The following is a 52,582-nucleotide window of genomic DNA, read 5'->3' on the forward strand; positions in this document are numbered from 1 at the left end:
GACATTGGTTAAGACCTTGGATTTATATCCGCTCCGCTTCTTTAATCCGAAAAAACGGGGACCGGACCAGTGGGCACCGGTGATCTTCCGGGCGATATGGCTGAGGCTGTCAAAATGGCGGCCTTCAAACTCAAAACCGTCATCGCAGACCAGCACATGATAGCTTTTGCCGTTCCATGACCGGACCAGCCTGGTTCCGGTCTTCAGGGAGATGGCATGCATATGCCCGGCCTTGCCGGTACGCTCCACGCGTTTGCGCAGTCGATCGATCTCGCGCCTAGTGGCATTGGGCAATTTGCCGTGAACACGCTCCTGCAGGCGGTTTGCTATACCGCGGCGCAGCAGGTCCGGGCCAATGTCGGGAGCAGGCGATCGATATGTGTCGCGCCACAGCGAACGCAGCTGGGTAGGGCGCATGGTCATCAGCTCGGCCAGCTGCTTTTCCAGCCCGGTCATGATGCTTCCGCTCCTGCATTCTGGTCAGCCGTCTGGGCAATCCGGTAAGCGGTGCCGTCCTCGTCGCGTTGTTCGCGGGTGATAACAAGGCCCTTTTTGCGTAGGCCTGTCAGGAAGGCACGGGCGCTGTGCTTTTGCCATTTGGTAGCTTTGCATATCTCTTCAATGCTCGCACCCTTGCCTCGGTTTAGCAGAGCGATAACTGTGGCGGATTTACTTTGGTCTTTTGGTTTTTTGCTTGGCATATTGGGTCTCCAGCCTGGCGCTGGAGGTTCCAGCGCTTCCACTGACCCGAGCCGCGGGTCGCTTGTTAGCGTGGGCGGCGCGTCGCATCTGCTAGTTGCAATACCAACAGCAATGCTCGAACGAACACCGAAGTCCAGTGGATTATCGGCTGAATTTTACAAGCTGCATGTCGACTTCCCGCGGATCGGAGCATTGTTGCGGCATGTCAGATCTCGACGATGAAATTGATCATCTCGCTGAAACACAGCGCGGTCAGTGATTCTATTCATGCGCTGAACCGTGTCGAATTTCGCGACGAGACTGCGCGCATGGACAATCATCTCACCAACCACAGCCGGCACCGGCAAGCCGTCGACAAGTGGCGAATTATCGCACGCGACTGTCATCTTGCAGTTAGCCGTGATTTGCTCGGTAGGTTTGGGGTCGGGCAGCGCTGGTGGATCGGCAGCGCGGGAAGTCAGGTAGTAAAATAAATTAGTGCGGCATGACGCCTAGTGGCCGGTAGCGGACTGTCGATTTCATGCACGATCAACCAAAAAACCGGTATGCGCTTCGCTCTGAGCGGAGCAATTACCGTCATTCTTCCTTTCGTATGGGATAAAGTTTACATTGGGTGCCTGCATGTCCAATGATATAGTTATGGATGATGCTTTGACAACGGCGCGAAAATTCCTCGAAAGTCTTCAACGCTTCGAACTATCGACGCTTTTGGGCGAATGTTCTATTACGATTCAAGAAACCAAAGGCGGTTTCGTTGATGACGATTGGTTTTCCAATATGCCGAATGAATACGCCGTCGTCGTCGCACCGCAACCGATTGACGAAGCTCTTCGGAAGCTTGATGAAACCGATCGAAAGCGCGTTGCCGACGCGATTGCCAATGGATGGGGACGTGACGGCTCATTCGATTTAGACGTTCAGACCGTGAAACGTGAAGTTGAAGGCGTGCCTGCTTTGCTCGCCGAAATGCTGATTCATCGCGAAATGATGATAGACGTATCAACAGGCGGACAACGAATTCAGGAAGTGAACGATTACTACCGTGCGCGCGAAGTTCGTATTCGCGAGCGCATGCCCGCCGATTCTCGATACGCTAACCCGCATGACGACTTATGGGCATGGTATCACCATTGGGATAAAGAACTTCCACAATGGAAAGATCGCCGACTTTATGCGCGTCAGCTTTTCGGCCCTGCGATCGAAACTCTGGCGAAACGATCTTCGATGCCTTTGCCGGAGCGGGAAGCCACCGGATGGGAACGCGTCGATCGCGCTTTGTCGAAGGCGCGGACGCAACTTGGCCTATCTTCAGTCGAAGAAGATTTTCAACAAATTGGATTGTTGTGCCGGGAAGTGCTCATATCGCTTGGGCAAGCAGTCTTTGACCCGCTTGTTCATTCATCACCCGATGGAGTCAAACCCAGCGAAACCGATGCCAACCGGATGATCGGCGCATTCATCGCATTCGCCTTCGGCGGTGCCAGCAAAGAAGAGGTCCGCGCTCACGCCAAAGCATCGCTTCGGTTGGCGCTCGCGCTGCAGCATCGGCGCACCGCAAACCAACAGCTTGCGGCCCTATGCCTCGAAGCAACCTCGTCAACCGTCGCCGTAATTTCGATAATCGCTCGGCCTAAATGAATATAGCGCCAGCTGCCCATATAGCTGCCCATAAATAGGTCCGCTTTCCGGTGGCGGTTCACTGCCCGCCAATGTTCGAAATTGGGGCCCATTTCAGACAATCAACAATTGGGCGGACAGCAGAATGTCTGCTCATAGAAAATCATCGGTGACATGCGGACATGGAGTTGTTTCACATCGCGATGGCAGCATCCGCCCTAATTTCGCGCCTTCAAGACTCGAAAGCCGGTCGTCGCGTCCACAAAGCCTGCGTGACAAAGCTGTCGAACTTCTATAACCTATGAGTAATAGGTAAAGAGAAAGACAGAATCATGCGGCAGTCGAACAAATTCTACATAGATGGCGAGTGGGTTGCGCCGGCCGGTGCCGGATCCTTTGCCGTGATCAATCCCGCGACCGAGGAAGTCGCAGGGGAGATTGCAATGGGCAATGCCGTCGATGCCGACCGTGCGGTTCGGGCCGCACGTAATGCCTTCGCCTCATTTTCTCGCACAGACAAGGCCGAGCGGGTGGAATTGATAGATGCGATCCTGGAAGAGTATCGCGTCCGGATCGACGATCTGGCAGACGCCATTACGGAAGAAATGGGGGCCCCTTCGAAACTGGCGAAGGATTTACACGCCAGGATCGGGCACATCCATTTGAAAATTGCCCAGAAGGTGCTGGAGGATTTTGCCTTTAGGCGAGAACGCGGGGGGTCCACGCTGGCTTATGAACCGATCGGGGTTTGCGCGCTGATCACGCCGTGGAACTGGCCGATCAATCAGATCGCCGCGAAGGTCGCACCGGCGCTGGCCACCGGTTGCACGATGGTGCTCAAGCCATCCGAATATTCGCCCTTTTCCGCCCAGATATGGACAGAGGTCTTTGACAAGGCCGGCGTTCCTGCCGGGGTCTTCAACATGATCCAGGGGACCGGCCCGGAAGTCGGAGAGGCTCTTGCCTCGCATCCCGAAGTCGACATGGTTTCCTTTACCGGATCGACGGGAGCCGGAATCGAGGTTGCAAGAGCTGCCGCTCCCACCGTGAAACGTGTGCATCAGGAGCTTGGCGGAAAATCCGCCTTTGTCATCCTCCCCGATGCCGACATGGAGCTAGCCGCAGAAGCATGTTTCCGGTCCGTCATTTCCAACGCCGGCCAATCCTGCAATGCGCCGACCCGCATGCTGGTACCGAACGCTGCCATGGCGGAAGTCGCGAACCACCTTGCGACGGTTGGCGCATCAATTCGGCAGGGCGATCCAAAGACCAATCCGGATGTCGGCCCCGTAGTCTCAAAACGCCAATATGACCGTATTCAGGCGTTGATCGAGAAAGGCATGGCGGAAGGCGCGACGCTTGCCGTCGGCGGGCCGGGGCGACCCGATGATCTGGCCAGAGGATATTTCGTGCGACCGACGGTCTTCAGTCATGTCACCAACGACATGGCGGTGGCCCAAGAGGAAATATTCGGACCGGTTCTTTGTGTGCTGGGTTATGAGGATGTCGACGAGGCAATCGCAATCGCCAACGACACACCTTATGGACTGGCGGGCTATATTCAGGGTCGCGACAGCGATCAGGTCAACGATGTGGCGTCGCGACTTCGGGTGGGTCAGGTGCTGATCAACAGCCCGCACCCCGACGGCATGGCGCCCTTTGGAGGCTACAAGATGTCAGGCAATGGCCGGGAATGGGGAGACCACGGCTTCGAGAGCTTTCTCGAGGTGAAAGCGATCCTTGGCAGCGCAGCCTCAAAAGAAGTGGCGGCCTGATATGGCGTTCATTCCCTTTCCAGACCCGTCAGCGCAGTCCGACGAGTTGAAGGACCGGCTGAAAAGGCTGGGCGGACTCAATGTCACGCGGATGATGAGTCACAATGAGCCGCTGATGGAAGCCTATGCGCGCCTGGGCACAACGATTTTGCTGAAGGGCACGCTGGATCCACTTGTCCGGGAAGCGGTGATATTGCGGATCGGCCAGCTGTGCGGCAGCGAATATGAATGGCATCAGCATGTCAGCGTTGCCCGGAGCATCGGCATGCCCGACGATCAGATCGCGGCGATCGAGCGCGAGGACATTTCGGTTCTCCCGCACGACCAGCAGGTAGCGTTGCGTGTCGCGGAGGAGATTCATCGCGATGCAAGCGCCAGCGAAGCGGCAATGATGGCGGCAACGAAAGTTTTCACGCCAGCACAACTGGTCGAACTGACCATCGTCGCCGGCTTCTATATCATGACCGCCGGCTATTTGCGCAGCCTCCAGATAGAAATCGAGGACACGCCGCCGCTGGCCATCCAGGATATCGGCAAGGACTAGGCGCTATCCAGGATATCGGCAAGGACTAGGCGCTATATCGCAAGCTTGCCTAACGCAGCGCAGCGCCCGGCCCAGTTGCTCATCCCGCCTGAATGATGTCCGCCGCACGCCAGGCCATGGCCATGGTCGGGCCATTGGTATTACCGGACGGGATCGCCGGCATCGCCGACGTATCCATGATCCGCAGATTGGCCACGCCGCGAACGCGGGTCTGGGGGTCGATGACCGAGGTCTCATCATTGCCCATGCGGCAACTGCCAACCGCGTGATATCCGCAGGTGCCGAATTTGTCATAGGCGGACAATATCTGTTCGTCGGACTGATATTCGGGGCCGGGCGACGTTTCCTCGGCGATGAGCCCTGCCAGCGGTTCGGTCGCCAGATATTTTCTGACCGCCCTGACCAGGGCCACCATCTCCTTCTTGTCCTTGTCGGTCGCGTGGTGGTTGGCCTCAATACGGGCGGCCTGGTTGGGGTCGGTGCTTTCGATATGGATGCGTCCCCTTGAACTGGGTCGCAGCGTGTAGGCGCAGACATGCATGCCGGGAATATCCTCGATCTGCGTACGGTCCTCCATGTTGAAGCTGAAGGGAGCGACGAGGATCTGTGCGTTGGGCCGGTTCTGGCCGGAATCGGTCTTCAGCCAGCCGACGATTTCGTAGGATGCCGCCGACATCAGCCCGTCGAAGCCGAGAAAATATTTCAGCGCGTGCCAGACCACACGCAGGCCACCATATTGCTTGTTGTGGGATATATTCTCATTGAGTCGAGACTGAATCAATATGGCGCGATGCTCGATCAGATTCTCACCGACCGAAGGATTTGCATGCACCATCTTGATCCCAAGCGGCTCAAGAATTTCGGGATCGCCAATTCCCGAACGTTCCAGAATGGAGGGTGTTGCCAGAGCGCCGCCGGACAGGATAACTTCTCCATCGACCCCGAATTCCTCCGGACGGCCCGAGACGATTGCAGCCACCCCGATTGCCTTCTTATCTTCGAACAGCACGCGATCGACGACAGCGTCAGTTATGACGGTCAAATTGCTGCGCGCCATCGCCGGGCGCAGAAAGGCCTTGGCGGCGCTTTCGCGCTTGCCCTTATGCACTGTGCGGGGGGCGTAGCCGATGGCCACGCTGTCGTCGGGTTCGTTCATGTCGCGCTTGCTGGCCCAGCCCAGCGCGTGGCCGGCGGCTACCTGGGCCTCGGAGAGGCGGTCGCGATGCGTGGGCAGGGTGATATGAATGGGTCCCTTGTCGCCGCGAGTCTCGGAGGCGCCGAGTTCGTGATTTTCGAGTTCCGAATAAGCCTGGCCGATATGCTGCCAGTTCCAGTCTTCGCTGGTCTGTTCCGCCAACGAGGCAAAATCGGCGGGCATGCCGCGAACATACATCATGCCGTTGATCGACGTCGAGCCGCCCAGCACCCGGCCTCTTGCCCAATATTCGGACTTGTTCGCGGTCGAGGCTTCCGGCTTGCTTTCATGCGCCCAGATATGGTTCGGGTCGGCCATGACCTTGGCGATGCCCTTTGGCATGTGTATCAGGGGATTCTTGTCGCGCGGTCCGGCCTCGAGCAGCAGCACCCTGTTTTCCGGCCGTTCCGAGAGACGATAGGCGAGCACGCAACCAGCAGCACCTGATCCCACGATAATATAATTATACTCGGTCAAAAATTCTCTCCCTTGCTTTTATAAACCTAACTGCCATAGATTAATAGAGTACGCAATTGTTTGGATCAGGAATCGAACCGATGGTGGAAATAGTTTTTGTCGAAGCCGATGGCGAGGAAATCACGGTGGATGCCGAAGTCGGTGAACCATTGATGCGAGCAGCCAAGAATGGAGGAGTCGCCGGTGTCGTAGCCCAATGCGACGGGTCGATGGCCTGTGGCACGTGTCAGGTTTATCTTGAGCCAGACTGGTACCAGCGACTCGAAGACCCTTCCGAAATCGAAGGCGATCTTATTGAATTCTCGCTGTTTCCGCGCGAAACGTCCCGGCTTTCCTGCCAGATACCGGTCGTGGCGGAAATGGAAGGCATGCGGGTGTCAGTACCGGAAGCGCAGCTATAAACCTATTGATTGTAGATTAATGCTCTGATAGTCTCTGCGAGGCAATGTTAAAGGGAAGCCCATGACCAAACCCGCGCTTGAGGAAATGACAAGCAAACCGCTCGTGCAGACGATCAACATGCTGACGGACAGCCAGCAGACGGCTATCCGCAAAATATCCTCGCACGATAATGCACGCGTCCCGAAAATCGAGGCCACCAGGCCAGTTTCGATGTTTACCGGCCAGGAATTCTATGATCTCGAGCAGCGGCATATCTTCAGGAAGCGAGCCGTTCCCCTGACCCTGTCGATGATGGTGGGCGAGCCGGATACGGTGTTTGCACATGACGGCTACGGCATTCCGCTGCTGGTGAGCCGGGACAAAAAGGGTGAAGTCCACGTCTTTCTCAATGCCTGCATGCACAAAGGTGCAAAATTGCTGGAAGGATGCGATCCTGTCAAAAAGGGACGAATTACTTGTCCCTACCATGCCTGGACATATGGCATTGATGGCAAGCTTCTGGCGGCAGCGCGATCCGAGACGTTCGAGAATTTTGACAAGTCCAAGCACAATCTGGCCGAACTTCCGTCTCGGGAAGCCGGCGGATTTATCTGGGCCATGCTCGACCGGCATGCGGAGCCCGATTTTTCAAGCATGGATGAGCAGCTTGTCGCCGACATGGCAGCATTCGATATCGACAGCGCATATATTTACGGGCGCAAGACTTTCCATCTCGACGCCAACTGGAAGTGTGTACTTGAGCCATTTCTGGAAGGCTATCACGTCCAACGGCTGCACGCGAAAACAGTAGGGCCTCTGTTCGCGGATGTGCCCAATGTGACGGATGTTCTCGGCGTCAATATCCGGCAGATTTCGGGGAAGCTCAACTATACCCCCGACTGCCTGGATATCCCGAACGAGAATATCCACAAGTCGGTTACCCACGCCTATAATATATTCCCGAATGGCGTGGTGGTTACCAGCCCCTATTATATCAGCGTGATGTTTCTGATGCCCACAGCGGTCAACAGAACGACCGTCCAATATTTCATGCTGACCCGTTCGCCTGACGACAATGAAAAGGCGAAGGAACTGTACAAAAAATCCTATGACATGATTGTGGACGTGTTCGGCAATGAAGATTTCTGGGCCGCACAAATGTCGCAAGCCGGATTGGAAAGCGGCGCGCTTGACGAGGTCGTCTATTCCGGCCTCGAGGAGACAATCCCACGTTATTATGACATTCTGGAAAGCTGTCTACCACAACAATAATCAAAACAACCTGGGAGAGTTTTTCGCGTGCAAACCATTTTCAGTGCCTTGCAGTGGTGGCAAAAAAGCCGGACCGATGTGACGGCGCTCTCGCTCGGCGGTGACAATATCAGCTATGGTGAATGGGTGCCCTGGATCGAAAGGGTCGCGGCCCAATTGCTCAAAATGGGTGTTGAAAAGGGGGACAGGGTCGACGCCTGCGGTGCCAACAGCCTGGAATATTGCACATTGGCAATGGCTGCCATGCGCGCCGGCGCAATAATTGCGCCGCTGAATGCGCGCTTCACCGCTCATGAGCTCCGGGAGATTGTTGAAGATCATGCGCCGCGACTGATCTTTGCCGCCGAAGAACAAGCTGAAAAATTCTCTGGAACGGGCGTTCCCCTTCATGATTTTTCGGAAATAGCGGCTCTGAGACAAGGTGAGCCGGCAGATGTCGCTTGCTACCTTGATCCCGATGACTGTGTGGTGATCATCTCCACCAGCGGATCCACGGCAAAGCCGAAAGGCGTGATGTTCTCCCATCGCACCATGACGGCCTATGCGATGGCCAATGCCCTTGAGGACGGGGCGCTGCGCGATGGCGGCGGCGTGATCATCGTAGCGCCTCTCGCCACATCGGCCGGCATGGTCCAGCTCGTCCACTATTCGGTGCTCGGCTGCACGCTCTATTTCGAACCGCTATTCGACGCGGAACTGTTCCTCGATATCCTCATCAAGGAGCCGATCGTAAACTTTGCCGGTGCTCCGGCCTTTTTTGAGCGTATCGGTGCACTGCCGCGCTTTGCGGACGCGGACCTGTCCAGCCTGAAAACGGTCTCTGCCGGTGGTGCCCGCGTCACCCGCAAATTATATGACCTTTGGGCCAGCAAAGGCCTGCATATTCGGCAGACCTATGGCCAGACCGAAGCCGGCGGCAATTCGACGGTCAATCCGGTGGCCTTTGCCGCGAGTGACCCCGAGAAATGCGGATGGGGCGGAATATTCATGAAGCACAAGGTCGTCGATGAAAACGGCCACGAGGTGCCGCCGAACACCGAAGGCGAAATACTGATCCAGGGGCCGTCGGTGATGCTGGGATACTGGAACAATCTCGAGCAGACCGCAGCGACGATCCGTAATGGCTGGCTGCATACCGGCGACATTGGGACAATCGACGAACGCGGCCTGATCACTTTTGTGGATCGAGTGAAGGATATTATCGTCTCGGGCGGGCTGAATATATCGGCGGCGGAAATCGAGCGAGCACTGCTCGAATTTCCGGGCGTCGAGGAGGCGGTCGTCATCGCCGCCAAGGATGAAAAGTTCGAGGAAACGCCGATGGCCATTGTCTGGAGCGAGGGCGGGCTCGAAATCCCTGCCCTTATCGAACATTGCAACGGCCGGCTCGCCGACTTTAAAGTGCCCCGCTATGTGGCGATCGAAGAGGGACCTTTGCCCCGGCTTGCCACGGGCAAGCTCGACAAGCCGACATTACGGGAGAAATACAAAAACGCCCACCGGGAACTCCGCAAGGTGCGTTGAAGGAGAGTTTGATGGCAACAAAGACACATGACATTCCGGCCCACATTCACCCCGACCAGGTGTTCGTGTTCGACATCTACGCCGATCCCCGCATCGGGGACGATGTGCAAGGCACCTATAACAGGGCGCTGGAAAATGCGCCGGATGTATTCTGGACGCCGCTCAACGGCGGCCATTGGATCGTCCAGAGATATGATATTACTGCCGAGATCGTCAAGAATCCGGAGGTATTCTCTGCCAGGGAAATGCAGATACCGCGGGTCGAAAACCCGCCCTTCATGATTCCACTGTCGATCGATCCCCCGGAAAATGTCCCCTATCGCCATGCCTTGATGCCCCGATTTTCTCCACGAGCGGTTGCAGATATGGAACCGAAAATGCGTGAGATGGCGGTGAGGATCATCGAGGACGTTGCGGCAGCCGGCGAATGTGATTTCATTGCCGATGTCGCCTCACGGTTTCCTGTATCGGTGTTCATGGAACTCATGGGGTTGCCGCTCGACAAATTGCGCGAATTCCGGAGCATTGCCGACACTTATTTTAACGCAAGAACCAATGAAGAATTGCAGGCTGTATCAGGCCAGATTTTTGCGATCTTCACCGAGCTCATGGAATTGCGTCGTAACAACCCGGAAGACGACCTGATGAGCCATCTGCTGACCGTCAAGATCGCAGATCGGGATATCACCGACGAGGAAATCCTGGCCATGTGCTTTGTGCTGTTTCTGGGCGGAATGGACACGGTCACCAATGTCACGGGCTTCAGTTTCCAATATCTGGCAACCGATCAGGCCCTGCAGAAAAGGCTTGCGGATGACCCGTCGCTTATTCCGCAATTTGCCGAAGAGGGTTTGAGAATGTTCGGGGTCATCGGCACCCCGCGTCTGGTGGTGAAGGACCATGAGGCTTTTGGCGTCGCATTCCGCAAAGGGGAGATGGTTTTGAATCTTTTATGTCAGACAGGTCGGGATGACCACAAGATCGAAAATCCAAATATATTCGATATCGACCGCAAGGACAAACCGCATCTCAATTTCTCGACCGGACCCCATTTGTGTCTCGGCCACGCGCTGGCACGGGCCGAGATGCGGGTACTGGCGGAAGAGTGGCTGAAACGGGTTCCACAATTCCAGGCGAAACCGGGAATGAAGCATGGCTTCCGTATCGGAACGGTCTTCGCAATCGAAAGCCTGCCGATTTCGTGGACCGTCGACTGATGGTCGAAACAGCGACAGCCCCGGTCGGGGCAGAAGGGCGCTATTGGAACGCGTTGCGCGAGGGGCATCTGGAATTGCCGCAATGCGCCGGCTGCGGTCGCTGGCACTGGCCTGCGGTCTTTCGCTGCGGAGAATGCGGCAGCTGGCAGCATGACTGGAAAAGGCAGCCGCTGGTCGGCACGGTCTTTTCCTGGACGCGAACCCATCACCCGTTCGGCGGCACGGAATCGATCGACAAGCCGTTCACCTCCGTGCTCGTCACGCTCGACGCCGTGCCCGTCCGGCTGATAGGAATTCTGGGTCAGGCCGAGGGGGAGATCGCCATCGGGGATCCGCTCGAGGGCCATGTCGAAACCATGAAATTCCGGGACAGAGACATGCCGGCTCTCCGCTGGAGCAAAAGCCTATGACCGGATTCCTGTTCAAGAAGACGGCCGTCGCCGGTGTCGGCTATCGCCAATATCCTCGCGGAACTGCCGACCTGCCCGAACGGGGGGTTCTGGTGCGAGCGATAATCGACGCCTGCGATGATGCCGGGTTCGACCCGGCGGACATCGACGGCTTCGTGTCCTATGGCGATGATCATAATGAACCGGTCCGGCTGATGTCCGATCTGGGGACCAAGGAGCTGAAGCTGTCGACCCAGGTATGGGGCGGTGGCGGTGGCGGTATCGCCGGGACATTCCAGCTGGCGGCATCCGCCATCGTCACCGGCCAGGCGAATGCCGTCGTTATCTTCCGGGCGCTGGTCGAGGGCAATAGCGGCCGCCTGGCAGAGGCGGTGATGGCGCACCATCTGAACGACCATATGGTCGGCGCGGGAATGGTCGCGCCGGCGCAGATCTGCGCGATGCGCGCCCAGCGCTTATTCGAATATCACGGGGTGCCACAATCGACCTGCGAGGAACTGGTCCGCGCCTCCTATTATCACGGCAGTCGCAACCCGGATGCGGTCGCTTATGGCAAGGACCTCGATGTCGAGAGTTACCGGACCTCGCGCTGGGTCGCGGAGCCGTTTCGCCTGTTCGATTGCAGCCGCGAAAATGATGGCGCGGGCGCGTTGCTGATGGTGTCCTCGGACCTTGCCAAGAATCTGGCCAAGAAACCGGTGCAGCTTCTGTCGGCCGCTCAGGGAACGGAAAAAGGCTGGGGCGATTTGCTGGAGAATGACGCGGCCGAACTCTACGCCACCACGGGGTTTCGGGCGATCAGACAGAGATTGTTCGAGCAGGCCGGGTTGACCCCCGCCGACATTGATGTGGTGCAGCTCTATGAGAATTTCAGCGCCCAAGGCGTGGCGTCCCTGATCGATCACGGCTTCTGCACCTATGACAATGTCGCCGAATTTGTCCGGTTCGAAAATCTGGTCGCGCCGCATGGCAAGCTGCCGGTCAATACTTCGGGTGGCAATTTCGCCCATGGCTTCGTCCACGGGATTATCTGCGCGATCGAGGCAATCCGTCAGTTGCGCGGTGAATCGGTAAACCCGGTCCCTGATGCAAAGACCTGCCTGCTGGCCGGAGGGCCGGGCTCGCCGACCATCAGCTCAGCGATCTTCGGTGTCGATTGACGGCTTGTCCTCGCGCATTGCATCGGTGCGAACGCGAATACCGAGGATCAACGTCCGCAACGCTTCGAGGAACAACTGTTCATCGTCATAAGGGTTGGCCGCTATCGATTCGGCCAGATTCGGATATCGGTCCGCGACAAATGCCGGCATGCTCGGTGACCCGTTGGCGAGCGCGGCGGCCTGGAACAGCGCCGAACCATAAGTGAGTTTCTCGATCGCCTCTAGCATCGCCATGTGCAGCTCACGGGTTTCGGGATAGCCCTTCACCGTTCGTTCGTAAGCCCCGAGCATCAGATGACGCGGAAAAAACTGCAGTATCAGAGGCGCCGCATTGGGATAGCGCAGCAAGGCCTTTCGGGTGTCCAGGCAGATCTGGATCGTTCTTGCTTCCCAGTCGCCGGAGTCGTCCTCTGCAAATTTGGCAAGCGAAAGAATCTCGCGCGCGACCTCTTCCAGCAGATCCTCCTTGTGCTGGAAATGGTGGTAGAGCGACGGGGATTTGACATCCATTTTCCTCGCCACAGCGCCTAGGCTGAAGTCCGAAAGACCGTGTTCTTCAATAATTTCCAGCGCGGCCTGGACGGCGGTCTCGCGTGTTATCAATGCTTTTTTTGGACGGGCCAAGCCTGTTTCCCCTTGTTTTCCAGCGATCCTGTTTTCCTACCAGCCGCAAATTGTCAATGCGCTTGATCTATTAGGGGTTCAGCGAGTTGCGGGCCTGCCGCTACTATCAGGTCTATTTCAAATCCCTCCAGCCAGCTCATCCCGGAAACCTGTTCGGCCATTTCCGGTTGCGAGGGAGTGATCGCGTTCAGATTCGCTCCCGGCTGACGGTTCGCGCGATTCCATCCCCCGGCATGTCCCCAGCCGTGCGGATAGGCGACGCAGCCCCGGCGCACCTCGTCGGTCAGGCTAACCGTCACCTCGATCTCCCCCCATTGCGATCGCATGATGACGGCGGAACCGTCGGCTATATGGCGATCCTCGGCATCGGCGGGGTGGATCAGCAGCCTTGGTTCATCGTTGCGGACCAGCTTCTCGACATTGTGCATCCAGCTGTTGATGCATCGCAGCTTGCGCAGATTGATCAGCCGGAGGCCGTTCCGGTCACGCTCGGGCGCGGCGGCCAGCCGTTTGATTTCCGATGCCGAAACGTCGGACCACAGGTGGATCTTGCGATCCGCGTGCCCGATGCGTTTCTTGAAATCAAACGCCCATCTGCCGCGCTCGATCATGATGCCGTGGGTCTCGGCCTTGAGGCGTTCTAGCGACAGCCCGTCCTGTCCCTCGACGCCGGCGCGCAGTTCGGCATCCGCAATTTCAAAAGGAGTTCTCGTAAAATATTGGTCTGCCTTGCCCATGCGTTCGGCCAGTTCGCTCAGAATATCGAATTCACCTCGCGCGTCGCCAACCGGCGGAATGACGGCATCGACATATTGGGCAAAGGGCCGGACCATGTGGTTCATGAAAAACTGGTTTATGTCGGCGCGCTCGAGCGCGGTGGTCACCGGCAGGATATAGTCGGCGTGCCGCGACGTTTCATTCACGTAAAGGTCGAGCGCGACCATCAGCTCCAGCTGTGCAAATCCATCGGGCAGGCGGGGTCCGTTGGGCATCGACATGACCGGATTGGCGCCGACCACCATCAGCGATTTTATCTGTCCCTCGCCGGGCGTGGTCATTTCCTCGAACAAGGTCAGGCTGGGCTGCGATCCCCAGACGCTGGGCAGGCCGCTGACCCGCGAGGGATGGCCCCCCAGCGCTGCGCCAGGCGCAATCCCGCGAACCTGCTCCGCCTTCGCCGAACCACCATGCCCCCATCCCACACCACCGGCTGTGTGAAATTTGCCCGCGATGACATTCAGGCTATTGAGGAAAATATTGGTCAGAGTGGAATAGCTGCCGCGACAGATGCCGACGCGCCCCATCGCGGCTGATCTCGGCGTAGTCGCAAAATCCCTTGCAAGCTTGCGGATCGCTTCTGCCCCAATCCCGCACCGCGACTCGGCGACTTCCGGGGTGATCCATATGATCGCCTCGGCAAAAGCCTCCCAACCGGTGCAGTTTTCCGCAAGAAATTGCTTCGCTTCCAGCCCCTCGCTGACGATTACCTGCAACAGCGCCCCGATCAGCCAGACATCGCTGTCCGGGATGACCGGGACATGCTCATATTTGCGGGCGGTTTCGGTCCGTCTCGGATCGACAACGACGACGCGCCCGCGGCTCGCAATCGCGTCGAGATCCTCGCGAAACCGCGGTGCAATCAATAGCGAGCCATGGCTGACCAGAGGATTGGACCCGAAAACAATCAGATGGTCGCACGCCACCAGGTCGGGAAACACGAACGCATGGGTGCCGAACATCAATTCGGTGGCCAGAACCGGCGACGCGATATCTTCCGATCCCGGCGTATAATGCCTGGTGCATCCCATGGCCTGCTGGAACAGGGCATTCGCCATCGCGCTCGGCCAGCCCATGCTGGGCGGGTTCCCGGTGTTCATGGCGAAAGCCTGCGGGCCGTATTGATCCCGCACCGAGGTCAGTCTCCGTGCAATATCGCCGAGCGCTTCATCCCAGCTTGTTCGGACGAATTCCCCGGGCCCGCCGACTCGTTTCATCGGAAATGTGACACGGTCTTGATCATGGACGATATCTGCGAGCGCTGGGCCTTTCACGCAAATATGCCCTTGCGAATGCGGATTGTCGTGGTCGGGGCGAATTTTGGCAATCTTGCCGTCCTTCACCGTTGCCACCATACCGCACAGCGCCTCGCAGATGCGACAATAAGTGACGTGATCACCGTCCTGGCCCGGTTCGATTGCGATTCTGCTTCTCTGTTTCAACGGCTTTTCCTTGTCCTGTCGCCGGCCCAAACTCTGTTCAACCCGATCGCTGCGGTGACGGCAATGGCCCGGTTTTCCGAGATAAAATGCCAGTTTTCATTTCTCTATTGCAATTAAACCTAATGACCGTAGAATAATGTCTGTCGTTCCGCAAGAGAACGGTTTTGGAGGGAAATGTCGAAATGGCCAAAAAATCAATGCATCTGAAGTTCTTTGCGTCCGCCGGTCTGGCGACACTGGCTGTCGCGCTGCTTTCTGCTTCGCCAGTGCAGGCGCAGGATCAGTCGCCTGCAAGTGGCGCCGAGGATGCGACCGATCCGGACACCGGTTCCTTTTCTGAATCGGATATGATCATCGTGTCTGCCCGCCGGCGCGACGAGCGACTGATCGATGCGCCGGTGGCGATTACCGCCGTCACGGGCAAGACGCTGGACAAATATGCGGTCAGTTCGGTGACCGACCTTTCGCAGCAGGTGCCCAATCTGGTTGCCGGCAAGGCCGCATCCGGATCATCCGCTTCGATATTCCTGCGCGGTGTCGGTTCGACCGCATTGAGCGCGGGCTTCGACCAGTCGGTGTCCTTTGTCATCGACGGCCTGCCGATGAGCCGCGGGCGTGAAATTTCCCTGCCCCAGTTCGATATTCAGCGTGTCGAGGTTCTCAAGGGACCGCAGGCACTCTTCTTTGGCAAGAATACCACAGGCGGATTGATCAGCATCGTCACCAACGGCCCGGAGGATTATTTCGAGGCGGGCGGCAAGGTCGGCTACGGTTTCGAAGCGGAACAAAAATATGTCGAGGCGTTCGTTTCTGGGCCGCTCAGCGACAGCTTCCGCCTCCGCCTCGCTGGACGCTATTCCGACAGCGAAGGCGCATTCACCAACAGCGCGTCCGATATCTATCCCTCGCCGCTCAATTTCCTCACCGGAACCTTGGGAACACCCAATCAGATCAATCGCACCCGCAACTCGAAGAAAAGAGGCGGCGCAGAAACATACGGGCTGCGTGCTACCGCAGAATGGGATGTGTCACCGGGGTTGAGCTTCGAAGTCAAGGCCGGCATTTCCGATGTTCAGGATGGCGGGCCAACCGATATATTGGAACGTCTCTGTGGTGGCGGACGAACGGTCCCACAACCCTCCATACCGGCACCCGGGTTCGTCGTGCCTGCCAGTCCCAACACCGATTGTAGCATCAATGGGGTAGCGGACGCTGCTGCCATTCCCGTAGAGGTTGCAACAGCGGATTATCGCTATGCTAGGAATGGCGAACTCTATGCGGATTTCGCTTCGCAATATGGCGTGCTGACGACAACGATCGAAAGCAATATGTTCGATGTCACCGGCATCACCAGCTATTATCATTTCAAGCAGACCGACAATAATGTCGTGTCCGGCGAGTCCTATCCCGCCAACTTCACCCAGTTGGCCGAATTCGACCAATTCTCCCAGGAAGTGCGCTTCCAGTCGAAGTTTGACGGTTTTTTCAACGCCATGTTCGGCGCGTTCTACTCCGATGGCAATTTCGAATTCAATACGGATGCATTCATCCTCCCGTTTCCGCCGCCGACCGCGACCGGGACCTTTGTCACCTTCAAGCGGGACAACGGCTTCGATGCCAAATCTTTCTCGATATTCGGGGAGGCGCAGTTGGCCTTTGGCGATTTCGAACTGTCCGCCGGTGCCCGCTATTCCTACGAGCAACGCAACTCGTTCCAGCGATCGCTCAGCGCCAATCCGAGCATCGTGGCCGAAGTCCAGCCGGGTGTTTTCCTGCCAGCTTTTCCAGGGGGCATAAACATATCGGACAAGTTCACCGATAGCGATTTATCGCCCCAGATGACCCTGCGATACAAACCCAGCCAGGACGTCACGCTATACGCCGCCTACAAGCAGGGTTTCAAGACCGGCGGGTTCAATATTTCCCAGGTTCTGTCCGTGGCTGCCCTGTTCGATCCGGCCGGCGCCACCGCTTCCGGTCGTTACGCCAGCGAAAGCGCGGAAGGCGGAGAAATGGGTATTCGCACGCTCTTCTTGGGTGGCGACCTGGCACTGAATGCCACCGCCTATTATTACGAATATACCAACCTCCAGGTTCAGGTTTTTGATCCGGCGACCGTTTCACTAATTGCAGACAATGCCGGCAAATTGAGAACCCAGGGGATCGAGGCCGATTTGACCTGGAGGATTTCGCCCGCGTTCAGCATCCGAGCGGCGGCGGCCTATAATGATGCCAAATACAAGGACTTCATCGGGGCCTGCTTCGAGGGGCAGACCATTGCGCAAGGTTGTAATTTCAATCTGAACGCCTCGACCGGTGCCTTCACGTCCCAGAATTACGGCAATCGCACGCCGCCCAAGGCACCCGAATTTGCTGCGCGCGCCGGCTTCACCTATGACTTGCCGATCGGCAGCTCCGGCGGCCGGCTGTCCTTCAATGGCGACGCTGCCTATACATCGAAATATAATTTTACCGATACGCTTCGCCCGGATTCTGTCCAGGACGCCTATGTCAAATTCGACGCTTCGATCGCTTATCATGCGCCCGATGATCGCTGGAGCCTGGCGGTGATCGGCCGCAATCTGACCAACGAACTGGTCGTTACCGCGGCCAATGATATCCCGTTCACCGGGGGGCTGGCCCAGGGCACCGGGACCGCTGGTCCGGGTACCGTCGCCGACATGTCCGCCTTTGTCGACAATCCGCGGGAAATTTTCGTGGAAGCTTCGTTCCGGTTCTGACCGGTTACGGGCGGGTTGCGCTCTCCCAATCACAACCCGCCCGATTTGATTGCAAGGACCAAGACATGAGCGATGCGATCCAGATAGAATATCCCGATCGCCTTTTTATCGGGGGGGGAGTGGATCCGGCCGTCCAGCGCGGATCAACTGAGGCTTGTAAATCCCGCCGATGAAGAGATTTTCTTCACCGTGGCCGAAGCGCGGCAAGACGATCTCGAGTCCGCGGTTGCCGCAGCCCGCAATGCCTTTGATCATGGTCCGTGGCCGCAAATGGGCGTTGCCGAGCGCGCGGCCGAGTTGCGCAAAATGGGGGAGGCGCTGGACAGGCGCGCCGGTTCGCTCGAAAATGCGTGGGTAAAACAGATCGGTGTTCCGCTGGCGATGGCGCGGGGGTCCAGTGCGGGCGCATCGGCTATCCTGAACTATTATGCGGCGCTGATCGAAGAGCAGGGTGTGGAAGAGGTCCGCCCGTCTCAGGGCATGCAGTCAAGATATGCCGTGATCGTGAAGGAACCTGTCGGGGTCGTTGCTGCGGTCGCGCCCTGGAACGGGCCGCTGATGACGATGATGATGAAGGTCGCACCGGCTCTCGCCGCCGGTTGCACTGTGATCATGAAGCCGTCACCGGAATCGCCGCTGGAAGCCTTCTTGATCGCCGAGGCGGCCGAGGAGGCGGGCCTTCCCGCCGGCGCGGTCAACCTCGTGCCGGCCGATCGGGAGATATCCGATCTGCTCATCAGCCATGGCGGCGTCGACAAGGTCGCCTTTACCGGATCAACGGCCGCAGGCATGCATATCGCGACGGTCTGCGCTTCGCGCATGGCGCGGTTCACGATGGAGCTGGGCGGAAAATCGGCGGCCATCCTGCTGGACGATTTCGACCCGGCGCTCACCGGCCCCTCCCTGGCTCCCCAGATCACCCTGATGTGCGGACAGGTTTGCATCAATTACAGTCGCTTGCTGGTGCCCCGCTCGCGCTATTCCGACCACGTCGACAGTCTCGTTGCAGCGATGGAAGCGGTCACGGTCGGGGACCCGATGAATGCAGCGACCCAGATGGGGCCGCTCGCCATGGATCGGCAACGGGAACGGGTTGAGCATTATATCCGGCAAGGCGTCAGCGAAGGCGCGAGGATCGCCACCGGTGGCGGACGACCAAAAGGCCTGAACCGAGGCTTCTACTTCGAACCAACGGTATTCGCGGACGCCACTAACGACATGGTGATAGCCCGCGAAGAAATATTCGGTCCGGTCACGACGGTGATTCCCTACGATAGCGAGGCCGAGGCCATTGCGATCGCCAACGACAGTGATTTCGGGCTGAGCGGCGGCGTCTATACCAACGACACCGACCGCGCCTATGGCATCGCGAGATCGGTTCGAACCGGTCATTTCACGCAAAACGGACGCGAATTCGACCTCACCAATCCTTTTGGCGGTTTCAAACAATCCGGCGTGGGGCGCGAGGGTGGTCCCGAGGGCATTGAGCCCTATTATGAGATCAAAACAGTCTTTTTGCCCAAGCTTCCGGCAATTCTTTGATTTTGCTAGATATAATTTTGACATGAACGGAAAAACAAGGAAACGTGAATTCGAAAGAGAGGCAGGGCCGCTTGAGGGTAGGATGCCATCCTCTGACGATCTGACGCTCGCTTTCGACGTGGAAGGACAAGAAGATCGCCCGACGGTTTTCCTGATGCACGGAGGGGGGCAGACAAGGCATAGTTGGTCCGGCGCCGCGCGAGCTCTAGTGGATCGCGGCTACCGCGTTGTTAACTACGACGCCCGCGGGCATGGGGACAGCGATTGGTCGTCGCGGGGGGCGTACTCATTAGCCGACCGGGTGGATGACTTAAGAGCGATGCTCTCGCTGAGTTCGCCGCGGTTCGCTCTGGTCGGTGCCTCGCTTGGTGGGGCGACTGCACTTTTAGCCACGGCGACCGGTATTCTTCCAGCTGGACTCGTCCTCGTTGACATAGTTCCAGAACCGGAACCCGAAGGAATCGAGCGGATCACAAGATTCATGAGCGCTAATCCGAATGGCTTTGGTTCGCTCGAAGAGGCTGTCGAGGCCGTGGCTGCGTACAATCCGACGCGTCCACGCTCTGGCGCCTCGGCGGGACTAATGCGCAATCTGCGGCGACGCTCAGATGGTCGGCTGTACTGGCACTGGGATCCACGAATAATGGAGTTAAAGCCCGCAACCCACCATGCCCAGGTTCAAGGAGCAGCGCGGGAGGTAGGCCGTCGCGCCGCCGTTCCAATAATGCTCGTGCGTGGCTTGGCCAGTGACGTGGTGAGCGATGCGGGTGTTGTAAAATTCAAGGCTCTCGTCCCGGGCTTGGAAGTCAGCGACGTGAGGCAGGCCGGTCACATGGTGGCAGGCGACAACAATGATACCTTCGTTTCAGCAATTATGAATTTTCTGGAGCGTTGTTTGCCCCTCGAAAGCGGAAGCTGACGATGACGATACTGGACGGACAAACTGTGGTTATAACTGGCGCGAGCGCAGGCTTGGGGCGCAGCTTCGCGCCGGTTCTGGCCTCAGAGGGAGCCAAGGTGGTTTTTGTCGCTCTTCGCGCGGACGCCCTTGAAGGCGTCGACTGAGGTGGAAGAGCAGAACACAGCACTTCGCGATTCGCTAGCTGCTCGACTCAGCAGGAGCGCTTCCGAAGATACATGGGCGGAACTAGCCAAGGCTGGTGTCCTTGGTATCTGCGTTCCAGAAAAACTTGGTGGTCTCGGCTTAGGAATCCGCGAAAGCGAGCCTGTGTTTGAGGTGCTCGGAGATCTTTGTCGCCCTACTCGTTTCCTCGAGAGCTCAATTATTGCGGCGGGTTTACTGGACTCTATAGGAGGCGAGGAGTCGCGGGAGCTCCTACGCCGTTTAACTGACCCCGACTTTGTCATTGCCATCGTAGGTTTGGAGCCTGCGACGGCGCCACATCTGCGCCTTGATCGTTTTGCCCAGAGATGCGGTCTTTCAGGGCGCGCTGCACTTGTCCTCGAAGGTGTCGAAGCAGACGTGTTGCTTATTCTGGTGCGCCAAGATGCCAAGGTGAGTCTGGCCGCTGTCTTGGATAAGGCTGACGGGTTAGTTGAGCATGCCTATCCAACGATTGATGGACGAATGGCTGCGGATTTGCGGTTCAACGATGCAACTTGTGTCGTTCTCGCCGACGATTGCTCCGAGGCACTCTCGCGAGTAATAGACCAGGCGATCGCCTGCACTGCTATCGAGGCTGCAGCACTAATGACCCGCCTGGTCGAAGACACTGCCAGCTTTGCTCGTGATCGCGCGCAGTTTGGGCAGCCAATTGGCAGCTTTCAAGTGGTTCAACATCGTCTCGTCGATATGTATATTGCCGCGCGGCGGGCCGGAGCCATAGCCCGACGCGCTATGGCTGGTCTTGAACATTGCAAGGTGCAGCGCGCTGCGCTAGCGAGCGCAGCTAAGGTGACTATTGCGGAGACGGGGCGCTATGTAGGCCAGCAGGCAGTGCAGCTTCACGGTGCTATCGGCACGACATACGAGCACCCAGTGAGCCGCTATTTCAAACGGCTGACCGCTGTTGAGCAACAGCTGGGTGACAGCGACATGCACGTCAAGCGTTACGCGGCTAATGCTTTTGTTTAGAATCAGAGCCGCAACTCTGACTTCGCGATAATGTTTCGTTGTATTTCATTCGTCCCGGCGTAAATAGAACCAGCTCGTTCGTTCAGATAGCGAAGAGGAGCGACTGCCTGCCAGACGTCGCCAGTACAATAATCCTCCGGAATGCCGGGGTACGACAGGATCGGACCCCCAGGCGCCGTCGTTCCAGGCTGCCAAGCGCGGGAGATGGGCCCCGCTGCCTCAAGTTGAAGTTCGGTGAAGCGCTGCTCCAGCTCGGTTCCCAAAATCTTCATCATTGATGCGTCGGAGCCGATTGGCCGACCTTGTGAGACAGCCGAAAGAATTTCCATTTCTAGGGCGTCGAGAACCTCCACTTGCACTGCGAAAACAGCCAGCCTACCTAGGAGTTCTGGAGTCTTTTCAAATCTAGACCCATCCAGATTGCTGCGGAGCGTATCTAGTCCCGCGCGTAGTGCTGGTGCGTAAGCCGAGCCTCCGCGCTCGAACTCCAACAGGTACTTGGCGACAGTCCAACCATCATCAAGGTCACCAAGGACGTTCGACACTGGAACTCGAACGTTTTCGAAGAAGACCTGATTTTGTATCCATTCGCCACTCGCCATAACGATCGGTTGGACTACGATTCCAGGAGTGCTCATGTCGATCAGCAAGAATGTTATTCCCTGTTGACGGCGCTCGGCTTTGGAGGTGCGCACGAGGCAGAACATCCAGTTTGCAACATTTGCATGCGTAGTCCATATCTTCGAGCCGCTGCAGATGAGTTCGTCGCCATGCCTTTCGGCCTTCATTTGTAGAGCAGCGAGGTCCGAGCCGGCCTGAGGCTCGGAGTATCCCTGGCACCAAAAGTGTTCGCCGTTCAGCATTCGGGGGAGAAAGTGTTTCTTTTGGTCGTCCGTTCCAAACCCTATAATAGCTGGTCCGGCCATCTTGATGCCCATTGGAGAAACCGGTGGTGCCCCTGCTTTCACCCTCTCGCTCTCGAAGATGTGGCGCTGCATCGGACTCCAACCAGCTCCGCCATACTCCGTCGGCCAAGCGGGCGCAGCCCACCCGCGACGGTGCAGAATCGCCTGCCACTCCATTTGAGCAGCGTGATCAGCGTAGACGCTGGTCATCCGGCTGCCGGCCTTTCGTAGCTCCGCCGTCAAGTTTTCCGAAAGGAATTTACGAACCTCCGCTTTGAAGGCATCGAGCTCATTGGCTTCTGCGATCATTCGACATTGTCCGTTTTCGGTATGAAGAAAGTTTTCGGCCGATTGAACTGCAGCAGACCAGCCAATCTATTCACTTGTCCAAACCCAGACTGTTTGACTTTTGCAAGTCGCGTAAAGTGAGTGGATTGTAGCGCGCCGTCGGATGAGAGACATCCCCCATTGATTAAATCGCGTAAGGGTTCGATCTGCATCTCAGTCACTAGTTCCATCTCCATTAAAGGCTCTTCAGGCCAAATTTTCTACGGTTTATAACCTACCGTCATTAGGTAAAAGTCGTCAAAGGAAATTTTTCGAAAAGAGGCGGAAGGGGCATTGTCACGTTAACTTGGCTAGCGATAGGTGCCGACTTGGAGTAGCATCAGTTGATGCAGAAGATCTCGTTTGAGCGCCATCGTGCTTCGTCTGAATTGTCCCCCGTCCGCGCAAAATCGACCGTAAAATATCACCGTAACTAATAATTTTCAGAGCGGGATTGATCTACAGCTAGGTGGTCGGCTTTGGATCACTGTGTAGCTTATCATACTGGCTGATTATCAATCTTCTCGGCAAAGCACAAAGTGTCTGGAAATGGGCCGGGAGGAGACTGGCGGGTTTTGGCGGACGAACCTGCCGAAGAAGCCGCTCTGCCCGAGAACCGACGAAGTCGCTAGCTCGTAACGGTATATTCGGGTGAGTTTGGTTGTCGGTTTCAGTATCGCATCGGCAAGTTCCATTCGCCAAGGTGATCGCACCTTTCGCCGGAACAACGTGACCAAGATTTAGGAAGCTTCGCATTGCTATTTCGGGCGTTCTGCATCACTTCAACGGCATGATCACCATAGTTTTCGACACGAACCTAATGCGGGCGCCAGCGATGGAAGAATTCCTGGCGATGGACCGGAATCACGCCGCCGCGCTCTCCGATTGGACGATCATCGAGATGCAGAAGAAAAACGCGCTGAGGACCTCGCGGGAGTCTTTGGCGACTGCCGCGAAGTTCCCGAACCAAGTGTTTGCGTTGCGCACTGTTGGCGACATTCTCGACGATGAAGTTCGTTCCAAAGACGATGCGATAAAGCTGATCGACTACGTCGAGAGCGTGAGGCTAGGGCAACTTGCTGCTGACCTAAGGCGTGTTCCTCCACCGGAACATCTTGGCCCGATGATGCAGGAGGCAGAAGCATACGCGAGCAATATGATCGAACGCTTGCGTGCGGAGGTCACCGATTGGGAAGATGCGTTGGTGAGTGCGACGGGTGAGTTCACTCGCGAGAAACGGCGCGCCATCGCGACTCAGCAGAAGGTATCCAAGGCGACGCGACTTAAAGCGATTGATCTGCTGCTGGAGGCCACTCGAAACTTCATGATCGATAATCAGCAGAAGCAAGGAGCGGAGCCGATGAAGGTCAAGGACGCGATGAACTTGTTCGCGTTCCGCTATTCGTTGTGTGTCCTGATCCATACGCTCGCATGGATTGGAAAGGGTGCAGGTCGCGGGAAGAAGCTCGAGAAGCGCGTGAACGATGCCATCGATTTGCAGGCGGTCGCGGCCGGCACATTTTTCGAAGGGTCGTTCAGCGATGACAAACAAGTTCGCGATGTTTCGTTCGTCGCCCGAACACTGTTGCGGCAGTGGGGTGCGTACAGGGCACGACGCTCGGCCGCACTGGCCGAGTGGCAAAATCTCCCCGCCTGACGTAATCTCGATCTGGCTTTTGGTGCGCCAATCGGAGACGAGTTGCGGTTAGACTGACAGCACCGCCAGACCGCATGGACAATCACCTCGGGAGGAAAGCGATGGCGGTCGAACGATATTTTTTGCATCCACTCTGCTTATCAACAGCTTGATCAATCCGCTACTCAAGTTAATGTGACAATGCCGCCGGGCGATCCTAGGACCGCCTATACGCGAGCCTATGGCGCACCGGGCGTATCTGCCGTAACGGTTCTCCAAAGATAGGAGATTCAATGACCAAGGAAATCAGCGCCGAGGCGCATGACATTGCCGAGCGGGTGGAGAAATTTATCCGCGATGAAATATTTGTCTATGAAAAAGATGACCGGTGCGAAGACCATGGTCCGACCGATGAACTGGTGCAGGAAATGCGGGTGCTCGCCAAAGCGGCGGGAGTTCTGACGCCGCATATCCGCGAGGATGGCAGCCATCTCACCCACCTCGAAACGGCGCTGGTGCTGCGCAAGTCCGGCCTGTCGCCGCTCGGGCCGCTGGCGGTAAACACCTTCGCGCCGGACGAGGGCAACATGTATCTGCTCGGCAAATGCGCCTCTCCCGAGCAGAAAGAGCATTTCCTCGCTCCGCTGGTTTCCGGCGTGGCACGCTCCGCCTTTTTCATGACCGAGCCGGCTAGTGAAAATGGCGCGGGCTCCGATCCGATGATGATGCAGACGACCGCAAAACCGGACGGCAATCACTGGGTGATCAATGGTCGCAAGACCTTCATCACCGGCGCCAAGGGGGCCAAGGTCGGCATCATCATGGCAAAGTCGGACGAAGGCGCTACCATGTTTCTGGTCGACCTGCCCGACCCCGCGATCCAGATCGAACGGGTGCTGGACACGATCGACAGCTCGATGCCGGGCAGCCATTCGGTGGTCAATATCGACAATCTCCGCGTTCCCGCCGACCAGATGCTGGGCGAAAGCGGCGAAGGCTTCAAATATGCCCAGGTGCGACTGGCACCGGCTCGCCTGACCCATTGCATGCGCTGGCTCGGTTGCTGCGACCGGGCCCAGGAAATCGCCATCGACTATGCCTGCAAGCGGCAGGCCTTCGGCAAACCACTGATCGACCACGAAGGCGTCGGCTTCATGCTGACGCAGAACCAGATTGATCTCAAGCAGGCGGAACTGATGATCGACTGGTGTGCATCGGTGCTCGACACCGGCATGCTGGGAACCACCGAAAGCTCAATGGCAAAAGTCGCTGTGTCAGAAGCCCTGTTCCGCATTGCCGACAATTGTGTGCAGGTGATGGGTGGTACCGGCCTCAGCCGCGATACTGTTGTTGAACAGGTGTTCCGCGAAGTGCGAGCCTTCAGAGTCTATGACGGCCCGACAGAAGTCCACAAATGGTCGCTCGCCAAGAAAATCAAGAAATTGCATAAAATCGCGAATGAAGGATGATTCACGACCATGAACCGCAAATTCACCCTCGTAATGGGCCATGCCAACGAGCCCGAGCGGCGGATCGACAGTTATGTCCGTCCGCGCGGCTGTCTCACCAAGCCCGGTATGCCGAACAACAGCGGGTCCCATTTGCACGAATATGAGGGAATCGGGGCAGCAATGGTGACCGGGTGATGCGCCGTGCGAGCGCATTCACTTCTGCTTCGGCTCGCAAGCTGACGCAAGTGCACCCACGCACGGCTTGAATCAATTTACCTGACCCATTCGGGAAGCCTGGGCAGGGTGGGCCGTTTCCCCCGAACAGCAGTTTTGAGGCGCCCTTTCTCATCCCGCTCTTCATGAAGACGCCGCCAGCGCCAGAAGGACCATTTGAGCATCTGCGTGAGGCTGTCGACCTGGTCATCGTGCCTTCCGCTGGGAAAGGCGCGCAGTTCCGAAAGAAACGTATCGAGACCCTCGAGCTGCGCGGGAAGCCAGACGCGTCCTTCCTCGACCTGGCCGGTCTGTGCCGGCAGACGCTCTGCCTTCTGGCGCATACCGCGGGGCGGCCACGGGACAGGCCTGAATAGCCCTTCCTTGTGTAACTGCTGGACGAGCGCCAGGCCGTTACTTGATCTTTCGACGATCACGTAATCTGCCTCCCATTTCTCACGCAATGTGATCACGTGCCTCTTGAGTGCGGGACATCCGTTTGAATTTGTGGATTGATCATAGCTGTTTGCAGAAAACGTTCGACGCTCATGTGGATTTTATCAGGCGAGCCTGAACGTCGCTGGAGTTGTTGATACTGCATAGGCATTGTCACGTTAACTCGAAGCGGGTGTGATGCAGCGATAAGTTCGAAAGCTTATCCGCCGTTGGCACCGCAAACGACTTTGTTTGATTTCGATTGCTAAAACGAACCCGTCGACTAACTGGTCGTCATTTCCTTTAACTGTATTGCGGTGTTAGCGAGTTGGGCTTTGTCAATGGCCGCGTTCTTTACAATCAACTGCTTTCCCTGGACAAAATCTTTTACCGAATTGACGGCATCGACGGCGGTAATGCGCCCTTGCTTTAGGTAGATGACCGAAAATCTGCGCTTATCCGGATTGCCTCTTATGACTACATCATCATGGCCTATAGAAAGGCCCGCCGTTTGCAGTCGAAGGTCATATTGGTTGGACCAGAACCAAGGGATCGCGTGATAGGGCCGGGCAGCTCCACAAATTGCTCTTGCCACCGTCGTCGCTTGGTCATTTGCATTCTGCACCGATTCAAGCCGGATAATGGCGCCATCGGCAAAATCATTGGCATGGGCCGCGCAATCGCCAATTGCGTAAACATCGGGCAGGGATGTCTGGCAATATGGGTCCACATCGACGCCGTTCGTGCCCTTTGCCCCTGCTGCGATCAAAGCCTGAACTGCCGGAATAATGCCGATGCCGACAATCACGAGCTGTGCCGGAATTATTGTCCCATCGGCCAATTTAACGCCGGTAACTCTCCCATTCTCTCCAACGGCTTCGGCGATCTTTTGGGACAAGCGGACATCAACACCATGGACGCGATGTTCCGTTTCATAGAAACGTGACAATGTTTCGCCGGCAACACGTGCGAGCACGCGGTCAAGCGCTTCCAGAACGACAACATTTTTCCCGAATTTCGATAAAATGGCCGCTGCTTCCAGTCCGATATAGCCACCACCTACGATGACCATATCGGTGACATCGTCCAACTCTGCCAAGATGGCATCGACATCAGCCCGGGTACGTACGCCGTGCACACCCGCCATCTCAAAGCCAGGCAGGGGCAACGCTCTTGGACTGCCGCCGGTAGACCACACCAGTTTGTCATATTCGATAATCTCGCCGCCTTTGGTCGTCACGCTTTTCGCGGCGGGATTTACCGACATAACCCGCTGCCCGGTCATCATAGTAACTTGGCGGTCATCCCAAAAAGATTGGGGGCGGATCAATATGCGTTCAAAGCTGCGCTCGCCGGAGAAATATTCCTTGCTCAGAGGCGGGCGTTCGTAAGGGATTTCAGGCTCATCCCCTATTATAGCGATAGAGCCTTCAAATTTATTTTGACGCAGCATGATAGCATTGTGCGCGCCGCCATGCCCCGCGCCAACGATGAGAACGTCAAATTTCATAATATACCATTTCTCTAATTTATTTGTTCTGGGATTGTGTGAGGACATTGTCACATTAACTTGGCTAGTGATAGGTGCCGGCCTGAGATAGCATCGGCAGATGCAGAAAATCTCGTTTGAGCGCCATCGCTTTGCATTTGAAATAATTGTCCATGCGGTTTGGATTTATGCACGGTTCACCCTGAGCTTTCGCGACGTTGAAGGCTTGCTTGACGAACGCGGTCTGGATGTTTTTTATGAAACAGTGCGCCGTGGTTTCTCAAGTTTGGTAGCCAGATTTCAGCGAATCTGGGAACAGCTCGACCTGCACCCAGCGATCATTGGCATCTCGATGAAATGGTGATTGTAATTCGCGGAAAACGGCATTGCCTATTGCGAGCAGTCGACAACGAAGGAACCGTTCTGGACTTTCTTGTTCAGTCCAGGCGAAATACGATAGCCGCAAAAAAGATGATTATAAGCCTGCTCAAGAAACAGAAGATGTCGCCAAACTTAATCGTCACCGACAAGCTGCGATCATACCACGCAGCATTCCGAGCATTAGGACTAGGCGCGGAGTATATCGACAATAAACGAGCCAACAATAGAGCAGAAAATTCTCACCAGCCCGCCCGAAGACAGGAGCGAGAATGCAGCGTTTCAAATCTCCAGGATCAGTTCAACGCTTCCTCAATGTCCACGCTTCAACCTACAATCATTTCGACCTTCAACGCCATCTCGTAAATCGATACTTGTTCAAGAATTTGAGAGCTGGCGCTTTCAGCGGCTGGAAAGTTGCGGCCCTGAATGCCTGATTATCAAACGGCTGACAATCTTGCGCTTCAGCCAAGTTAATGTGTCAACGCCTCTACCAGCTAGGAGCTGGTGGGTTTGCTCCAAAGGTGAGTCACTAAAGTCATATCTAATGGACTACTGAATGAGTTGTGTCATGGCACGACAAATGGTGCGAATCTCGATACCCAGTTCGTTGATTTTAACTTCGCTCAAATTATAAGCGATGTCGCTGGCAGTGATCCCATAGAGAACCTGACCATGACGATCAAAGATGAGAGAGGAGACCGTTATCACACCGGGATATAGACCTTCCTTGTCAATCGCAAAGCCGTCCCGCTCTGCCTGCCTGATCTCTGCCAGATAACGATCTTCGTCAATATTGCCTTCCCAGTGAAGCGTTTTGAAGGCTTCTTTTATGCTTTGGTCAGACAGGCCCTGCGACGCCGCATAGGCACGCCCGATCGAACCGGCATAAGGCGGCAGTCTGTGCTTAATGTCCATATCAAGACGCATTGGTCGCTTTGAGACTGCGCGTGCGATCAGAATCATCTTGCCTTCATTAGCCTGCCACAATCCGGTGAGACAGTTGGTCTCGTCAGCAACGCGTTCCAGTTCACCGCGAATGTCCGCCACGATGGAATTGCCGATAAGTTTTTCGCACAATTCTAGCAGCCCCTTACTCAGTGAATAGGTTTTACTAGGTTCATCAAAATCTACTGCTTTTTCCGCTACCAATGTCCGCAATATGTTGAATGCTGTTGACTGGTTAACTGTCGCCTTTCGGGCGATTGCGCTGACGCCCAGATGGCCGTCGGAATCCGAGAGACACCGCATTATACGGAACGCTTGGGTTACCGCGCCGACTCTTTTCGGTGCCTTGGGACTTTCATTGTTCTCCATAGCGAATAGCTAGCTTGTAGTCGTTGTGCGGTCAATCTGTCCTAAACATTTCGCGAACATGCTTTTATCTATCTAACGGTCGTAAAGCCTTCAGCCGGACGCGTTCGCGGGCTGCGTTCTTGAAGCGCTGTTTCAAAACCCGCCTGTCGACCTTTTCATTTGCTAGCCGGGGAAGTCGGTTACGTGAAATCTCGATGAATCGTGGCAATTTATATCCGGCCATATGTTCGACACAAAAATCGAAAAGTTCCTGCTGCGTTAGTTCGCTGTCGCAAGATGCGAATGCGAAGATGCTTTCCGCATAGTCGGGATCTTCGATGCCGAAAACAGCGACCTCGACAATAGCCGGATGCTTGCGGATGGTACATTCGATTTCGGAAGGGGACACGTTGAAACCGCCCGACTTGATCATCTCTTTTGACCGGTCGAGGAATTTAAAATACCCGTCTTCGTCGTAGAGCCCGATATCGCCAGTGTGCATCCAGCCGTCTTTCAGTGCGGCCGCGGTCTCTTCCGGCTTTTTCCAGTAACCGCTCATCAGGCCGGGTCCCTGTAGCAAGATGTTGCCCGGCTCGTTCGGTCCGCATTCTGATCCATCCTCACGAACGATTTTGAATCGCGAGAAGGCCAGGCCGCGCCCGCAGCTGTCCGGGCGTTCGAATGCTTCCTGTTCATTCGCGATAAGACATCCGCCCCCAACTTCGGTCATCCCGTAGAGCTGCCGAAGGGCGACACCTTTTTCACGCCAGCGCCGGATGATTTCCGGTGTAGGCGTGGCGCCTCCTATGCGGGCGAAGGTCAGGTGAGAAAGTTCGGCAGCTGGAAATCCTGATAGGTTTGCTACCTGTTCAAAAATCATGGGTACACCGATGAAAAAGTCAATTGCCTCGTTCGCCAAGAGATCCAAGATATTTTCGGCCTTGTACCGGCTGGTAAAATATAAAGTGCCTCCAAGGGTTGTAGTGAAAAAAATGCCCCACGGCAATCCGGGTGAGGAGTGGAGACCAAACGGCATCAATGATCGGGTGGCTGAACCCAGCCGGTCATCCAGCAATCGCATTTCCAGGAATTTGGCGAGATAGTTCCCATGGGTCATCATTGCACCCTTGGGGCGATCGGTAGATCCGCTGGTGAAGATGATCATCGCGACCGAATCGGAATCTGTTCGAACCGGGCGCCATCCAGAAGACGCGCCGTCACGGCAATCTTCCAGGCTCTCCATATCCACGAGCGGCGTTTCGACCTTTGCATCTGCAAACAGGTGCCGCCGCTCTTCGTCGGCAATGATCAGGCATGCCTCGGAATTCTCCGCGAGATATCTGAGTTCTTCAGCGACGAGGCGATCGTTAAACGGAGATATCGTAGCTCCGACTTTAAGTATGGCAAAGGCGCTGGCCACCCAAGCGAGTGAATTGGCCGCGGCGATCGCGACATTGGCACCTGCGCGAGCGCCCTTGGCTTGAAGGTGCCGGGCGATGCCGTCGCTCCACAACGATAATTCGGAATAGGTGATCGTCTCGCGGCCATCCAGGGTTGCGGCGACGGCATCTGGGGTCCTGCGCGCCCAGTAGGCGAGGCCATCGTGCAAAAGCCCATTACTCGGCATCGCTATTAGACCTCGCCATTTAGGTAGGCTTCGAGCTGATCATAATACATTGGAATAGTGTTCTCCATCCCCCCGTAGGTCATTTTGTCCAGCGCGCCAGAGTCCAGGCCCTCCTGCGATATCTGCGCAGCGCGGAAATCCTCTTCGCCAAATACCTTAAGGACAAGATCATAGGATCGTTTGTAAAGATCTCTGCCTTTGTCCGTTTTCGGCTCCTCCAGCGTCAGCATGTAATAATCGACCTTTGTTTTGCGTTCACTGATTGGCATCAAGATCATCAGACTCGTATAATAGGGGCTGGTGATCAGCACGGCATTAGGAAATAGCTGATAGGCGAATGTTACCGTCTTATGAATGTTTGTACCTGTTTCTTCCAGCATCTCAGGCTGGTAGTTAATTTTTCCTGCAACCTTGCGCTGATGGAGCCCGAGCATGTCGATGATGCGCGTGACGTCTCCGAAAAGCTTGCCGATCGATGATGCGTGCAAGCGAGGCACGTGATAGCTTTCCATGAACGGTTCTAGAACAAGCTTCCAGTTTGCATCAAGTTCGAATGTGTGATGGCCATATAGATGCGCAGTCGGAATTTCGAGGCTCTTCAAATCCGCCTCAATATCGGGCGTGATCAAGGAAAAATCCCCTTTCGCGTGGCGGTCGAGGATACCCCAAATGATCCCGCCGCATTCCTTCACCGGCAGTTCGGTAAGAGGAAAATCCGCCTTGTCGATGGCCTCGAATGCGTCTTGACGGGCGATGGCAAGCAGCTTGCCGTCGAGTCCATAGGTCCAGGAATGGTAGGGGCAGGTCAGCCGGGATAGCTTCTGTACGCTGCATTCCTCTACCAGCTTGGCGCCCTTGTGTTGGCAGGCGTTGAGGAACAGCTTCAGCGACCCATCCTTGCCGCGCACTATGAGGAGGGGAAGCCCGTATTCGTTATGGGCAAGCACGGTCCCGGCTTCGGGCAACCGTACCGAGGGGATGATCGGAACGGGAAGCCGGCGGAATATTTTCTCCTGCTCATCCTGGAAACGCTTTGCATTTGTGAAATTAGCGGTGGGATAGTGCCGGGTCATTATCGGCGGCGGCTGCGTGCCGTAGGCGGGGATTTCCCGTATCGCCTCGACTTGACTGGAATTCAGCATGTCGAGCGTCTGAATACGGGGCTTTACTCCGGACTCTTGTTTTTTTGGGTCGACCATTTGGCTTTTCCTATTCCTGAACTGATTGTCTGAGGTTTAAAGTGTCTCTTCCGATCCGAAGAGTGCAGTGCTGGTGACAGAGTCGCCCGGCCCCCCTGCCATCAGCGAAAGCTTCGCCCCCGGAACCTGGTTCGGCGATGTGCCGCGCAATTGGCGAACGGCCTCGAGGACCAGCCCCATGCCATGGATGAATCCGTCGGCAATATTTCCGCCGGAGGTGTTGATCGGAAATCCGCCGGTCGGTGCCTTGAGATTTTCCAGCGAGATGAACTCACCGGCCTCTTGTCTCGTGCAGAAACCGTGATCAATGATCGAGGCGACTGCCATGCCGGTAAAGTTTTCGTAAATCTGAGCGACATCCACGTCTTCCGGTTGATAGCCTGATTCCGACCATAGCCGTTTGGCCAGATCAACCATGCCAACGCTGGTATAGGGCTCGTGGTTGTCCTCAAGCGCGCCCGACGATGTCCCGGCCTCAGCCCCCATAGGACATGAAAGGAGATAGGCTGGCTTCTGCTTCAGCCTTTTTGCGCGTTCACCGGAAACGAGGATAACAGCAGCTGCGCCATCGTTCTCACGCGAGCAGTCAAACAAGTGAAAGGGTTCGGATATATAACGCGAGGACTCGTATTTTTCGTGGCCCATTTTTTGACCATATCCGGCCGCCGCCGGATTATTCTGCGCATGATGATAGCCTACAAGGGCAATCGCCTCCAGCGTCGATCGCGGCACACCTTCCTTCTCGATCATGCGCTGGCTACGCTGGGCAGAGCGTTGCAGGACCATATCGATCCCGTTGGCAAGAAACTGGGCGGGTGTATCCCCCTGCGTAACCGCAACCTGCAGGCGCTGATTGCTATCTTCCGCCATCGCTCGATAAACGACAACGACATCGCACGTGCCCGCATGGATTGCCTGTGCGCCTAGGCCCACTGCTGCAGGAATACCGCCACCGTGCGTCCATGCGAGCGCTGCAAATTTCAGGGATTTGGTGCCTAGCGCCGGCATTAGCTTCTGCCCGCTGTTTTGCTCCGACCCATAAGAGACAAACCCGTCGATTTCCGAGGGTTCGATGCCCGCATCTTCGCAGGCTGCAACGATCGCCCGCAGGGCCAGTTTCATTTCCGGATCGGGCGAAGTGCCACGCTTGTAATATGGTGTCTGGCCTATACCGACAATGGCTGCTGCGCCGCGCATGGAGTTTTTCGTGCTCATTTGCTGACCTTCTCGTCGGCGAGGCGCCAAACCATTGTGGCGTAATTTTTCGTCTTTTCATCGGCGGGCCGAATATTGCCAGTGACCGACGCCCCTATGTAAAGGCCCTCTTCACTGCCTTCAAGTACGCCGGGCACCCTGATCAATCCGGCCTGCGGCAGTTCGACGAGGATGGTGACGAAGGGCAAATCCTCCCGCCGTTCCTTTACGGCATCCGAGATGGCATGATTGCGCGTCCAGGTATAGATAGTGCCCAAAGGCTCGATCTGGTCCCAGGCGATCTCCCATGAGCCGCATTTCCCGCACCGGAAATGCGCTGGCCACATCCATTGTTCGCATTCGGAGCAGCGTGGAGCCCGGAATTCGCCCCGCTCCAGGGAGAGCCAGTATTCTTCGTCGGCTCCGATACCGCCTTTTATGCGAGCAATAGACATGGCTGTCTCTCCCTTGTTCCATCAGTTCCACCTGACCTATCTCGGGAACCTTACAGCCCCGGAAAACAGAGTCAAGAAATAGAGAATAGTATTCTCATTAGAGAATATATTGTTACTTTATATGCACCGTCTTGATCACGAGGTGGGCCTCGATTCCTTCTGGGCCGTCTTCAGATCCAAAGCCGCTCTCCTTCATTCCGCCGAATGGGCTGTCTGGAGCGCTCAGCGCGACATTATTGATCGCGATCATCCCTGCTTCAACTTCCTCGGCCAGGCGGTTCTGGAGACGTCCGTTTTCGGTGAAACAATAGGCCGCAAGACCAAAGGGCAGACGGTTCGCCTGTTCAATTCCTTCTTCGACAGTTGCGAAGGGACTAATTAGCGCTAGGGGCCCGAAAGGCTCCTCGTTCATCGCTCTGGCGGTCAGGGGAACGTCGGTCATCACGGTAGGCGAATAGAAGAATCCCCGGCCTTGATTTCCGTGATCGCCGCCCGTCAGGATACGCGCGCCAGCGGACCGGGCATCGTTTACCAATTCGTTGATTCCCGTCACCCCCCGGGGGTTGGCCATAGGCCCCATCTGTGTACTGTTATCAAGACCCTCACCAACCTTGATGCGACCAGTGCGCTCGGCGAAACCTTGGGCAAATCTTTCATAAACGGCGTCCTGGACGTAAAAGCGCGTCGGCGAGATGCAGACCTGTCCGGCGTTGCGGAATTTATTAGCGACCAAGAGGTCTAGTGTAATTTCCAGATCACAATCGTCAAAGACCAAAACCGGCCCGTGTCCGCCTAGTTCCATTGTCGACTTCATGACGGTGTCTGCCGCCAGCTTCAGCAGATGTTTGCCGACTGGTACCGAACCAGTGAAACTGAGCTTGCGCGTTACTGACGAACTCAACAGGTGTCGCGAAATGGTATCGGGCACGCCGAACACCATCTGAACCACGTTAGCGGGCAGGCCAGCATCCTGGAAACATCGCATGACTTCTATGGCGCTGCCCGCCGTTTCCTCACTCGGCTTGATAATGATGGAGCAACCGGATGCCACCGCGGGTCCCAACTTGCGCACGACATTCAGGACCGGGAAATTCCAAGCACAGAACGCCGCGACCGGACCTACAGGCTGTTTCAGGACCAACGACCGGCTGCCGGTCGGGCGGGGTAGCACGCGCCCATAGATGCGCTGAGCCTCGCCAGCATGAAAATCAAGCAATCCCGCTGCTAGGGTGATCTCGCCCTTCGCTTCCGCAGTCGGCTTGCCTTGCTCCAGAGTAGCGATTCTCGCGATCTCGTCGCCCCGTGCGCGCAGCAAAGAGGCCGCCTTTGTCAGAACTGCAGCCCGCTCCACGGGCGCGGTGCTACGCCATTCAGCAAAACCGCGCTGTGTCGCTTCCAGAGCTTTGTCGAGGTCATCGCTGGTCGCCATCGGTAGGCCAGCATGTGTCTCTCCAGTCGCCGGATTCAGCACGTCTTGAGTGTCGCGTCCGTCGGAGTTTAGCCATTCGCCACCGATATAGAGGCCTAGCTTTCCTTTGTATTCGGTCATGTATTTGATCCTTTACCTAGAGGTGAGGGGCGATCGCGAAGGGCGCGTCCGTCTTGCGGCATACCTCGTCGCGGTCAACGCCGGGAGAGAGTTCGATGAGTGTCAGGCCATTCCCGAGACGATCGCACGTGAAAACGGCGAGGTTGGTAATGATTACGTCAACGGCATGAATCCCGGTCAGCGGCAGAGTGCATTGCCTCAGGATTTTGGCGCGACCATCTTTGCTGACATGGTCCATGACGACCACTACGCGCGGTACGCCCGCAACCAGGTCCATCGCCCCGCCCATGCCTTTCAGCATCTTCCCCGGGATGGTCCAGTTTGCAATATCACCGTTCATCGCGACCTGCATGGAGCCCAGGATGGTAACGTCAATGTGACCGCCGCGCACCATGGCGAAACTGTCCGCAGAAGAGAAGAAGCTTGAGGTGGGCAATTGTGTAACCGTCTGTTTGCCTGCATTTATCAGGTCAGCGTCGGCCTCTCCCTCGAATGGGAAGGGACCGGTACCGAGCATCCCGTTTTCGGAATGCAGCGTGACCTCCACTCCCAGAGGAATATGATTGGCAACCAGCGTGGGAATACCGATACCGAGATTGACGTAATCGCCGTCGTTCAATTCGCGAGCCGCTCGCTTCGCCATTTCGTCGCGCGTCCAAGGCATCAAGCATTCTCCCGCTTGCGTTCTGTCAGCCGCTCAATCCGCTTTTCGCTGATTGTCGCCTTGACTACGCGGTCGACATAGATGCCCGGTGTCTGGATTGCCTCTGGGTCGAGCGTTCCGGCCGGCACGATTTGTTCGACTTCGGCAACCGTCACCCGGCCAGCGGTTGCCATCATCGGATTGAAGTTGCGTGCCGTTTTGCGATATACAAGATTGCCTTCGGGATCGGCCTTCCACGCCTTTACCAGCGACACGTCAGCCTGCAGCCAGCGTTCCATGACGTAATCCGAACCTTCGAAATTCTCGACCCGTTTGCCCTCGGCAACGACGGTGCCGACGCCGGTGCGGGTATAGAATGCGGGAATGCCGGCTCCTCCCGCACGAATCCGCTCGGCGAGCGTGCCCTGCGGATTGAGCTCTACTTCCAGTTCACCGGACAGGCACAGCTCTTCAAACAAGCGGTTATCGCCGACATAGGATGAAATCATTTTGCGAATCTGCCTTTTGTTAAGCAGCGCCCAAAGGCCAAAATGGTCGGCACCGGCATTGTTGGAGATCACCGTCAGGTCGGTCACGCCCGAACGGGAGACCACGTCGATCAGGCTTTCGGGATTGCCGCACAGCCCGAACCCACCTGACATGATGGTCATCCCGTCTCGCAACAGGCCGTCAAGCGCTGCGTCGGGGTTGCTGTAGGTTTTCTGTCTCATATCGGTTCTCCGCAGCTTCGGGCGCGCGTGATAATGGACTGTTCGGCCTTGGGTAGTCGCACGTAAACGAGCGTCAGCAAGATCAGGGAAATCGGTAGCACACCCATCAGGGATAATATGGCGGTGCCAAGATCACCGGTCGCAGCTGAAATCCTTCCCACGGTATAGGGACCGAGCGCCAATCCGATCATCGTTAGCGACAATAAGAAAGTCGCGGATGCCAGGCCACGCATCCGGGGCAGGACAAGATCCTGAGTGGTTGCTCCAGCAGCCGGCAGTGTGATGCTGCCAAAAAAGATCATGGGGAAGTAGAGTATGTAGAAGAGTGTCAGGCTGCTCGATGTGTACATGATTGTCAGGGGTATAAATGGCAGTATCGAACCGGCGATGATTACGAGAATCCTGCCGGAGGGGTTTGTTCGCCTGAGGTGGTCGGCAAGGCGTCCGCCGAGGATCAAGCCGAGAAAGCCCGCTGCGGCTCCGGCACCGCCTATCAAAAGCGCGGCAGTTGATCGCGTCGCACCCAGCTCGCTTTCGACATAGGGAAGAGACCAGAAGATTACCGAATAGTTCACGAAGGAGGTCAGCCCGTGGCCGATTGCCAGCATCACAAAGCTGGGAGTGCCCCAAATGAGCTGAAACGACGGACGGTCGCGAACTCGCAATGCGGCGACCCAGCTAAAGACAGCGTAAATCCCGATCGCGACGGCGAGCCATTGCAACAGGTCCCCGGTCATCGTGATGAGAAACCATGCGAGAAGACCCAGAGCGGTTGCGAACGCCAGATTGGCGATAAGGGCGCGGGTTCCGCGTCTGGCCGCTCCGATCAGGCAGAATGGTGGCACCATCGTCAGAAGTTCTTCGAAAAACCCCCGGAAAGGTTGCTGCGCTGGCGCGGCGGTCAATCCTTCTGATAGGCCGCGAACCGGCTCCTTCAGCGACGCAACGACCAAGGCCAGTATAAGGCCAGGGATCCCGACTATGAAAAATGCCGCCTGCCAGCCGACAATGCCGACCCAGCCCTCTGGAAATGTCGCGTTCCAGCGCGCCACTACAGTGGCTCCGATGAACAGCGAGGCACCGGCTCCGATATACATGCCTGCCGTGTAGAACGCTATCGCAGTGGCGCGGTGCGCCTTCGGAAAATAGTCTGAAATCAGGGAATAGGCACAGGGACTCGCCGTCGCTTCGCCCACGCCCACGCCGATTCGAGCAAGCGCTAGCTGCATCCCATTTTGGGCCATACCGGACAGCGCTGTCATGCTGGACCAGAGGGTCAGCCCGAAGGTCGTCAGCCGGATACGGTTCCAGCTGTCAGCCAGCCGCCCCATTGGTATGCCGAACAAAGCATAGAACACGCCAAATGCTGTGCCATATAGAAACCCGAGATCGGCATCGCTCAGTCCCAGATCGCGCTTCAGATCCAGCGCCAGAACGCTAATGATCTGGCGATCGACAAAGTTCAATGCATATACCAACGCGAATATACCCAAGGCATAATGACGATAAGCAGCGCTTGGCGGAGCTTCGGTGACTTCCCCGAACTTCATGCGGACCGACCTTGTTCGGCTTGGCTCATGATCATCCGCCGTTCTCGGCGCGATCATTGAAAGAGCGCCCGCCAACGCCCCAGTTTGAAGCGGGCAATTCGTCGATAAGCACTCGGACCAGTTCGCGCGGTGCGCCAACGCTCTCCACGAACGCGTCGGTTACCTTGGCGATCAGTTGGCGGCGCTGTTCGTCGCTCGTGCCCTCGATAAGTGAAATTCGCGCTAGTGGCATCAGTCGATCTCCAGCCAAATGGCTTTTGATTTGAGATATTTTTCAAAGCCGGGACGGCCCATATCCTTGCCGAGGCCTGATTTCTTATATCCTCCGAAAGGTGCGGTAAAATCGGTGCGGCGACCCCAATCGTTGATCCAGACGGTGCCGCTCTGGATATCTTGCGCCGCCTTGAACGCGCGAGAAATATCTCGGGTGTGAACCGATGCGGTCAGTCCGTAATCTGAATGATTGGCGAGGGCGACACCCTCTTCGAAATCGTCAAACGTCTGGACCGCGAGCACCGGTCCGAAAATCTCCTCGCAGACAGCGGCATTGTCGATGTCGCTGACATTCAGGATAGTCGGTTTATAGAACTCGCCTTCGGCTGTCTCGACCCGTTCCCCCCCGCAAAGCAACTCCGCTCCGCTCCTGATGCTCTGCTCGACAATATGCGCGATACGATCATTTTGCTTCTTGTTGATAATCGGCGGCATGGTGGTGGTATCCCCCCATGTCGGGCCAACTTGAAGTTCGCTCATTAGGTCGGCAACGCGGCGAGTGAGATCATCTGCAAGTTGTCGCTGGACGATCAGGCGGGAGCCGGCAAAACAGACCTGCCCAGAGTTGTAAGTGATACCCCGCGCTACCATCGCGGCGAGACGGTCCAGATCGGGGGCATCCTCGAATACGAGCTGCGGCCCTTTGCCGCCCAGTTCGAGACTGACCGGTTTCAGCCCTGTTGTCGCCGCATCCGCCATGATTTGCGCTCCGGTGGCACTGGAACCGGTAAAGGTGACATAATCCACATCGGGATGACGAACCAGTTCGCCGCCGACTTGGCCGTCGCCGTTTATTACGTTGAAGACGCCATTGGGCAGGCCTGCTTCGGTTCCCAGCTGCGCGATGCGGACCGCGCTGAAGGGCGTCAGTTCCGAAGGCTTCAGCACGACAGTATTGCCGGCCGCAAGAGCGGGTGCGAATTTCCAGCTTGATAGTATAATGGGAAAATTCCACGGCGAAATTGCTGCGACAACGCCGTGCGGTTCGTGAACCGTCATCGAGAGGGAATTGGACGGAGTCGAGGTCACACTACCTTCGATCTTGTCGGAAAATTCGGCAAAATAACGCAGAACGCCGGACACGACCTTCACATCGCGGGCCATTGACTCGCTGTAAATCCGCGCCGACACCAGCGACTCCAGCCTGGCGATCTCTTCGGCATTCGCATCTACGAGGTCGGCGAAGCGGTACAGGATTTTTGCGCGATCGCGCGGCGGGAGAGCTGACCACTCAGGAAACGCATTGCGCGCGGCCAGAACGGCATCATTGACTTGCGTTGCATCTGCCCACCCGATGTCATGCTTCAGGCTCGGTCTTGAGGGGCTAGCCACGGGATGGATACTGGTGCCTTGGCGCAGTTCCCCGCCGATCATCATCTCGGAAATGGTGTGGACGCTATCTGGGTCGAAATACATAATTTTGTCTCTTTGGACTATTCTTAAACGGCTGTGGCGGCGTGGGCTGGGACTTCGTCTAGGATGATCGTCTTGAGTTCACAAAACGAGCGCAGCCCTTCGATTCCACCCTCACGCCCCACGCCCGATCGCTTGAACCCGCCGAAGCTCAAGGTGAAATCGGTGCGCCATGAATTATGACCAACGGTTCCCGCCTGGAGCGAGCGAGAAACGGCATAGGCCTGTTCGACATCGTTGGTGAACACGCTGGCGTTCAACCCGTATGGTGTGTCGTTAGCCATCGCGACTGCCTTGTCGAGATTGGCCGCCGGCAGCACACATACGACGGGGCCGAATATTTCCTCGCGGGCAATCACCATGTCATTCTCGACGCCAGAAAATACCGTCGGCTGGATATAATAACCCCTGTCGAGTTCCGGCGGCCGGCGACCCCCGGTAGCCAGCCGGGCGCCCTCGTCGATGCCCTTGGCAATGTAGCTTTCTACGCGATCGCGCTGCCGTTCCGTCGCCAGCGGTCCCATTTGTGAGGCAGTATTGAACGGATCGCCGACTCGGATTTTCGAGAACTCGGCTGCCAGGGCATCGACGAAATCATCGTGCCTCTTGTCCGAGACAATCAGGCGGGTCAGGGACGAGCAGACCTGTCCCGCCATGCTGGGGGCCGACTTGGCAATAGTGCGCGCCGCCACCGCAAGGTCGAAATCGTCTAGGATAAGAGCGGGGGACTTCCCCCCCATTTCGAGGGTGCAGCGCGCGGAGCGCGAAGCACAGAGAGAGCCGATCTTCTCTCCTGCAGCGGTGGATCCTGTGAAAGTGACCTTGTCAACGGACGGGTTAGATACCAGGGTTTCGGACACCTCCCGATCAGCGGGTACGATATTGATCACGCCGGGGGGAATGCCGACGGCGTCTGCCATCTCTGCGAATATAAATGCGTCACCGGGACCCTCCGGCGACGGCTTCAGCACTATGGTGCAGCCGGCAAGCAGCGCCGGGGCACATTTGGCGGCTATTGCCAAGAACGGAGCATTCCACGGAATAATTACAGCTACAACACCGACCGGCTCCTGTACCATGAGGGCAATCTCGCCGCCGCGCGATGGCTTGAGCTGCTCTTCGAACGGAAATGTTTCGGCGAGAGCAGCAGTCCTTGAAAACTCGCCCGTATTCGAGCCAAATGTCGCCAGGCCGACAGCGTGTAGGGCGCCGAACTGCCCGGACCACAGGTCGGCCAGAACGTCCTTTCGCTGCACCACCTGATCCGCGATTTTGTGCAGAAATACAGCCCGCTCCTGCGGGGACATCCGCGGCCATGGTCCGGTGTCGAATGCAGTTCTGGCGGCGGCGACGGCGCACGCAACATCATGGCGACTCGCTGCGGGTACGCTGAACCAGCACTCTTCCTGTGACGGCATGATCACGTTAATTTTGTCTGATCCGTCGGGCTTGACCCACTCTCCACCGATGAACAAGCGGTCTAGATAATCGCTGGGTTTTGCTGGCGTCTCGATCATGATTTCGTCTTCCCGTTGCACCTTTTATCCGACTTAAAGAAATCAGAATATCATTCGCTATAGAGATGAAGTTCTGATTTCGGCAACCCTTCTTTTACGTTCGGTTCAAATAATTCGCTATGGAGAATGTTATTCTTAACGCTTGACAAGGAATCGGTCAGTGTGGATATGAAAGACCGAAGGGCATCAATTGCTCGAGGCATGCCACGGCGAATGTATGGCAGGGGAGAAGAAATCGAATGTCAGGTAGTGCAGAAGTCAGCGTTCCGGAACATATCCGCCCTGATCAGATATATCCTTTCGACATCTACCAGGACCCGCGCCTGCTTCGCGATGTGCATCTGGGTTATCGCGAAATGGCGCAGGAAGCGCCGGAAATTTTTTACACACCGAAGAATGGCGGACACTGGCTGGTAACGAGTTATGATCTCGTGGAAAAGGTCGTGCGAGATGCGGCAAATTTCTCGAACCGGGAAATCGAGATTCCGAAGACGGAAAGTCCCTTCGTGGCGATCCCAATCAATCTCGATCCGCCAGAACATACTCCCTATCGCCGTATGCTGATGAAGCATTTTACGCCGCGCGTGATCGCGAGGCTTGAAGACGCGATGCAGGAATGGTCCGAAAGATTGATCGCCAAGGTCCAGGACGACGGGCGATGCGATTTTGCAGCAGCCCTGGGCGCGGTATATCCCGTCACGATTTTCATGGAAATGGCGGGATTGCCGCTCGATCGCTACCTTGAGTTCCGGCAGATCGTTACCGAGTTCTTCAGCCACATACCGGCAGCGCGGCGCATTGAATTGCAGGGCAGGATCTTTGGCGAACTTGAAACAGTTTTCCGGGCTCGTATGGAAAATCCGCAGGATGATTTGTTCACCAAGTTGGTTGCCGAGGAAATCGACGGGCGTGCCTTGAATATGGACGAGCTTCTCTCGATCGGCTTTCTTCTTTTCGTTGCCGGACTTGATACGGTCGCTAATGCCATGACCTTCGGCTTCCATTTTCTTGCTCAGCGTCCCGACATTCAGGATCGCCTGCGCGAAAACCCGGCTGACATTCCCGAATTCATCGACGAGATGATGCGGCGGTTTCCGGTTACCAACGGCGTCCGCATGATCCGCAAGGATATGGAGTTTGCAGGGGCGAATCTCCGCGCAGGTGAAATGATTGTTGCGCCAATGACGCTGGCGGGGCTCGACCCGAAGCGGAACCCGGAACCGGAAAAATTCGATATCGATCGCAAGAAGCGCCAGCATATCAGCTTTTCCACCGGCCCGCATCTCTGTCTGGGTCACTGGTTAGCAAAGGCTGAAATGCGGATTTTTATCGCGGAATTTCTCAGCCGAATTCCGCGGTTCTCGCTGGCCGAAGGCTGGTGCCCAACTTGGCGCGCCGGGGTGGTGATGGCCCTCGAAGACCTCGAAATCGAATGGTCGGTGAACAGTCAATAATATCTAGAACAATTAACGGAAAATGCGTCGATGAGACCCGGCGCAAGAAAATTTGGGAGAATTTCTATGCGCATTCGAAATGTCTATCGTTCCATGCTGATGGCGTCGTCTGGCCTGTGTCTGTTCGGGGTGGTCCCGGCACTGGCGCAATCGGAGGGAGCCGGGCCATCCGATATCGACTCCGGTTGGGCAGATGGTGCCACGAACGCCACTCCCGGCGCGATGGGTGCGGACGAGGCACCCCTGGTTGACGAAATCATCGTGACGGCACGGCGTCGGGAGGAAACGTCGCTCTCGGTTCCGGTTGCAATTACCGCGGTCAGCGGTGCTCAGCTCAATGATCGCGGGATCAGCAACGTGGATGCTCTGGCGCGTTCCGTGCCGACGCTGATTACGAGTGAGGCAACATCCTCGCCGCAGGGCGGTATTGTTTCGCTGCGTGGTCTGTCGGGTGTCGACGCGAATCCTTTCAGCGATCAAGCCGTGTCCTTCAATATCGATGGCGTCCCGGTTGCCCGGTCTTCCGTTCGTCGATTGAGTCAGATGGATATCGCTCAGATCGAGGTCCTGAAAGGCCCGCAAGCTTTGTTTTTTGGCAAGAACAGTCCGGCGGGCATTATCGCCGTGCGGTCAAACGATCCGACCGAATATCTGTCTGCGTCGATCACTGCCGGTTACGAATTCAACGCCGATGAGTTTCGTACCGAAGGTTATGTTTCGGTGCCTGTCACCGACACGCTGGGAGTCCGTGTTGCGGCCTATTACAGCACGATGGAAGGATATATCACCAATGTCGCGCCTAATAGCGGCGCCGGTGTCCGTGTCCCGTTCGATCGGCGTGTGCCCAATGGCTATGAATATGCCGTTCGCGGCACCGTAAAATGGGAGCCCAGCGACCAGTTTGATGCGCGGTTAAAGGTTTCGTATAATAAAGCAGATGGTTCGGGCTCCACTGATGTCCTGCAATTCGTCGACTGCCCACTGGGCGTGCCCCAGGGGACGCCTGCTGGCTATCCTACGCCTGAAAATTGCAAGGCCGACGACCGCGTCACTGCCAGCGACAATATTGGTCCTAATTTCCAAGCCGCCGACTCCAGGTTCGAGGAGGAAACATTCCTACGATCCGACCAGATCCTCGGCAGCTTGGAAATGAATTTGAATTTGACCGATACTCTTACCTTGTCGTCGATCACCGGATATTATGACGCAAATAATTCCTATATCGGAAGCTTTACCGCTAACTTTCTGGAAGCCGGAATTCCCCAGACGTTTCTGCCGGCCTACGCGCGGTTGAAAGTCCGTGAGATTACCGAAGAAGTGCGGCTAACGAGCAGTTTCGACGGCCCAGTGAACCTGATGGTCGGAGGCCTTTATCAGGATTCCAAGGCTGAATCTGAAGCGGTCGTTTATCTGTTGTCAAACACCCCGTTCTTCAGCTCGAACTATGCCTACCAGCAGGATGGCCTTGCCTATTCGATCTTTGGTCAGGTAATGGTTGACCTGAGCGAGAATCTGGAATTTTCAGGCGGAGCCCGCTACTCCTATGAACGCAAATCGCTTCCAGTTTTTACTGGGGCGGTCAGAAGTGCTCCGGCCGATTTAATCGACATCTCTGCACCTCGTCGTGTCAGCTTCAACAATCTCTCGCCAGAAGCGACGCTAACCTATCGACCCAGCCGCAATCTCACCGCTTACGCTTCTTACAAGGAAGGGTTTCTTTCCGGCGGCTTCAATGCGACCCAGCCAGTGGTCGCTCCGAATCCGAACGGTCAGGGGCAGCTTGTCTCTTTGATTGATCCCCGTTACGATCAGCAATTAATTCATGGATTTGAAGGCGGGCTGAAAGCTTCGCTCCTGGGCGGCGATCTGCGCACCAATCTGGCGATCTATGATTATGATACAACTGGTCTACAAGTCGCTGTACTTGTCGGCTTGCAGCAGGAGCTGCGCAACGCGGGCGAGGTCAGTACGCGCGGCGTCGAATTCGATTTCAGCTATCGCACGCCGCTTGAAGGCCTGAACCTATATGGTGCAGTAGCGTATGAGGATGGCAAGTATACCGATTATCAGGCTACGTGCTATCGCGGGCTTCCGGCGCCCGAATGTCGAGTTCAGGTGAATCGCTTCACCGGACAGCCAGGACAGCTGCAGGACTTGTCGGGTACCCAACTCGCACGTGCACCCGATTGGATGGGTAACGTTGGCTTTACATACGAATCATCTGAGTTTTCTGGCCTGAAAATCGGTACACAAGGCAATGTCAGCTTTAGTTCCAGCTTCTTCACTGACGTTACCAGTTCGCCGGGCGGACGGCAGGGCTCCTATCAGCTGTTTGATGCGGGCATCAAATTGATGGATGCCGATGATCGCTGGGAGATCGGCTTGCTGGGCCGCAACCTGACGGACGAGTATTATTTCACGAGGTCGGCGGGCAATCCGTTCTCGGGTGGAGCGCCCGGTGGCACCAGCACATTGTTGGCCGATACCGTAGCGGTGGCGAGCCGTGGCCGAGAAATATGGGTGCGCGCAACCTATCGGTTCGGAAACTAATTGGAAAGACTGGAGTGCCGAAGGCAAGCAAGGCTCATGTGCTCTCGCGGGGGACATTAATTCATCCATGGTTTTCGACATGATAGGACGGATACCCGACTTGAAATTGTTGGCAGCGTGAGTTGCAGTGTTGCCTGTCCGTCTATATTTTGGTGGTGAAAATCTCATGGATGATACGCACAAATACGATGTTCTGATTGTGGGCAGCGGCGCTGCAGGCTGCGTTTTGGCAGAACGCCTGTCGGCAGATCCGTCGTGCAAGGTCCTCTTGCTTGAGGCGGGGCCACGCGATGATCATCCGTTTATCCACATGCCGCGCGGCATTGGCAAAATACTGACCAATCGGCGTTATATCTGGCCTTTTTCGGTGTCGCCTAGGGAGCGGAGCAATGCGGATCCGGAAATTTGGGTTCGCGGCAAAACTCTGGGTGGATCGTCCTCGGTCAATGGCATGATGTATGTTCGCAGCCAGCCCGGCGATGGCGCCGATCTTGCCGAGTTGGCTGGCCCCGATTGGAATTGGGGCGTCATGGCTGATGCTTACAGGTCAATGGAGGCAGGCGCGGACGATAAATGGCGCAACAGGCTCCGCGTATCGCTGCCACCGCGCCATTCACTGATGGACCGTTTCATTCGCGCGGGTGCCTCCATTGGACTCAAGGATACCGATGACGTCAATCACCCCGATGACGAAGCCAGGATCGGATATTGCCCCTCTACCATTTGGAAGGGGCGCCGACAAAGCGCGGCGGTCGCATTCCTGCATGGAGCGGAGGGACGGTCTAATCTGACCGTCCGCACTGGCGTGAGTATAGACCAGATCCTCTGGGACGGCACCACAGCTACTGGTGTTCTTGGCAATGAACGCGGCGAAGAGATTCATTATTATGCAAATCGCGTGATCCTGAGCGCCGGAACATTCGGTTCGCCTGCGATTCTCGAACGGTCTGGCGTCGGAAGTCGCGAACGCATGGAGGCACTTTCTATCGAATGCAAGATCGACAGGGCGGCTGTCGGTGAGAATATGCGTGAACATTGCGCACTGGCCCTGCAGTTCCGGCTGAATCAGTCCCTTTCTCTGAATTCGCAGTTCTCTGGTGCCCGGCTGGCCTTCAATGCCGTGCGATACTTCGCGACCAGAAGAGGGCCAATGGCGAGCGCTGCTTATGATGTTCTGGGTCAATTTCGGACGCGCCCGGAACTTGACCGACCCGATGCACAGATGATCGCCGCGCCTTTCAGCATCGACAAGAGTCAGCAATCACTCGCGATGGAGCGAGAGCCCGGTATGCAGATAGCAGTCTACCCGTTGCGCCCTGAATCAACCGGTAGCACTCATATTGTAAGCCGGGACGCGAATGTCTATCCAGAGGCCCATCTTGATTATTTTGCATCCGAGGGTGATTGTCGCACTATGATAGGCGCAGTCCGCTTCGTTCGGGATCTCGTGGCATCCGATCACATTTCTGGCGTCATAACGAGCGAAACTAGGCCCGGGCCAAATATGCAGAGCGACGATGATATACTCGCCGCATATCGCGAAATGGGGACTCCCGCCTATCATGCGTGCGGAACTTGTCGGATGGGCAATGACGACGATGCGGTCATAGATTCGGCTACTCGGGTTCGCGGTGCGCAAAACCTTCACGTCGTAGATTTGTCGATTGCTCCTGTCATGCCGGCCGGCAATACTTTCGCGCCCGTAGCAGCGATGGCTTGGCATGCCGCCGACCTTATCCAGGCGAAAATGGTGTGAACGGATCTGCGCTCTCAGGTGTCCGGATTATTGACCTGACGACCGTGATCTTCGGCCCGTCCGCTAGTCAGATTTTGGCAGATTATGGAGCCGATGTGATCAAGGTGGAGGCCCCCGGCGGCGATTCTACCCGCCATACTGGACCGTCGGCAGAAGCTGGCATGGCTTCGCTCTTCCTCGGAGCAAATCGCAATAAACGCTCAATAGTGGTCGATCTCAAGGAAGAGGCGGGACGACAAGTGTTGATGGCTTTGATCGACACCGCCGATGTATTCATGCACAATATAAGGCCACAAAAACTGCCAGGTCTCGAACTGACGCGAGAAGCGCTCTGCGCCCGCCACCCGCGACTTATCTATGCGGGATTGCATGGTTTTGGCGAAGACGGTCCTTATGCCGGCAAGGCTGCCTATGACGACATAATACAGGCGTTGTCCGGTGCAGCTGATCTGAGTCGGCGCCAGTCCGGAACGCCGCGATATATGCCCACCATCGTCGCGGATAAAGTCGGCGGTCAGATGGCGGCGCATGCTATTCTAGCCGCACTTTACCAAAGAGAGCGGACCGGCAGTGGGCAATTCATTGAAATACCGATGTTCGAAGCGACTGTACAATTCCTGCTGATGGAACATTATAACTCAAGGCATATCGCGAAGAATTCGTTGAAGACCAATGGTGATGACGATGAGGGCTTCGGGTATCGCCGAACGCTATCGCCTTCGCGAAAGCCCTTTCGTACCCAAGACGGTTATGTCTGCTTCATGCCCTACAGTGATCGTGACTGGCAGAAATTTTTCCATGCGATTGGACGGGGCGATCTTGCCAGGGATGCGCGGTTCACGAAGATGAGCACGCGGGCTCGGCACATCGAGGAGCTTTACCAGCTGCTCGAGACAATAATCGCGGAAAATTCGACGGACTACTGGATCAAGATGGGCGCGCGCCTTTCCCTCGCATGCGCTCCGGTTAACAGGCTCGAAGATCTCGAATACGACCCGCATCTTGAGGCCGTCGCTATGTTTGCGACGATGCCCACCGGTGGGGACTGGGATATGCGGTTTGTCAGGAGCCCCATCAAACTAGCGGAAAGTAATGTTTCGCCGACCGTACCTCCGCGTCTAGGCGAACACAGCGAGGAGATCCTGGCGGAACTTGACCTACCGCAGGAAGTGCGCAACGCAGTGCTGTCAGTCTAGCCGCAACTCGTCTCCGGTCGGCACACCAAAAGCCAGATCGAGATTACGTCAGGCCGCGAGATTTAGCACTCGGCCAGTGCGGCCGAGCGTCGTGTTCTGTATTCCCGACTATGACGCGCCATTTCGTCATGGCGTTTAAGAGCGCCAGACAGACAGGCAGAAAGGCCTAGGGACTAAAGTCCCTATTTAGTTAAAAGGACCCATGTTGCGAAGAACATATTTCGATGCACCAGAAGCAACCGGAAGCGATGCCTTATTGGCCACGCAGGTAACGATGCCCTTCGAATCGGCGGCTGCTCTAAAAATGTTTGGTAAGATAGACTAGCTAATATTGCCGTGAAAACGGTCTATGTATCCGGCTCATCGGTCTTTCGCGCAAACCTCTTGTCGAAAGAGGTCCAGAGGAAAACAAGCGCAATATTCAGACGGAACTGGAATTTGCGAGATCAAGAGCGAAGCATGTCATGCTCCAGATCCTTAAAGCTACGACCATTTTCGACCAGCGTCGCTTTCTTGTCCGTTTAATTCTGCCACCTGCGAACGACGGTGTCACAATAACCGGGGTCGTATTCGATCAGCCTCGCGCACCGCCCGCATTTTCTTGTTCCAGATGCATACGTTCTTGAGCTCGTCGAAGACCCGCATGCCGGCCTGGTTGAGATCGGTCATGTGGCGCCAGTCAATACAGATGAACGCAATAGCCCCGTCGCGGCAGAGGGGTATCCTCGTTGAAATCAAGTCCACGTCTCAGGAAGCGATTGGCCAGGATTTGAAACGATATTTCTTCAATATTACTTCAGCCGAGTTGCTCGTCGCTCAATCCCTGAAGGACCAATGCCGGTATCTGTTTCTCAATCTGGCAGGCGGTGATTGGCAGGAGTTGTCAATCAATGAAGTTCTGAGCCGGTCCAAAGGTACGTACCCCGCCCATCATATCCGGCTGTGAGCGTGCCGGTCCGAAATCCTCTGCTACCGACGGGGCCAGCCCGCTTAACTCTCAGGCCCCCCAGGGATCATCTGAGGGGCCGTACCAGCCATCATCATCCATATCGACGCCATCCTCCGGCATTTCCTCGGGCCCTGCAATATCAGGGGTCCGGTACGTGTCCATCGCCTGCACCCACCGGAGCAGCTGCGAGAGTGCATCGACCTGGTCGTCGTGACGCGAGGAAGGGAACCCGAGAAGCTCGCTGGTAAAATCACCCAGCCAGTGCGCGCGCTCCGGGAGAAACAAGCGCCCACTCTGGATCATAGCGCCCGCGTTCAGAGCCCGGGCGATCTTGTCACCCTCGGGGCGCCGGGCAATCGGGAGCGGCACACCCTGCGGTTCTTCCGCCCACAATGACTGGATGAGCGCAGTCCCCGACGAGGCATCCTCGATCAGGAGGACCGTTGCGTTGTGTGCCCGTCCAAGCTCAATGGCCTTGGCCTTCAGCAAGTGAAATTTCAGGCGCTCCCGAAACACGTCAAGAATGTAGATTTGCTTGCCCTGGATCAAAGCGGTGACGCAGACGGACCAGTCGTTGAACGGATTGTCCTTGGACGCGGTATCCCAGGACTGGACAATCTGGCCGTAGCCGAGGTCAATGGTACCTGATTTGTAATAGCGCAGCCATTTGGCCTCGATAATATTGCCAACCGCAGGAACGGGCGCCTGCTGGAACTGGCTGGCAAACACGATCGGATTGTCGGCCTTGCGCCTGAGCAGCACCTCGAGGCTCTGGCGGGCAGGGTGAAGCGCGCTGCCGGCTCGCCTTTGCCAGATCCTCCCCCGGGTGAGAGGAATGTCCTCGTCGCGCTCGGCGATGGCGGGCAAGCATAGCTCGTACCAGCCCTCCCGTTCCTTGAGGATGCCAACCAGGTCACCTTCATGCAGGCGCTGCATCAACACGATGATCACGCCGGTAGCCTGATTGTTGAGGCGCTGCGACAATGTATCGTCGAACCACCGAATGACCTTTTCCCTTGCTGGCTGCGACATCGCATCCTGCGTTTTCATGGGATCATCGATAATGATGATGTCCGCACCAAACCCGGTGGTCACACCGTCAACCGATGTCGCCATGCGCCGTCCGCCGGCGCTGGTCCGGATGTCGGCCACCGAGCGCCGGGTCAGCACAAGGCTTGGAAAGGCCCGGCGATACCAGCTGCTCTGCATGATCTTGAGACAATCGCTGGCATGATCCTCGGCCAGGTCCTGACCGTAACTGATACACAGGAACGAAAGCGATGGATCATGCCCCAGGCGCCAGGCCGTCCAGGCAACAGTTACTGTCCGGGATTTGAGGTGCCGCGGCGGTATGGTGATGGCAAGGCGCGTGTTGCCCCCCTCCTCGATCCGCTCCAGCTGCCGGATGATCGCATCAATATGCCAGTTGGGAATAAAGGCGCTCTCGCCGCCCAGCTCGCGAAATGCAAAGCGCAGGAAAAAGTAAAAATCGAGGCGCAGCAGAGCGCAGATCGCGTCATCGGTATCAGCATCAGCCATCGACGCTCTCCCCGTCTTCTGCCGCGTTTTCAGCCCCGTCTCCAATTAGGTCTTCAGTCGGAGCCGGGTCTCCAAAAAGCCCAGGATCAATCCCCAGTTCCTGCGAGCGTTCCTTCAGATAGGCTTCCAGTATCTGTTTATCACCAAGCGTGTGATAGCGCCGGTTCTGCTGCTGCGCCGCCTCAATGCGCTGGCACTTTTTATCAACGATCTCGATCGCCTTGTTCTGTCCCTTGACCGATGCATTGTCGATCAGCCTGAGGTCGATACTGCGCCTTTTTGACATCCGCCGCTTTTTCCCGTTTTCGCTGACGGTCGTTTTGCGCTGCAGCTCTTGCATGAACTCGGTGTCGGCATTGGGCACGCCCTTTTTCCGGCTTCCGCGCTTCCGCCCGTCGTCGACGGCGAACCGGCTTTTTTTGGGCGGCCGGTTGCGGCCGACCTTGTAGGATCCGTCCTCGCGGACATTGCCCTCCTTGAACGGTTTGCCATCCTTCCGGCGTCCCTGCCGGGATGGCGGCTTTTGGTCATCGCCAACATTGCCCTCCTTGAGAGGTTTGCCGTCCTTGGGCTGTCCTTGCCGGGATGGTGGCTTGTCTTTATCATCCCCGCTCATGATGCCTCTCCCAGCCGCGCCTTGGCGACTTCATGAAACGACGTTACGCCGTCGAGAAGCGGCTCGCAGTCGGTGGCCTCTGCGGTGCGGCGAAGGATCACGTCGGCGTAGACAGGATCTAGCTCGATCGCCCGGCCGCGCCGCCCCGTCATCTCGCACGCGGCCAGGAGTGTGCCGGATCCGGCAAAGGAATCGAGCACAATGTCCCCGCGCCGCGAGCAGTCGAGAATGGCATCGGCAATCATCTGTTTGGGTTTGACGGTGGGATGATCGGCGAGCTCCTCCATCCTTCCTGCACGAAAAGTGTTGGCGGATGGATACCGCCAGACATTGCTGCGATTTCTCCGGCCCAGCGCAATATTGCTGATATGCGTGCCCGGGCTCACCTTGAAGACATAGCAAAGCTCATGGGCTGATCTGTAGAACGCGCCCATTCCCGGGTTCTTGGCCCAAACAATCATGTTTTTGAGTTCATGGAACACGCCCTGCGCTGCATCGAGCATATAGGGCGCCCCGCGCCAGTCCATGAACACAAAGGCAATCGCGCCCGGCACGCAGTGCGCGGCCATCGCTCTGAAGGACGGACGCAGCAGGGTCATACCGAACTCGGCCAGCGGCATCTCGCCTGCTCCCATGACAAAATTGTCATGCTTGACCTGGCCATTGCCTGATACGTTGTTCTGGATCGCGCATCCATAAGGAGGATCGGTGACAATCAGCTGCGCCCTCCCGCCTTCAAGCAGGCG

At 56.6% G+C, this 52,582-nt stretch carries 44 protein-coding genes and 2 pseudogenes; 23 read left to right on the top strand and 23 right to left on the bottom strand.

Going from position 1 to position 52,582, the window contains the following annotated elements:
• The coding region (locus ACN0VD_RS15400) for a DUF2924 domain-containing protein (protein ID WP_417595840.1) at positions 1-456 on the bottom strand (456 nt) is incomplete at its 3' end.
• Positions 453-701 carry a DUF3489 domain-containing protein gene (locus tag ACN0VD_RS15405; RefSeq protein ID WP_417595842.1) on the bottom strand — a complete coding sequence of 83 codons (249 nt, stop codon included), beginning with the start codon at positions 699-701 and terminating at the stop codon, positions 453-455. The genes ACN0VD_RS15405 and ACN0VD_RS15400, both read right to left, overlap by 4 nt.
• Before the next feature lie 219 nt (positions 702-920).
• On the opposite strand from ACN0VD_RS15405, the gene ACN0VD_RS15410 reads away from it, so the two are divergent.
• The 4 genes from ACN0VD_RS15410 (at position 921) to ACN0VD_RS15425 (ending at position 4,638) form a co-directional block, all read left to right on the top strand.
• Entirely contained in the window at positions 921-1,175 is a 255-nt protein-coding gene (locus tag ACN0VD_RS15410; protein ID WP_417595844.1) for a hypothetical protein, read from the top strand.
• 166 nt (positions 1,176-1,341) lie between these two features.
• The gene (locus ACN0VD_RS15415) at positions 1,342-2,340 is read left to right on the top strand and encodes a hypothetical protein (protein WP_417595846.1); all 999 of its coding nucleotides are present in this window, start codon (positions 1,342-1,344) and stop codon (positions 2,338-2,340) included.
• A gap of 311 nt (positions 2,341-2,651) precedes the next feature.
• Positions 2,652-4,094 (top strand): aldehyde dehydrogenase family protein, encoded by a 1,443-nt coding sequence (locus ACN0VD_RS15420; protein ID WP_417595848.1) that lies wholly within the window; start codon positions 2,652-2,654, stop codon positions 4,092-4,094.
• Position 4,095: 1 nt separating this feature from the next.
• Positions 4,096-4,638, top strand: a complete 543-nt coding sequence (locus tag ACN0VD_RS15425; RefSeq protein ID WP_417595850.1) for a carboxymuconolactone decarboxylase family protein — start codon at positions 4,096-4,098, stop codon at positions 4,636-4,638.
• Positions 4,639-4,717: 79 nt separating this feature from the next.
• On the opposite strand, the gene ACN0VD_RS15430 is transcribed toward ACN0VD_RS15425, so the two are convergent.
• A complete protein-coding gene (locus tag ACN0VD_RS15430) occupies positions 4,718-6,310 on the bottom strand; it encodes a GMC family oxidoreductase (RefSeq protein ID WP_417595852.1) in 1,593 nt (530 codons plus the stop codon).
• An 80-nt stretch (positions 6,311-6,390) separates the two neighbouring features.
• Here ACN0VD_RS15430 and ACN0VD_RS15435 point away from each other — a divergent pair, with 80 nt between their 5' ends.
• The 6 genes from ACN0VD_RS15435 (at position 6,391) to ACN0VD_RS15460 (ending at position 12,274) form a co-directional block, all read left to right on the top strand.
• Positions 6,391-6,711, top strand: coding sequence for a 2Fe-2S iron-sulfur cluster-binding protein (locus ACN0VD_RS15435; protein ID WP_417595854.1), 321 nt, complete (start codon positions 6,391-6,393; stop codon positions 6,709-6,711).
• 61 nt (positions 6,712-6,772) lie between these two features.
• Positions 6,773-7,963 carry an aromatic ring-hydroxylating oxygenase subunit alpha gene (locus ACN0VD_RS15440; protein ID WP_417595856.1) on the top strand — a complete coding sequence of 397 codons (1,191 nt, stop codon included), beginning with the start codon at positions 6,773-6,775 and terminating at the stop codon, positions 7,961-7,963.
• Between the two features lie 27 nt (positions 7,964-7,990).
• Entirely contained in the window at positions 7,991-9,487 is a 1,497-nt protein-coding gene (locus ACN0VD_RS15445; RefSeq protein WP_417595858.1) for an AMP-binding protein, read from the top strand.
• Between the two features lie 11 nt (positions 9,488-9,498).
• Positions 9,499-10,704 (top strand): cytochrome P450, encoded by a 1,206-nt coding sequence (locus tag ACN0VD_RS15450; RefSeq protein ID WP_417595860.1) that lies wholly within the window; start codon positions 9,499-9,501, stop codon positions 10,702-10,704.
• On the top strand, positions 10,704-11,114 hold the full coding sequence (locus tag ACN0VD_RS15455) for a Zn-ribbon domain-containing OB-fold protein (RefSeq protein ID WP_417595862.1): 411 nt from the start codon (positions 10,704-10,706) through the stop codon (positions 11,112-11,114). The genes ACN0VD_RS15450 and ACN0VD_RS15455 overlap by 1 nt, the downstream gene beginning before the upstream one ends.
• Positions 11,111-12,274: a thiolase C-terminal domain-containing protein gene (locus tag ACN0VD_RS15460; RefSeq protein WP_417595864.1), complete on the top strand. Its 1,164-nt coding sequence runs from the start codon at positions 11,111-11,113 to the stop codon at positions 12,272-12,274. The genes ACN0VD_RS15455 and ACN0VD_RS15460 overlap by 4 nt, the downstream gene beginning before the upstream one ends.
• On the opposite strand, the gene ACN0VD_RS15465 is transcribed toward ACN0VD_RS15460, so the two are convergent.
• Both ACN0VD_RS15465 and ACN0VD_RS15470 read right to left on the bottom strand, forming a co-directional pair.
• Positions 12,251-12,898, bottom strand: a complete 648-nt coding sequence (locus ACN0VD_RS15465) for a TetR/AcrR family transcriptional regulator (protein WP_417595866.1) — start codon at positions 12,896-12,898, stop codon at positions 12,251-12,253. The genes ACN0VD_RS15460 and ACN0VD_RS15465 overlap by 24 nt on opposite strands.
• 53 nt (positions 12,899-12,951) lie before the next feature.
• Positions 12,952-15,117 (bottom strand): molybdopterin-containing oxidoreductase family protein, encoded by a 2,166-nt coding sequence (locus ACN0VD_RS15470; RefSeq protein WP_417595868.1) that lies wholly within the window; start codon positions 15,115-15,117, stop codon positions 12,952-12,954.
• A gap of 182 nt (positions 15,118-15,299) precedes the next feature.
• Here ACN0VD_RS15470 and ACN0VD_RS15475 point away from each other — a divergent pair, with 182 nt between their 5' ends.
• The 5 genes from ACN0VD_RS15475 (at position 15,300) to ACN0VD_RS15495 (ending at position 21,495) form a co-directional block, all read left to right on the top strand.
• Positions 15,300-17,858: a TonB-dependent receptor gene (locus ACN0VD_RS15475; RefSeq protein ID WP_417595870.1), complete on the top strand. Its 2,559-nt coding sequence runs from the start codon at positions 15,300-15,302 to the stop codon at positions 17,856-17,858.
• Between the two features lie 96 nt (positions 17,859-17,954).
• A complete protein-coding gene (locus tag ACN0VD_RS15480; protein WP_417595926.1) occupies positions 17,955-19,400 on the top strand; it encodes an aldehyde dehydrogenase in 1,446 nt (481 codons plus the stop codon).
• The gene (locus ACN0VD_RS15485) at positions 19,354-20,319 is read left to right on the top strand and encodes an alpha/beta fold hydrolase (protein ID WP_417595872.1); all 966 of its coding nucleotides are present in this window, start codon (positions 19,354-19,356) and stop codon (positions 20,317-20,319) included. The genes ACN0VD_RS15480 and ACN0VD_RS15485 overlap by 47 nt, the downstream gene beginning before the upstream one ends.
• A 2-nt stretch (positions 20,320-20,321) precedes the next feature.
• The gene (locus ACN0VD_RS15490) at positions 20,322-20,465 is read left to right on the top strand and encodes an SDR family NAD(P)-dependent oxidoreductase (RefSeq protein ID WP_417595874.1); all 144 of its coding nucleotides are present in this window, start codon (positions 20,322-20,324) and stop codon (positions 20,463-20,465) included.
• A gap of 1 nt (position 20,466) precedes the next feature.
• Positions 20,467-21,495 (top strand): acyl-CoA dehydrogenase family protein, encoded by a 1,029-nt coding sequence (locus ACN0VD_RS15495; protein WP_417595876.1) that lies wholly within the window; start codon positions 20,467-20,469, stop codon positions 21,493-21,495.
• 2 nt (positions 21,496-21,497) lie between these two features.
• Here ACN0VD_RS15495 and ACN0VD_RS15500 read toward each other — a convergent pair whose 3' ends face one another.
• The gene (locus ACN0VD_RS15500) at positions 21,498-22,709 is read right to left on the bottom strand and encodes an acyl-CoA dehydrogenase family protein (RefSeq protein WP_417595878.1); all 1,212 of its coding nucleotides are present in this window, start codon (positions 22,707-22,709) and stop codon (positions 21,498-21,500) included.
• 853 nt (positions 22,710-23,562) lie between these two features.
• Between ACN0VD_RS15500 and ACN0VD_RS15505 the strand changes: the two genes are divergently transcribed.
• The 3 genes from ACN0VD_RS15505 to ACN0VD_RS15515 all read left to right on the top strand — a co-directional run bounded on the left by ACN0VD_RS15505 (position 23,563) and on the right by ACN0VD_RS15515 (position 26,009).
• Positions 23,563-24,384 carry a hypothetical protein gene (locus ACN0VD_RS15505; protein WP_417595880.1) on the top strand — a complete coding sequence of 274 codons (822 nt, stop codon included), beginning with the start codon at positions 23,563-23,565 and terminating at the stop codon, positions 24,382-24,384.
• Between the two features lie 272 nt (positions 24,385-24,656).
• Entirely contained in the window at positions 24,657-25,832 is a 1,176-nt protein-coding gene (locus tag ACN0VD_RS15510; protein WP_417595882.1) for an acyl-CoA dehydrogenase family protein, read from the top strand.
• A 9-nt stretch (positions 25,833-25,841) separates the two neighbouring features.
• Positions 25,842-26,009, top strand: coding sequence for a hypothetical protein (locus ACN0VD_RS15515; protein ID WP_417595884.1), 168 nt, complete (start codon positions 25,842-25,844; stop codon positions 26,007-26,009).
• 77 nt (positions 26,010-26,086) lie between these two features.
• On the opposite strand, the pseudogene ACN0VD_RS15520 reads toward ACN0VD_RS15515, so the two are convergent.
• Positions 26,087-26,530 (bottom strand): annotated as a pseudogene (locus ACN0VD_RS15520) (hypothetical protein); the annotation flags it as partial.
• Positions 26,531-26,745: 215 nt separating this feature from the next.
• Positions 26,746-27,972 carry an NAD(P)/FAD-dependent oxidoreductase gene (locus tag ACN0VD_RS15525; RefSeq protein ID WP_417595886.1) on the bottom strand — a complete coding sequence of 409 codons (1,227 nt, stop codon included), beginning with the start codon at positions 27,970-27,972 and terminating at the stop codon, positions 26,746-26,748.
• Between the two features lie 100 nt (positions 27,973-28,072).
• On the opposite strand from ACN0VD_RS15525, the pseudogene ACN0VD_RS15530 reads away from it, so the two are divergent.
• Positions 28,073-28,766 (top strand): annotated as a pseudogene (locus ACN0VD_RS15530) (IS6 family transposase).
• 115 nt (positions 28,767-28,881) lie between these two features.
• Here ACN0VD_RS15530 and ACN0VD_RS15535 read toward each other — a convergent pair.
• The 12 genes from ACN0VD_RS15535 to ACN0VD_RS15590 form a co-directional block, all read right to left on the bottom strand.
• Positions 28,882-29,646 (bottom strand): IclR family transcriptional regulator, encoded by a 765-nt coding sequence (locus ACN0VD_RS15535; protein WP_417595888.1) that lies wholly within the window; start codon positions 29,644-29,646, stop codon positions 28,882-28,884.
• Between the two features lie 64 nt (positions 29,647-29,710).
• Positions 29,711-31,252: a class I adenylate-forming enzyme family protein gene (locus tag ACN0VD_RS15540; protein ID WP_417595890.1), complete on the bottom strand. Its 1,542-nt coding sequence runs from the start codon at positions 31,250-31,252 to the stop codon at positions 29,711-29,713.
• Positions 31,253-31,257: 5 nt separating this feature from the next.
• A complete protein-coding gene (locus ACN0VD_RS15545) occupies positions 31,258-32,451 on the bottom strand; it encodes an aromatic ring-hydroxylating oxygenase subunit alpha (RefSeq protein ID WP_417595892.1) in 1,194 nt (397 codons plus the stop codon).
• 36 nt (positions 32,452-32,487) lie between these two features.
• Positions 32,488-33,666, bottom strand: coding sequence for a thiolase C-terminal domain-containing protein (locus ACN0VD_RS15550; RefSeq protein WP_417595894.1), 1,179 nt, complete (start codon positions 33,664-33,666; stop codon positions 32,488-32,490).
• Complete coding sequence (locus ACN0VD_RS15555) at positions 33,663-34,100, bottom strand: Zn-ribbon domain-containing OB-fold protein (protein ID WP_417595896.1); 438 nt, start codon at positions 34,098-34,100, stop codon at positions 33,663-33,665. Before ACN0VD_RS15555 ends, ACN0VD_RS15550 begins: the two co-directional genes overlap by 4 nt.
• 112 nt (positions 34,101-34,212) lie before the next feature.
• The gene (locus tag ACN0VD_RS15560) at positions 34,213-35,649 is read right to left on the bottom strand and encodes an NAD-dependent succinate-semialdehyde dehydrogenase (protein ID WP_417595898.1); all 1,437 of its coding nucleotides are present in this window, start codon (positions 35,647-35,649) and stop codon (positions 34,213-34,215) included.
• Between the two features lie 16 nt (positions 35,650-35,665).
• Entirely contained in the window at positions 35,666-36,313 is a 648-nt protein-coding gene (locus ACN0VD_RS15565; RefSeq protein WP_417595900.1) for a 3-oxoacid CoA-transferase subunit B, read from the bottom strand.
• Positions 36,313-37,023 (bottom strand): CoA transferase subunit A, encoded by a 711-nt coding sequence (locus ACN0VD_RS15570; protein ID WP_417595902.1) that lies wholly within the window; start codon positions 37,021-37,023, stop codon positions 36,313-36,315. Before ACN0VD_RS15570 ends, ACN0VD_RS15565 begins: the two co-directional genes overlap by 1 nt.
• Positions 37,020-38,573 (bottom strand): spinster family MFS transporter, encoded by a 1,554-nt coding sequence (locus ACN0VD_RS15575; RefSeq protein ID WP_417595904.1) that lies wholly within the window; start codon positions 38,571-38,573, stop codon positions 37,020-37,022. Before ACN0VD_RS15575 ends, ACN0VD_RS15570 begins: the two co-directional genes overlap by 4 nt.
• Positions 38,574-38,604: 31 nt before the next feature.
• Positions 38,605-38,805 (bottom strand): 2-hydroxymuconate tautomerase, encoded by a 201-nt coding sequence (locus ACN0VD_RS15580; RefSeq protein ID WP_417595906.1) that lies wholly within the window; start codon positions 38,803-38,805, stop codon positions 38,605-38,607.
• Positions 38,805-40,262 carry an aldehyde dehydrogenase family protein gene (locus ACN0VD_RS15585; protein WP_417595908.1) on the bottom strand — a complete coding sequence of 486 codons (1,458 nt, stop codon included), beginning with the start codon at positions 40,260-40,262 and terminating at the stop codon, positions 38,805-38,807. The genes ACN0VD_RS15580 and ACN0VD_RS15585 overlap by 1 nt, the downstream gene beginning before the upstream one ends.
• Before the next feature lie 23 nt (positions 40,263-40,285).
• A complete protein-coding gene (locus tag ACN0VD_RS15590; RefSeq protein WP_417595910.1) occupies positions 40,286-41,776 on the bottom strand; it encodes an aldehyde dehydrogenase in 1,491 nt (496 codons plus the stop codon).
• Between the two features lie 239 nt (positions 41,777-42,015).
• On the opposite strand from ACN0VD_RS15590, the gene ACN0VD_RS15595 reads away from it, so the two are divergent.
• The 4 genes from ACN0VD_RS15595 to ACN0VD_RS15610 all read left to right on the top strand — a co-directional run bounded on the left by ACN0VD_RS15595 (position 42,016) and on the right by ACN0VD_RS15610 (position 48,732).
• Positions 42,016-43,230, top strand: coding sequence for a cytochrome P450 (locus tag ACN0VD_RS15595; RefSeq protein ID WP_417595912.1), 1,215 nt, complete (start codon positions 42,016-42,018; stop codon positions 43,228-43,230).
• A gap of 66 nt (positions 43,231-43,296) precedes the next feature.
• Positions 43,297-45,780 carry a TonB-dependent receptor gene (locus tag ACN0VD_RS15600; RefSeq protein ID WP_417595914.1) on the top strand — a complete coding sequence of 828 codons (2,484 nt, stop codon included), beginning with the start codon at positions 43,297-43,299 and terminating at the stop codon, positions 45,778-45,780.
• Positions 45,781-45,946: 166 nt separating this feature from the next.
• Positions 45,947-47,536, top strand: coding sequence for a GMC family oxidoreductase (locus tag ACN0VD_RS15605; protein WP_417595916.1), 1,590 nt, complete (start codon positions 45,947-45,949; stop codon positions 47,534-47,536).
• Positions 47,533-48,732, top strand: coding sequence for a CaiB/BaiF CoA transferase family protein (locus tag ACN0VD_RS15610; RefSeq protein WP_417595918.1), 1,200 nt, complete (start codon positions 47,533-47,535; stop codon positions 48,730-48,732). Before ACN0VD_RS15605 ends, ACN0VD_RS15610 begins: the two co-directional genes overlap by 4 nt.
• Before the next feature lie 997 nt (positions 48,733-49,729).
• Here the strand turns inward: ACN0VD_RS15610 and terL are convergent.
• The 3 genes from terL to ACN0VD_RS15625 form a co-directional block, all read right to left on the bottom strand.
• Positions 49,730-51,220, bottom strand: coding sequence for a phage terminase large subunit (gene terL / locus ACN0VD_RS15615; protein WP_417595920.1), 1,491 nt, complete (start codon positions 51,218-51,220; stop codon positions 49,730-49,732).
• The gene (locus ACN0VD_RS15620) at positions 51,213-51,836 is read right to left on the bottom strand and encodes a hypothetical protein (protein ID WP_417595922.1); all 624 of its coding nucleotides are present in this window, start codon (positions 51,834-51,836) and stop codon (positions 51,213-51,215) included. The genes terL and ACN0VD_RS15620 overlap by 8 nt, the downstream gene beginning before the upstream one ends.
• On the bottom strand, positions 51,833-52,582 hold a 750-nt coding region (locus ACN0VD_RS15625), incomplete at its 5' end, for a DNA-methyltransferase (protein ID WP_417595924.1). The genes ACN0VD_RS15620 and ACN0VD_RS15625, both read right to left, overlap by 4 nt.

The sequence above is a fragment of the Parasphingorhabdus sp. genome (assembly GCF_048267785.1).
Classification (GTDB): Bacteria; Pseudomonadota; Alphaproteobacteria; order Sphingomonadales; family Sphingomonadaceae; genus Parasphingorhabdus.

Bases quoted from the DNA above. Each gene is read 5' to 3' on its own strand.
- ACN0VD_RS15535 (WP_417595888.1), bottom strand. From the start codon at position 29,646: ATGGAGAACAATGAAAGTCCCAAGGCACCGAAAAGAGTCGGCGCGGTA.
- ACN0VD_RS15540 (WP_417595890.1), bottom strand. From the start codon at position 31,252: ATGCCGAGTAATGGGCTTTTGCACGATGGCCTCGCCTACTGGGCGCGC.
- ACN0VD_RS15510 (WP_417595882.1), top strand. From the start codon at position 24,657: ATGACCAAGGAAATCAGCGCCGAGGCGCATGACATTGCCGAGCGGGTG.
- ACN0VD_RS15475 (WP_417595870.1), top strand. From the start codon at position 15,300: ATGGCCAAAAAATCAATGCATCTGAAGTTCTTTGCGTCCGCCGGTCTG.
- ACN0VD_RS15460 (WP_417595864.1), top strand. From the start codon at position 11,111: ATGACCGGATTCCTGTTCAAGAAGACGGCCGTCGCCGGTGTCGGCTAT.
- ACN0VD_RS15440 (WP_417595856.1), top strand. From the start codon at position 6,773: ATGACCAAACCCGCGCTTGAGGAAATGACAAGCAAACCGCTCGTGCAG.
- ACN0VD_RS15405 (WP_417595842.1), bottom strand. From the start codon at position 701: ATGCCAAGCAAAAAACCAAAAGACCAAAGTAAATCCGCCACAGTTATC.
- ACN0VD_RS15595 (WP_417595912.1), top strand. From the start codon at position 42,016: ATGTCAGGTAGTGCAGAAGTCAGCGTTCCGGAACATATCCGCCCTGAT.
- ACN0VD_RS15555 (WP_417595896.1), bottom strand. From the start codon at position 34,100: ATGTCTATTGCTCGCATAAAAGGCGGTATCGGAGCCGACGAAGAATAC.
- ACN0VD_RS15515 (WP_417595884.1), top strand. From the start codon at position 25,842: ATGAACCGCAAATTCACCCTCGTAATGGGCCATGCCAACGAGCCCGAG.
- ACN0VD_RS15575 (WP_417595904.1), bottom strand. From the start codon at position 38,573: ATGAAGTTCGGGGAAGTCACCGAAGCTCCGCCAAGCGCTGCTTATCGT.
- ACN0VD_RS15450 (WP_417595860.1), top strand. From the start codon at position 9,499: ATGGCAACAAAGACACATGACATTCCGGCCCACATTCACCCCGACCAG.
- ACN0VD_RS15410 (WP_417595844.1), top strand. From the start codon at position 921: ATGAAATTGATCATCTCGCTGAAACACAGCGCGGTCAGTGATTCTATT.
- ACN0VD_RS15570 (WP_417595902.1), bottom strand. From the start codon at position 37,023: ATGAGACAGAAAACCTACAGCAACCCCGACGCAGCGCTTGACGGCCTG.
- ACN0VD_RS15420 (WP_417595848.1), top strand. From the start codon at position 2,652: ATGCGGCAGTCGAACAAATTCTACATAGATGGCGAGTGGGTTGCGCCG.
- ACN0VD_RS15560 (WP_417595898.1), bottom strand. From the start codon at position 35,649: ATGACCGAATACAAAGGAAAGCTAGGCCTCTATATCGGTGGCGAATGG.
- ACN0VD_RS15605 (WP_417595916.1), top strand. From the start codon at position 45,947: ATGGATGATACGCACAAATACGATGTTCTGATTGTGGGCAGCGGCGCT.
- ACN0VD_RS15425 (WP_417595850.1), top strand. From the start codon at position 4,096: ATGGCGTTCATTCCCTTTCCAGACCCGTCAGCGCAGTCCGACGAGTTG.
- ACN0VD_RS15525 (WP_417595886.1), bottom strand. From the start codon at position 27,972: ATGAAATTTGACGTTCTCATCGTTGGCGCGGGGCATGGCGGCGCGCAC.
- ACN0VD_RS15585 (WP_417595908.1), bottom strand. From the start codon at position 40,262: ATGTATTTCGACCCAGATAGCGTCCACACCATTTCCGAGATGATGATC.
- ACN0VD_RS15415 (WP_417595846.1), top strand. From the start codon at position 1,342: ATGGATGATGCTTTGACAACGGCGCGAAAATTCCTCGAAAGTCTTCAA.
- ACN0VD_RS15485 (WP_417595872.1), top strand. From the start codon at position 19,354: ATGAGATCAAAACAGTCTTTTTGCCCAAGCTTCCGGCAATTCTTTGAT.
- ACN0VD_RS15580 (WP_417595906.1), bottom strand. From the start codon at position 38,805: ATGCCACTAGCGCGAATTTCACTTATCGAGGGCACGAGCGACGAACAG.
- terL (WP_417595920.1), bottom strand. From the start codon at position 51,220: ATGGCTGATGCTGATACCGATGACGCGATCTGCGCTCTGCTGCGCCTC.
- ACN0VD_RS15500 (WP_417595878.1), bottom strand. From the start codon at position 22,709: ATGATCGCAGAAGCCAATGAGCTCGATGCCTTCAAAGCGGAGGTTCGT.
- ACN0VD_RS15490 (WP_417595874.1), top strand. From the start codon at position 20,322: ATGACGATACTGGACGGACAAACTGTGGTTATAACTGGCGCGAGCGCA.
- ACN0VD_RS15545 (WP_417595892.1), bottom strand. From the start codon at position 32,451: ATGGTCGACCCAAAAAAACAAGAGTCCGGAGTAAAGCCCCGTATTCAG.
- ACN0VD_RS15550 (WP_417595894.1), bottom strand. From the start codon at position 33,666: ATGAGCACGAAAAACTCCATGCGCGGCGCAGCAGCCATTGTCGGTATA.
- ACN0VD_RS15620 (WP_417595922.1), bottom strand. From the start codon at position 51,836: ATGAGCGGGGATGATAAAGACAAGCCACCATCCCGGCAAGGACAGCCC.
- ACN0VD_RS15435 (WP_417595854.1), top strand. From the start codon at position 6,391: ATGGTGGAAATAGTTTTTGTCGAAGCCGATGGCGAGGAAATCACGGTG.
- ACN0VD_RS15600 (WP_417595914.1), top strand. From the start codon at position 43,297: ATGCGCATTCGAAATGTCTATCGTTCCATGCTGATGGCGTCGTCTGGC.
- ACN0VD_RS15505 (WP_417595880.1), top strand. From the start codon at position 23,563: ATGGAAGAATTCCTGGCGATGGACCGGAATCACGCCGCCGCGCTCTCC.
- ACN0VD_RS15455 (WP_417595862.1), top strand. From the start codon at position 10,704: ATGGTCGAAACAGCGACAGCCCCGGTCGGGGCAGAAGGGCGCTATTGG.
- ACN0VD_RS15565 (WP_417595900.1), bottom strand. From the start codon at position 36,313: ATGCCTTGGACGCGCGACGAAATGGCGAAGCGAGCGGCTCGCGAATTG.
- ACN0VD_RS15590 (WP_417595910.1), bottom strand. From the start codon at position 41,776: ATGATCGAGACGCCAGCAAAACCCAGCGATTATCTAGACCGCTTGTTC.